The following is a 57,003-nucleotide window of genomic DNA, read 5'->3' as shown; positions in this document are numbered from 1 at the left end:
AGCCCCGAAGCGAAAGCGGCTCCGGGGCTGAGCGGATCAACGGGCCTTACGCTTGGCGGAAGGCCCCCATCGCAGGCAGATTGCTATGCACGTCTGGGCCAAAGTAGCGGAGGCCGACCAGCGGTTCGCTGCCGGTATTTTCGATCTCGACGCCGGCCGTCGCCGCTTCGTACGAGATGAAGACTTCGTCTTCGGTCTCGGCGCCAAAGCGAATCATCGCCGGGGTTTGCAGTTTCAGCTTGCCCATGCGGCCGCTTCCCTGCATCGTGATCCAGCCGCTGGCGCCGGGGTCTTTCAGCGTGCATTTGGCGCCGGGCTCGATGGTCAATTCCTTCGAGCTGAACATCTGGGCTCCATCCACCGTGCCGTAGACGATCCAGCGATCGGTATAACCCTTGCCGCTGCGCGACTCGTCGGCGATCGGCTCTAGGTAGTTGTTGGCTTTGAAGTTGGGATCGACGTTCTTTTCCCAATCCAACTGCCCGATGATGAAGTCGAGATCCTGGTGCTTCTCTTCCGGCATATCTTTGACCAGCAGCGACCAGGGAACTTCGCGCCCTTCGACCAGCGACTGGAACATGCCGAATACGTCGCTGCCCCACTGCGGTTCGTAGGTGCAAAGCGAACCGGGAGCATGCAGCACGCCTGGCGGAATCAACCAGCCGGTTCCCCGTTTTAGACGATGCGCTTGCGACAGATAGGTGACGCCGTTGTCTCCCTTGTGCCAATCTTCCAGGCACTTGCGCAGCTGGGCCTTGGTCGTGTCAGGGGTCAGACCCATGAAGGTGTAGGCGAAGTTGTTGTCGACGTTGTTCAACTGCGGCGGGAAGTAGTAACTTTCGGGCTTCCCTTCCTGGCCGACCAGCGCGGCGTCTTTGGCGCTTTGATGAAAGTGATGCGGAATCGGGCCCATGTTGTCGAAGAACTTCGAGTAGACCGGCCAACGATCGTACTTGCTGAACATCGATTTGCCGATCAGACGTTCGCCCGCTTCGGCGACGGCGTCTTTCAGCAGGAAGTGCTGACCTTCAAACAGGCCAAAGCTTTGTCCTTCGTACCAAACGCGGCCGTCATTCGCCGCGTCCGTGGTGCTGGCGAACCAACGTTCGTCGATGCCGCCGCGGTGAGCTCCATAGGCGTACCAATCTTCGGGATGCAGCTTGATTCGCTTGCCGGGATGCAAGAAACTTCGCGGCACCCAGTTGGGCGAGAGTCGCAACAGACCTTCGCCAGCATCCAAAGCACGATCCAAGATGGGGGCGACGCTGTCCCCTTTCACCACGTTTTCGATCATCGCGTTCGTATCTCTCTGTGTAAGATGGAGCGCCTCGTGGGGCGATTTCCCGATGTCAGGGGCGGATAAAAGTCCATTGCCAATGCCCGCGTCGCTCGGATCCCAAGCCCCCGGTGGGTGCATCGGCGATACCGCGCGAAACGCCTGTTTTAGCAGGTTTTTTGGCGGTCGCAAGTAAACGTCGCGCCCTTAACGCAGGGGCAGTGCTGGATTGGATAGCTTTAACGCGATATCGTGAATCACAAAAATAATCGGTGCTTCTACCTACCCTTTGGGAACCCCGCGATGACCAACACGGTTTGGACGCTGCTAGACGCTGAAAATAACGTCGCCCTAGAAACGCTTGACGGAGAAGTCGCCACGTTGGCTCGCGATCAGTTCAGCGATGTCTCGATCCGTAAATCAACGCTGCTCGGCGGACTCTCGCAGGGAGTCGATGTGGTGGAAGTGACCAGCGGAGGATTTCGTCTGCGGATCTTACCGACGCGCGGCATGGGCGTCTGGGACGCCTATTGCGATGGCGAACGGGTCGGCTGGAACTCGCCGGTTCCGGGCCCGGTTCATCCGCAGTTTGTCGCGCTGAGCGAATCGAGCGGCATCGGCTGGCTCGACGGTTTTAACGAACTGTTGGTCCGCTGCGGTTTGGAAAGCAACGGCGCGCCGGAGTTCGACGCAGCGACTCATCGCTTGATCTATCCGCTGCATGGCCGCATCGCCAACAAGCCGGCCCAAAAAGTGACCGCCGAAATCACCGACGATGGCGAAGTGATCATCCGCGGCGAAGTATACGAAACTCGCTTCCTGGTCTACAACGTCAAGCTGACGGTCGAATATCGCATTGCCCGCGGCGAGAACGGCTTTCGGCTGAAAGATACGATCACCAATCTTTCGGCCAAACCGACCGAAGCCCAACTGCTGTATCACATCAACTTGGGCGCGCCGGTATTGTCCGAGGGAGCCCAAGCCGTGATTCCGGCCAAGAAGATTGTTCCTCGCAACGATCACGCGGCCGGCGATGTCAACAATTGGGAACGCTACTGCGATCCGCAGGCCGGTTTCGAGGAAATGGTCTACTTTTTCGAGTGTGCCGCCGATGCCGAAGGTAGGGCTCCAACGATGCTCAAGAATGCCGCCGGCGATCGGGGAGTCTCGGTGACCTTCGACACGCGGCAGCTTCCCTGTTTCTCGCTTTGGAAGAATACGGCAGCCGCAGCGGACGGCTATGTGACCGGGCTCGAGCCGGCGACCAATTTTCCGAATCCTCGGTCGTTCGAAGCGCAGCATGATCGCGTGGTCAAACTGGCGCCTGGCGGCGAGGTGAATTTCGAGATTCAGCTCGCTTATCACTCGACGCCCGACTCGGTCGCCGAGATGGAAAAGTCGATCCGCGATTTGACGCCGCAACCGGCGCAGCTGCTCGCTGCGCCGCATCCGTTATGGTGCTCTTAACCGCTGCAGCGGCTACTTATCCGTAAAAGTCAGCGTCGTCGTCACTGGGCAATGATCCGACGGATACCGCCCTTGGTCGCTTTTCCAGCGGTCGATCGTCGAGTCGGTCGCTTGGAAGCCCTGGGAGTGGAAGATCCAGTCAATTCGCGCTCCCTTGGACTTGTCGCTCCAGCCGTTGAAGGTCCAAGCCGATCCTTCCCATTTCGCGCTCTTCCACGAATCGCGAAGGTACGTAGCCAATGCTTGATGCGGCGACGACCCGGCGTCGGCGTTGAAGTCGCCGGTCAGCACGACAGGGCCGCTTTCCGTCGTGGCTTTCATCTGATCCACCAACAGTTTCGCGGCCTCTGTGCGAGACTTTGGTCCGCGATGATCGAAGTGCGTATTCCAAAAGGTGAACGCGTGGCCCGACTGCTTGTCACGCAGCTTGACCCACGATGCAATCCGCGGCAGCGACGAGTCCCAGCTGACCGATCCAATTTTCTCAGGGGTCTCGCTCAGCGCGATGCTTCCCTGGTCGAGCAGTTCAAACCGAGACTTGCGATAGAAGATGGCGCATTCTTCCCCGGCGGTTCCCTTTCCTTCGCGACTGACGGCATAGCAGTCGTACTGCGGCAGTTTCTCGCGGAGGTACGCTTCCTGAAACGGCAGGCACTCTTGCGTCCCTAGCAGGTCGGAATCGTAGCGCTCGATCGTTTCGATCACGAGCGGTTTGCGGATGTTCCAGTGGTTTTCACCATCTTTGGCCGATCCATAGCGGATGTTGAATGACATCACCCGCATCGATGGGCTGGGGGTTGCAGTCATCGCAAGCGAAGGAAAAAGGGTCAACGACGCAAAGCAGACGAGGGGGAAAAACCGTAACACAGGCAGGAACTCCAGAGGTTTGGCGAAGCCGAGAACTCTCTATTGAACAGGAAGTTGACGGCTGGGCAAGCTGCGCGGCGAAAAATGTTGGGGAGAGCCCCCAAAAAAAGCTTGCTGGTTATCAATCGGCGCCGCGCGCGATAGAATCGTCATTGTCTGCCGCGGCGTCGCTTGCGCCGCTCTGAAGGAACGCCACTCTTTTCGCCTGGGAGGGAATGATGAGCGATCGCCGCTTCGTCCACCTGCACTGCCACACGCACTATAGTCTGCTTGATGGAGCGGGGTCGATTCCGCGATTGGTCGGCCGGGCGAAGGATCACGGCATGAACGCGCTGGCGATCACCGATCACGGCAATTTGCATGGCGCGCTGCAGTTCTATCGCGCCTGCAAAGCGGCCGAAATCAATCCAGTGATCGGGTACGAAGCTTACATCGCCCCCGGCAGTCGATTTGAGAAGTCGGGCAGCCAGCGCGACTCAAACTATCACCTGACCCTGCTTGCGCAAAACAAGATTGGTTTTCGCAACCTGGTCAAACTGTCGTCGGCGGCGTATCTCGAAGGTTTCTACTTCAAGCCGCGGATCGATAAAGAGCTGCTCGAAAAATATAGCGAAGGGATCATCTGTCTCAGCGGTTGCGTCAGCAGTGAGTTTTCGAAAACGATCTTGCGCGGCACGTCGACGGAAGAACTGGAGAAAGAAGGCGCGAACGTCGCCTCATGGTTCCAGCGCGTCTTTAAAGATCGCTACTTTATCGAGATTATGAACAATGGTCTCGACATTCAGCGGATGCAGTTGGAAGGCGCCGTCGATATCGCCAATAAGATCGGCGTGCCGTTGGTTGCGACGAGCGACACGCATTACGTCGATCAAGATGACGCCGAAGCGCAAGACGTGATGCTATGCATCAACACCGGCAAATTTCGGACCGACACCAACCGGATGCGGATGGAGAACGACCAGTTCTTCTTGCGCTCGCAAGAGCAGATGTACGCCGACTTTCCTCGCCTGGAAGATGCGGTCGCGCGCAGTCAGGAAATCGCCGACACCGTCGATCTCGACCTGGAGTTAGGCAAGCGGCACTTTCCGACTTACACATTGCCGCCGGAGAAAACGGCCGACGGTTATCTGCGTGAGCTCTGCATTCAAGGGCTGAAAGAACGATACGAGGGGAACGAAGAGATGCTCCCCGGCGGCGAATTGTCAGAGGTCGTCATGGCCCGCTTGGATCGCGAACTGGGCGTGATCAGTCGGCTGGGGTTCCCCAACTACTTTTTGATCGTGTGGGACTTTGTCGTTGAGGCCCGCAAGCAGAACATTCCGGCCACCGCGCGTGGTAGCGGCGTCGGCGCGATTGTCTGCTATGCGCTTTACATGAGCCATGTTTGCCCGATCAAGTATGACTTGCTGTTCGAACGGTTTTTGGATGAGAACCGGTTGGAAGCGCCGGATATCGATATCGACTTTGACAAAGAGCGTCGCGGGCTCGTCATTCGGTACGTAAAAGACAAGTACGGCGAAGACAACGTTGCCCAGATCGGCACCTTCGGAACGCTGGCCGCTCGCGCCGCGATCAAAGACGTGGGGCGTGCGCTTGGTCTGCCGCTGGATCGCGTGAATGCGATTACCGGCATGGTGCCGGAGACGCTGGGCATCAAGCTGAAGACGGCGATCGAAACAAGTGAAGAGCTGAAACAGGCGTACGAAAACGACGGTGAAGCGCGCGAAGTGCTGAGCCTGGCGATGAAGATCGAAGGCCTGGCCCGTAACGTGGGTACGCACGCCGCGGCGGTGGTGATCGCCGATCGTCCGCTGACCGAATATGTCCCTCTGTGCCGCGTGACCGGCAAAGAAGACTTGATCACCCAGTGGTCCATGAACGACGTCGAAGACGCCGGTCTGTTGAAGATGGACTTCCTGGGGCTGCGCAACTTGACGATCTTGCGCAATGCAATCGATCTGATCGAGACGCGAGAAGGAAAGCCGTTCGACATTCATAAGATGCCGCTCGACGACGAAGAGACGTTTGCGCTGCTGCGCCGCGGTGAAACGAAGGGCGTGTTTCAGTTGGAAAGCGGCGGTATTCGCGACCTGCTGCGCCGCATGAAGCCCGATAGTTTTCTCGACATCATCGCGACCAATGCGCTGTATCGTCCGGGGCCGCTCGAAGGGGGCATGGTCGATGAATACATCGAAGTGAAGAACGGTCGCAAAGCGGCCGAGTACAAGCATCCGGTGCTGGAAAAGATCTTGGAAGAGACCAACGGGGTGATGGTCTACCAGGAACAGGTGATGCGGATTTTGAATCAACTCGGCGATATCCCGCTCGCCAAAGCGTACACCTGCATTAAAGCGATCAGTAAGAAGAAAGAGTCGCTGATTCAGCAGAACCGCGAACAGTTTATGATCGGCGCGGTCGAGAAAGGCCTGACGAAGAAAGAGGCCGAAGAATTTTGGGAGATGATCGTCAAGTTCGCCGGGTACGGCTTTAACAAGAGCCACTCGACGGCGTACGCGCTGGTCGCCTATCAGACGGCTTACTTAAAGACGCATTACCCCAAAGAGTTTATGGCGGCTCTCCTCTCGGGCGATATCTCGGGACGCAATTTCAAGACGAAAGATGCGCTTGTCGAGCATATGGAAGACTCGGAGCGAATGGAGATCGACGTCGTCGCGCCGGACGTGAACACGTCGGATGTTCAATTCGCGGTCGTCGACGGCAAGATTCCATTTGCGCTGAGCGCCATCAAAGGCTGCGGCGGAGGCGCCGCCGAAGCGATTGTCGCCGCGCGTCGCAAAGATGGACCTTTCACCGACATCTTTGACTTTTGCGAACGGGTCGACGCATCGCAGTGCAATCGAGCCGCGATTGAAACGTTGATCAAGGCCGGCGCGTTTGACTCGATGTCGACAAACCGCGCGCAGCTTAGCTCGGTCTTGGACAAAGCGATCCAGTCAGGCGCCGCGGCATTGGCCGATCGCAAAGCGGGCCAGAAGAATCTGTTCGCCGCGATGGAAGAAGCGTCAGGGGCGGCGTCCAAAGCGGTCAAGCTGCCGGATGTCGAAGAATGGAACGAACGGGAGAAACTGCTCTACGAGAAGGAAGTGCTCGGCTTCTTTCTCACGAGTCACCCGCTGGCCGAATATGGGCAGTCGTTCGCGATTTACTGCACCCATACGACGACTGACATTCCGCAGATGAAGGACAAGCAGGACGTGGTGATGGGGGGAATGATTACTTCGATCAAGCTGGCCCATACCAAGCGTGCTCGACCTGGTAGTAACAACACGAAGTACGCCAACTTTGACCTGGAAGACGTCAACGGCGCGATCCGCTGCATCATGTGGCCGGAACAATACGCAAATTTGGGAGATCTCGTAAAAACGGAAGCGGTTTTTATTATCGAAGGCCGAGTCGACAAACGAGGGGGGGGGGACGATGAGGCGAACTTGATCGTCAACAATCTGGTTCCGATCGAAGACGCCCACTCGCGCTATACCAAAGGGGTCCGGATTCGGATCGATGAAGCGCACCACGGCGCCGAGATTTTGCCCAGTTTGAACGAGATTTTGCGAGCCTACCCCGGCGATTGCGACTTGCAATTGGTGCTGCAACTGACCGATGGCCATGCGGCCCTGCTGCGGACATCGCGCCGCGTCGACGTCTCGCTGGAGATGCGGGATCGGGTCGATCAGCTGCTGGGAGAAGGAAACTTCAAGCTGATCACCGCGCCGCCGAATTCTCGCCGGCCGAGCAAGAATTAGCGCAAGTTCTTACGCAGAGAAGGGTTACGTCAAAATTTCTCGGTTTTTTGGCCGTTCGCCAAAAAAATCGGCACAGTCGGAGCCTTTTTTGACGATTGCTTGCCTTCCCTATTTTCCCAAATTAAGATCAAAGGGACAGCTTACTTACGGCATTTCGCCCTAGGTTTGTTGTAACGGCATTGCCCGCTCATCTTTCGTCGCTTGCACCAACAGCGACGAGCAATTCGCGCCTACCCTTTCTTGCTGCGTATTTCGACCAAGGATCAGACATGGAATTCCGCTCGAACCGGCTGTATCACCTGCTGCTGGCGACACTCGCCGTCGGATTATTGGTCGCCCCGGCCGCCGCTCAAACCGGTACCGGCGGCAACAACTCCAACACTACCAGCCAATCAGGCGTTTACGTCGACGCGCAAGGCGTCTTGCGAATGCAACGCGCCGCTGATCCATCGGGACAACTGATGCGTCAACGTTTGGCTGCGGCTCACGCGTCGCAGTCTCCGGAACTGAGAAAGGCGAGCGGTCTACGCAAGATCTCGCTGAATCGTTTGGAAAAAGAGCTGGCCAAAGCGACCGATCAAAACAACACGATTCCGGAAGAGATGAAGAATCTCGCCGGCCTCACGCAACTGAAGTACGTCTTCTTCTATCCCGAATCAGGCGACATCGTGATCGCCGGTCCGGCCGAAGGCTTCGTCACCGATCTCACCGGGCGCGCCGTCGGCACGAGCACCGGCCAAGCGGTTCTTTCGCTGGACGACTTAATCGTCGCGATGCGAGCCTATGCTCCTGACACCAAGGGGGTCAACTTCGTCGGCGTCTCGATCGATCCGACCGAAGAAGGCTTGAAGAACTATCAACAGTATCTCGCCAGCGTCGGCAGCAACCTCGCCAAGATCAACATTGCGACCCTGATTCCAGGAATGCAGCAAGCGTTGGGCAAGCAAGACGTGACGGTGACCGGCATTTCGCCAAAGACCAACTTTGCAAAGGTCCTGGTCGAAGCCGACTATCGCATGAAACTGATCGGCATCGGGCTCGAGCGACCTCCGGTTCGCATTCCCAGCTACACCGAGAACTCGCGCGGCGGTTCGCGGAACGCTTTGCAGCGTTGGTTTTTCACGCCGAACTACGAATGCGTGAAAATGAGCGAAGACGGCTTGGCGATGGAACTGGTCGGTGAAGGCGTTCAATTGATCGGCGAAAACGAAATGGTGACCCGCGAAGGTGGTCGCGTCCAGGCCGGCGGCGAAAGTCGCGCCAGCTATATGTTCACGTCGACTTTCACCAAAAAGTATCCGGAACTCGCCAAGCGATCGCCGGTTTACGCTCAACTGCGAAACCAGATCGACATGCTGATCGCGGCCGCTTACATCCAAGAGTACGACCTGTACGGTCAAGCGAACTGGAACCTGGGCGTCTTTAACGACGAGAGCCGTTACCCGGTCGAAGTCTACAACGCTCCGACTCAGGTCGAGACTGCGGTCAACGCCGTCTGGAAGGGCTCGAAACTGGTCACCCCGATCGGCGGCGGCGTTTCGATCAAACCGAAGTTCGCCCTGTTGCCGGAACGTCAGGTGCCCGACGAGAACGGCGCTTTGCAGAAGGAACGAGCCGAAGTGACCGTGCCGGAATTGAAGCCGGGTCAATGGTGGTGGGACTAAGTTCCGCCGCAAACCGCAAGCAACAAAAAAGCCGACCTTGGGGGTCGGCTTTTTTCGTGGGCGTCACGTGCGAGCAGCGAATGCCGAATGTCTAATAAAGAAATCTCTCGGTCCTTCGGTCTTCGTTAGACATTAGGATTTAGTCATTCGACATTTGCGCGATGCCGTGCCCTAGACCGGCGCGGCCGACTTGTGGGCTTCGAGAAAGGTCGAGCGATACTCACGCGGAGTCATTTGCTTGATCTTACGGAAGCTGCGATTGAAGCTGGAAAGATTGTCGAAGCCTGACTTCAAGCTGACATCGAGAATGCTGTCTCCCGTTTCCATCAGCAAGCGGCAGGCGATGCCGATCCGCAGTTCGCTGACATACTGAGTGACGGTGCGGCCGGTGGCTCGCTTGAACATGCGACTGAACGACGATGGGTTCATGTCGACTTCTTTGCAGATCGCCGCGTGCGAGAGCTCGGGATCTTCGAGATGTTCGTTGATGTAGTTACAGGCTTTGTCGATTCGCCAGTCAGAAGCGTGATCGAAGCCCGGCGTATAACCTTCGCTCGCGAGGACCTCGCCCCCTTCTTCGGCCAGCAAATTTAAGCAGTTGAAAAGCGAGATCAGCTGCGTCAGCCCTTGTTGCTCGGGCATGAGCTTCATGATGTCGCCGACCCGCTGAACCGCTGAGGGACTGAACAACAAGCCGCGGCGCGCCTTGTGCAGCATCAGACGGACATCGTTTAACTCGGGGGATTCAAAAAAGGTGGAGCCGAGAAAGTCGTTACTGAACTGGATGACATAAGCGATATGCCGATCGAACTTCTTGCCGACGAAGTCGTCAGACAGCCAGGTATGCGGCAGATTCTCGCCAGAAAGGACGAGGTCGCCTGGGCTGTAGCGAGCGACATGGTCGCCTACAAGCCGCGTACCAGTACCATACGGAACGTAGGTGATCTCAAGTTCCGGATGCCGATGCCATTTCGCGGGCGTCTCTAACGCAGAGCGTTCAAAACAACGAAATGAATGCCCTGGCGGCGGAACGAGTTTTTCAAATGCAATCGTCACGGCAGCTGTCTACGCATGGGTTTGCGAGTTTTGGGGCTCTCTTTAAAGATAGCCAGACTGGGCATGTATGCACACGCTATCTGAGATTTTTAGGCAAATTGCGCGTGAATTTGCCCACTTTTGCCGAAAATCACTCTCGCACGCCGGACTTTTGCCCCCCATTGGGGGTGATGTCGACTACCGTTCTTTGCGGCGGCGCTAGTGATTTTTCTCCCCGATGACGCCAAAACTGGCCTGGGCGGATCCCGGCGACGGCGTCTCCAGCGGCCACTTTGCCGGTCTCAAATAAGTTGCACGCCGCGCGGTAAAGGAGCGGCGCGACCAACTGGGCGTCGATTCCCCGAAAGTGACACTGCACGTCCGGGATTCCCAGCGGGGTCAAGCCGACGCTGTCGACCAGCGTGTCTTGTAACGAAGCGTCGACGCCATCTTCATATTCGACAATGCGAAACTGGCGGATATGAATTGCGCCGGGAGCGAGCCAAGGATGTTCTTCTAGCGAATCGACCGAGGCAAGGAAATCATCGGGCGAAACGAAGGATCGCGACGACGTCCAAAAGATCGCGTCGCAGGGGGCCGATTGCAAGATGGCGGCGACGATCTGTTGGATCATGCGCAGCCGCCGCGCCGCAGGCATTTGCGTCGCGCGAACATCCGCAATCTGAATTTCAAATTTACAATCGGGAACGACCTCGCGCGCGGCGGGCCAATTCCACGCTTGCTCCAGCGCTTCGCTCCAAGCGTCGTCGCGCGTTTCACGATCCAAAGGCGCAGGACTCGCAATCCACTGCGCTTTTTCGTACAGCGGCGCCGAGCGGACGAAAGCCAGCATCCCCTCGTCACGGTCTCCATCCAACGGAGCGACATCCGGTGCGTGCTTTTCTAGCTTTGCAAGAATGTCTCCTTTGCAAGGCGCAGGGCGCGATCGATAGAGCAGGCGAACAACGTACGCTTTGGCGGCTTCCAACGTCGTAATTTCTTAAGGAAATAAGGGGGCGAACTTCGGCGAAAGCGAAGCTGCGAATAGCGCGTCCGGCGACGAAATCAATCCGTTTGATTGTAGACGAAACGTTCGCGCATCGCGAATTTCGCAGACGAATTCTAAGGAGGTTAGCGGCTCAGAAAGAACCGCCTTCTTGTCGGAAAATCCAGTGATGTGCACGTTCGCTTGTGCCTACAATGCAAGTACGCCTTGTCTCTGATCACTGTCGTCGGAGCCGTTTTGCCTTGGCGAACAACGGCTGCATTGTAACACCAGTCCCAAGCAGGAGGATGGACGATGACAGAGCATACGATTCGACTTGATTTTCATGCATTGTTGGTGGAGCATGATCTGCTGCGTGAGATCCTGGGCGTCCTCTCAGCGGATGATAATGGACGATCCGAATGGATCTCGCTGCCGGCGATGCTCGACGAGCTTTACGATCGTCTTTCCCAGCATTTCTTGGCGGAGGAACAGGGAGGATACATGAGCGATGCGCTCCGCCGAGCGCCTCATTTGGCGGATGAAGCCGCGCGTTTGGCCGGCGAACATTCGCTATTTTTGGCCGAGATCAAAGAGTGTCGTAAGGAGGCCGACGATCAATCGACTCCCTACAGCGCCGATCTGCGAGGTCGATTTCGGAAGTTTACCGAACGCTACTTCCATCACGAGCACCACGAGAACTCGCTCGTGCAGCGCGCGTTTGACATCGACATTGGAGTCGGAGATTAATTCGTTTAGCTACGCTGCCAAGCCAACCATTTTTGGAACGCCGTTTTCACCCAGGGAGAAAGTCTTGTACGGCGATATTGATCGGCGATTCGTTTCAAAACTTCGACTTGAGTCGGATAACAATGAATGACGTCGGCTAGCGTATCCAACGTGCGTCGGGTCGACATCAACAAAGTGATCTCGCCGATCATTTCGCCTGCATGCGGCGCTACGATCGTCGCTCCGACCACTTTGCCCGATCCGCGGCGCGTATGGATCACAGCGAACCCGGCGGTTTCGCCGTCGACGGCCGCCCGATCCACTCCTTTCATTTCTTCGCGATAGCTGTCGATCAGCAGTCCTTGCTCTTGCGCTTGAGCCGGCGTCATGCCGACATGAGCGACCTCGGGATCGCTATAAGTCGTGCGCGGCATGATCAAGCTTGAGAGTCGCGCGTTCCCATAGAACAACGCGTTTCGCAAACAGACACGCGCCATCGCGTCGGCTGCATGCGTAAATTGATAACTACCGGCGATGTCGCCGGCTGCAAAGATTCGCGGGTTGGTCGTCTGCAGTCGATCGTTGACGATCACCCCTTTCTTATTGAACTGCACGCCGGCTTTGTCCAGGTCGAGCCCTTCAACGTTCGGCCGGCGACCGAGAGCGACCAGGATCGCGTCGACTTCCAGAATCTTCGACTCCCCTTCCCCCTCGATCGTCACCCGCGTCACGTCCCCTATTCTTTCGACGTGCGTGACCAAATGATTCAAATGGAGCTGAACTCCTTCGCGCGCCAGTTGTTGTCGCACGACTTCGCTGGCGCTGGGATCTTCGCGCGAGAGGATTCGCGACTGGCGCTCGATCCCGTGGACCTCGCTGCCGAAGCGGCCAAACGTCTGCGCCATTTCGGTTCCGATCGGCCCCATGCCGAGCACCGCGAGTCGCGCCGGCAACTTGGTCAGCGAAAAGATCGTTTCGTTGGTCAGATAGCCAGACTCTTCCAGCCCGGGGATCGGCGGAATTTGCGGGCGACCTCCGGTGGCGATCACGCAGCGCGCGAACTTGAGGGTCTGACCGGCCACAGTGACGGCGTCCGGCGCCACAAACTTCGCGCCGCCCAAGTAAACGTCGACCCCCATTCCGGCAAAGCGCAGCGCCGCGTCATGGCGTGAGATGTCGGCGCGGACGCGCCGCATCCGCTCCATGACCTGCGCAAACTCGACGCGCGGATCGCAAACCGGATTGACTCCATAGGAGGGCGCCGTCGCAAAGGCATGCGCCGCTCGAGCGGAGCGGATCAAGCTCTTGCTCGGTACGCAGCCATAGTTCAAGCAGTCCCCGCCGAGCAACTTGCGTTCGATCAGCGCCGACGTTCCTCCGAGACCTGTTGCGCCAAGCGCTGAAATAATGCCGGCCGATCCTCCCCCGATCGCGATTAGGTTGTACCTACCGCTGGGGATGGGATTGCTCCAATCATCGGGATGGACATGTTTCACCAGCGCCGCGTTGTGTTCGTCGTTGGGCAGCATTTCGAGCGAAGTCATGAGCGAATACTATCTGGCCAAAAGGGGAGACGGCGGCGCTCTTCTGCGCTCGGTACAGAAATTATGGTACCTCATTGGGCCTATGTCGGCTGCAAGCAGAAAAAAAGCCGGCGTCTTTCAAAAGACGTCGGCTGGTTGCGAAGTTGCGATGCTGGCTCGTGGGGCTCTTTGTGCAGCGCCATCCGTCCCTGAGCGCTTGCGGCCGAAGGTCACTGGTGCGACGATCGGCCGGCTTTGCTTCGATCTGGCCTAGGCGATCAGCTCTTTGATCACTTTGCCGCCGTTGGCGATTTTCATCGGGCGGCCGTTTTTGCTGGTGAAGGTTGTTTCGAGCGAGATGCCCATCGCTCGGCAAACGGTCGCCATCATGTCTTCGGCCGAGTAAGGTTCGGTCTCGACGCGAGTACCGTCGGCGCTCGTTTCACCGACAGCGATGCCGCCGTTGATGCCGCCGCCGCCGACCACGGTGCTCCAGCTGCGAGCCCAGTGATCACGGCCGGTGTTGCCGTTGATCCGCGGGGTGCGGCTGAATTCGCCCATCCAAACGATGGTCGTGTCTTGCAACAGACCGCGCTGCTCCAGGTCGGTGACCAGGGCCGACATCGCTTGATCCATGACCGGCAGTTTGTTGTCGGCCAAGGTGTTGAAGATGTTGGCATGGTTGTCCCAACCGCCGAGGTCGACCTCGATGAAGGGAACGCCGGCTTCGACCAGGCGACGAGCGAGCAGGCAGCCTTGGCCGAAGCCGTTCGTGCCGTACATCTCTTTCATCGCTTCCGGTTCTTCGGTGACGCGGAACGCTTTCATCTGTTCGCTGGTCATCAGGTTGACCGTCTTATTCAAGATCTTGGCGTGATCTTCGGCGGCCGGTCCGCGGCGCTGATTGATGAAGCCGTTTTCGACCAGCTTCAACATTTCAAGCCGCTTGCCGAGGGTTCCTTCGCTCATGCCGGCCATCTTCAGGTTGCGGACCTGACCGTTGCTGCTGACGGTGAACGGCGCCCAGCTCATGCCGAGGAAGCCTGGTCCGACGCTGCCGCCGCCGACCGAAACGAACGGCGGAATTTCGAGGTAAGGACGTTGGTCGAACAGCTCATGCGCGACGACCGAACCATAGCCGGGATGCTCGATGTTCGGATTCGGGACGTAGCCGGTGTGCATGTAGTAACGGCCGCGACCATGGTCGGCTTCACGAGTGCTCATCGAGCGGACGACCGAGAGATTTTTCATGATCTTGGCGGTCTTCGGCATATGTTCGCAGATTTGCAAATCGCCGGAAGTCGAGATCGGTCGGAAGGGCCCGCCGGTGTTGGCGCCGGGCTTGAGATCCCAGATATCCATGGTGCTGGGCCCGCCGCCCATCCAGAGCATGATGCAGCTTTTGCCGCGGCTGGTGAGGTCGGCGGCGTTAGCGCGAATCGCGTTGCCCATCATCATCGCCGGAGCGACCATGGCCGAAGCGCCGGCCATATGCTTCATAAAGTGACGTCGCGACATCCCAGTGGGAATGGACATAGTTCTCTCCGATTAGAAAAGGGCGATTTGCCTTGCTTGGAATCTCGTTTAGTGATCGAGCAAAAACTCGTTACTGTTCAGCAGGGCCCACCACACGTCTTGCAACGCGGCGGGCATTTCATCTTGGCGAGCGGTCAAAATCTGGCCGATCGCTTTTCGTTCGCGACCGTTCGGCTTGCGAGCCAAAGCGGCCAAAAACAGGTGATCGATTTTTTCGCTGGGAGACATGTTGCTGTTGATGACGCTCTTCAACACGCCTGAATCAAGACGCGTCGCTTTTTCCATCAAGCGGCCGTTCATCATTTCCAGCGACTGAGCGTACGAGCCTTCCAGAGCGTGCTCGACGCTCCCTTCGTCATCGCCCATCTCGCGAGCAAACTGTCCGAGCCATTGATGACGAGCCGCTGGATCGGCGATCAGCGCTGGCGCTCGTCGTGATTGGGCGACCATCTCCAGCGATTGATAAAGCTGCTCCGCTTCCATCTGACGCGAGTAATAATGGGTGAAAAGCGGGCGCCCCACATAGGGTTGATCGGCAACTTGATCGGGCGAAGTTTGGCTCGACAGCTGGAACGCGTCGGATAGCGCCATCCACCGCATCAGACGTTTCAGATCAAAACCGCTCGCGGCGAAATCGCCCGAGAGTTGGCTGAGCAGTTCGGGATGCGACGGCGGATTGTGTTTGCCCATGTCGTCGACCAGCGGCGTAAAGCCGACGCCAAAGAAATGTTGCCACATGCGGTTGACGGTCGCTTCGGCGAACATGTCGCTGTGGGTGACGTACTGCGCCAAGTAGTCGCGGCGGTTGACGTCGCTGATACGTCCGCTAGGCGGAATCGGCGGAGCGCCAGGAAACTGCGGGTAGGCGACATCGACGACACCGTTGTTGCGCTCGAAATAAACGAAGCCCTCTTCCGGCTTGTCGCCGGGGGGCGCATAGTCTTTGTCGACGACGCGGAAGCTCTCTTTTCCCTTTTCGGCGTGCGATTGGCGGAAGAAAGCGTTCAGCTGCCAATACTGGCGTTGGTCAAACGCATCCCAAGGATGGTTGTGACATTGCGAGCATTGGGCCTGACGACCGAGGAACACCTGGCACGTTTTGGCGGTCGCCAGTGTCGCGTCTTGATCTAGCAGCGAGCCCAAGAAGTTGACGGCCGGGTTGTAGTCAGCGGCGCTGGGCTGATTGCTGCCGGCGGCGGTCAGCAATTCACGCGCGAGCGCGTCGTAAGACTTGCCGGTCGTGACGCTTTCGCCCAGATATCTTTCAAACGCCGCGCGATTGACGTCACTGCCGTCGCTCATGCCGGCGGCGCGTCCAATCAACGTGTTCGCCAGACGCGAACCCCAGTATTGGGCCAGCTCGTCACGATGCTGTTCGCCGTACAAAATCTCATTGACCAGCTTTTCATCACGATCTCGTCCGCGCTGCGAAGCGAAATGCTTGATCTCCTCGACCGAAGGAATGCGGCCCAGCAATCGCAAGTAAACGCGGCGGCACCATTCTTCGGGAGTCGCATCGCCGGTCGGTTTGACGCCGGCGTCTTTCCAGGCGGCGGCTAATGCGTCGTTGATTTCGGTCACGACTTGGGCGTCGTTCTTGGCCAAAGTCGGGATCGGCTCGGCGATGATTTGCGGACGCGGATCGGCGGCTTCCGGTTGGCTGGGCTGCGTCGTATTGTTAGCAGCGATTTGCGGCTTGTCTGTATTTGCCGGCCCTGTATTGGCCGGCCCTGTATTGGCCGGTCCTGTATTAACTGGCCCTGTATTAGCCGGCATCAATGGCGCTACGGCCGGCGGTTGGCTGTTGCTGGCCAGCGGCGGCGACGGAACGTTCTGGCTCGGCTTGACCGGATCGTCGTTCGCTTTCTTGTCGTTGATCGGGCTTTCGACATGTGCCGGCGTCACGAGCGGATTGGCCGCATCTTCGCGGGCGAGTCGCTCTTGCTCCAACTGATTGCCGCGGATAACCCAGGCGCCGAAGGCGACCAGCGCCATCAGTGCGATTGACATGCCGCCGGAGATGATCCATTGGCGACGCCGCGCCCAGATGGTGCGACGACGCGCCAATTCGCTACGCGACGCGACGGGCTCGGTGATGTCAATTTCGGAAGCTTTGATCTCGGACGCGGGACCATCTACCGGCGGATGCGTCGCTTGCAACGCTGCGGTGTAGATGGGAGCGGAGATCGGCGCCGGATGAGCGGCGCCATTTTGCGACGGAGTAACTTGAGCGGAATCGGTTGGCGAATGGAGTTGAGCCAGGATGCGCGCGGTCAGATCGGGCGGGCTTTTCTGTTGGAAAAGCTCGTCAAGCAACGAATCGATCAGTGGTTCTTTGCGATCGGTCATGACTTACGAGTCGACAAATGGTCTTCCAGTCGCAGTTTTCGTTCGATGCATTCGCGCAGTTGCGACTTGGCGCGTTGCATCAGGTTTTTCGCTCCATGCTCGCCTACGCCTATTGCGTCAGCGATCTCTTGCCGCGACTTGCGCTTTTCAAATCGCATTCGCAGCGCCGTTTGCGCCCGGTTGGACAGCGACGCCAAACATTCCTGTAAGACGGCGATGACATCCTCTCCTTGATCGGCGACGGTCACTTGCTGCCAGAAGGCGTCGATCTTTTCGACATCATCGGTCACGATCAGTCGCTTGTGACGGCGACGTAGATCGATCAGCAAGTTGTGGGCGACGCGACGCAAGTAAGCGGCGGTGGCGGCCCGATCAAAGTCGTCGAAGGGCTTCTGCAAGACTCGTAGAAACGTTTCTTGCGTCAGATCCTCCGCTTCATGATCGTTGCAGCCTAACGAACGCAAATACCGCCAGACCCCTGTTTGGTGGGTCTGGATCAGGCGAGTCGCCTGGTCTCCGGCGTTTGGCAGGTCGGTTGGCTGTTCGCTCATTGAAGCGGCCGGAATCGGCGATAGTACTCAAAAAGAGGGTTGCGGAACGCCGATTGCATCGCAAGTCGTGATTCTGTAATTGGTTAGCTTGCGAGACGAACCGCCAAGATATTGGAAGCTGGCCGCTCTATTCTATTCGCAGAGACAAGTTTTTCGCGAAATTTGCCCGGCTCCGATCAAAGTACCGCGAATTGAAACATTGGAGGAGCCGTTGCCTTCTTTTCGCCCTCGGCGACGGATCTCCTTTAATACGGTTCGTGACGAGACGCGTAATTTATTGTTCCGTCGCCGGCTCTTCTTTGGGCGCCGTGCGACTTTCAGCCGATACAATGCCGTTAGAGGGAGTTTGTTGGAAATCGCAAGGAGAGATCGCATGTTCCGTCGTCAAGCAATCCTGACGCTAATGCTGGCGCTTTCGCTCGTCCTGAGCGGAAAGCTGCTTTCCCAGGAGGTCCGCGTGCTGCCGGGCTCACCTGCGTTGCCAGAAGGATTGTCGGAATACTTGCAATGGCACGCACAGTTGCAAATCGATTCTCTGCGGCTGTTTAGCGACTACATGGAGCAGCGGGCCAAAGAGAAGCAGGTTCCACGCGGGCTCTATCTGAACGCGAAGGCGATGCAGTTGCAAGCCGAGTTGGCTGCGGCCGAAGATCCGATGGCCAAGAAGGAATTGCTGACCCAGATGGCGAAGTTGTACGACGAGCGCGTTCGGCTCGACGCCGATTCGCCGGGCCGCACTTGGTACGGCGTCGATCGGACGCAGCTGGGCGATTACATGAAGCGTGAATTTCAGCTCTTCGAGAAGACAGCGGCCCAACGCGAAAAACAACCCATCAAGCCGGCGCCCAAAACAACAAAGTGAATTGCACCATGGATATTGCGGCGACTTCAGATCGTTTGACCATCGGCGAAGCGGCCCCCAAGGTCGCGGTGCAAGATTGCCGCGGAGAACGTGTGGCGTTGGCCGATCGCTGGAGCCAGCGCCCGCTGCTGATTCAGTTCGCGCGGCATCTTGGTTGCACCTTTTGTCGTGACCGCGCCAAGCAGTTGAAGCTCGACTATCCCGAGATTCAGCAGCATAACGGCGACGTCGTCTTCATCACCATGGGGACGCACGAACGTGCGCAGCAATTGCAAGACGGAATGCAGTTGCCGTTTGACGTCCTGGTCGATCCGCATCGTGCGGCGTACCAGGCGTTTCGCGTTCCCCGCGGCAACGTGTCGCAAGTCGCTGGACCGCAAGTCTGGCTGCCGGGATTGGGCGCCGTGATCCGCAGCGGATTTGGGAAGCCGACAGGCGACCTCTTGCAGTTGCAAGGAACATTTGTCGTCGATACCGCCGGCATGTTGCGATTGGCGCATCTTCCTCGCAACTCGGCCGATCATCCGCAATTGGTCGACATTCTCGCAGCGATGGAAGCATAGGCGACGCCGTCATGAAAGGGGAACTCTTCGCCGTCGAGATCCGCACCGCGCGATTTGAATCGATGCTCGATTGGTATCGCGACGTGCTGCGTTTGCAAGTTGGCGTTCGGCAGATGGAAGAAGGCTATGCGCTGCTGTGCAGCGAAGGTTTCCGGATCGCGCTGCTCGCTCGCGATGATGCGATCGCCGGCCAAGCGACCGTCAGTCTGGCTATCGAAGTCGACGACTTCGACGTCTGGCGCGAATACCTCAACGGCAAGAGCATCGCGCTCGTCGCCCAAGAAAACCCCGAAGGTTTCCGCGAACTAAAACTGAACGATCCCGACGGGAATCGGGTGAAGCTGTTTGCTTGGCGATAACAGACTGCTCCTCTTCTCTGCACCGCCTTCCGCTTTCGGCTTTCCACTTTTCCTCTTCTCAATGCGTGTGCTGCACATCCGTCTCGGGCAACAGTCTCTGCAATCGCTTCACCCCTGCGGCGGTGATCGGCGTCTCGTGCAGATAGAGATGTTTCAGCGACTTCAGTTTCGCCAGGTCTTCGATCGCGGCGTCGGTTACTTCGACGTCGACCAAAAACAGATCTTCCAAGTCGGGCAACTCGGCCAACGGGGCGATGCCGGCGTCGGTGATTCCGGTGCGGGCAAGACTTAGCACGCGTAGCGTTTTCAGCTTTGCGATAGACGGCAATGCGGCGTCAGTGATGGTCGTGCGAAACAGCGTCTGCTCGACATCGGTGATCACGCTGCCGCCCAGATACAGCTCGCGCAGCTTCGGCAAGTTTTCGAGATGGACCAGCGCCTGACCGGTGATCGGAGCGCCGCGCAGATCGAGGACTTCCAAGTGGGGCAGGCCGTCGACGATCGCCAACTCTTGGTCGGTCAACAGCAGCGGATAGCGAGTCGCGACCACTTGGATTTGATCTTCGCTGTTGCGTCCGACTTCCAGGCCGATTTCACGAAATTGAGCGACCACTTCGTTTTCGTCTGTCGGGTCTTCGGGCCGCGCGGGAGGCGCCGTCGCCAACGAAATTCCCCAGCCGATCGCAGCCAATACGCAGCACATCACCAGCAACGCGCTGGCGGCGATCACCAGTTGCGAGAATAGCGATTCCCGTTGCGGGCGCTGGGATTCGATCGGCATCACGATGGCGGAGTCAGAAGGAGCATTGCGACGAGCGGCGACGCGCTTTAGTGTAACGCATTGACAACACGAAGGAATCCATCGCCGCCGTGCGATGCGTGGATGAGACGTCGGGAATTCTAGCCAGGAGCCGTAGCGATGCAACAGATCAAGATCTTTATGTCGGTCGAGAGTGAAGTTTCGCAAACCGAAGCGGAAGTGAACGCTTGGCTGAAAGAGTCGGGAGTTCGCGTTTTGCAGATCTTTGGCAATATCGCCCCCCAAACGTCGCCGTTGGGCGAACCGACCGGAAGCGCATCGGGCCCGCTCCGTTTTCCCCCGTCCGATGTCATTATGGTCGTCCTTTACGAAACGGCGTAAGAACCAAACGAGTCGTGCCACCGTAGAAAGCCCGCGGCAGCAAGGAGCACCGCAACAACCGAAGGCTTTACGGAGGAAGTAGCGTCATGCAGCGATCGGGTCGAACACGTAAATCAGCATCCACGTTGCGCGGTTTCGCCAACATGTTGCTGATCGAAGGCTGCGGGCTGTTGGCGATTGCAGCGATGCTGGGAGCGCCGCTCGACGGTCTCGCGCCCCCTGTCGGTAACCAAACGCATTCGGTCGCATGTACGACCTGGGGCGCTAGCACGCCGCTGGCGGCCTTGTTTCGCTTGCTGCAGATCAGCGAGTAGGCGTCGTCGAGCCGCTCGCTAGCGGCAGCAGCACCGGTTCTGCATCGTCGGTGGAATCTTCCGCCGAAATCTTTGGGGGCTGGGCGCCATGTTTCTCGACGAGCATCCAAATCAGAAAGTAGACGGCCATCGCGGTAAAAATGGTCGATGCGAAGAAGCCGGCCGCCGGCGAAGCGTCGATCGCACCTGTCAGTTGACCTAATCCAAACGCGGCGACGATCAGCGCGGCTTGCGACAGCGGGCCATTTCTTTCGGTCGCGATCAGCCAGGCGGCCAACCAAGTCAGTGCGGCCATCGCCGTCAGGCATCCCAACAGCAGACCGGCGTATTCGATCTGTAGCGGCAGCGATCGCAGCGCGGCGCAAAAAATGGCGATCAACGTGGTCAGCCCCAAAATCTCGGCCAGCGAAAATTGACGTTTGGTCATCGTCAGAACGCGACTGGCCAAAATCGGCCCGGCGATCAGGGTCACCAGCGCCGAGAGCGCCGCGAGCCAAACTTGCCAAGTGAGCGGAGTGAGTCGCGACATCAATAATGCGGCCGTAACTGCCGCCGCAAAGCCGACCAACAAGCGAAACGCCAATTGCCGCCGCGGCGCTAGTCCCAAGTAAATCGCGGCCGCCCCGCATTGGGCCAACAGACCCCCAAGTAGCAAAACGCCGGGGATACTGCGAGCGCCCCATTTTTCGGCCGCGGCCAACAGCGCCGCATCGACCGCCAAAGTGGCCGCGAGAAAGAGCAAACGGAGTAGTCGGAGGGGAGTCATACCCTTCAGCATGATTGCCGGCCACAGCCAAGGGAAGCGCCGCAGGCGTCGGGGTCGTTGCATCGGGGCCCCGAAAGCTACAGAATGTAGCGGCCGTAACGATTTTTCTTTCGCCCAACACATGACGCACGAAACGCTCCAAGAGATTGTCTGTTCGCTTGGCTATCCCGCCGCGGGAAATCCGACGCAGTACGTCATGGAAAAATGCTTCGAGGCCGCCGGCTGCGACTGGCGCTGCCTGACGCTGGAAGTCGAGCCCAACGACTTTGCTGCAGCGCTGCACGGCGCCAAGGCGCTTGGCTTTCTCGGCGCCGCGATCGCCGCTCCCTTCTTGCAACAAGCGGTGGCGCTGGTCGACGAAAAAACGCCGGTCGTCGAGATCGGCGGATTGGCCAATTGCGTCGCGATTCGCCGCGGCAAATTGCATGGTGAAAATACGGAAGCGGCCGCCGTCGCCGCCGTGCTGTCGGATGTTCAAGACAAGCGGATCGTGATCGCCGGCGCCGATGGCCGCGGTCGCGCGATCGCCGCTCAGTTGGCGACCCTGAAGCCGCAAAAAATGACGATCTTCGCCGCCGCAGACGAACCAGGCCAATCGCTGGCGATTCGGCTGCACGAAGAATATGAGATCGAGACCACCTACGAGCTGGCCGAAAAGCCGCTGCCGCTGGTCGATGTCGACATCGTGATCCAAACTGGCGATGACAATAGTGCGCTGTTGTTTGATCTGACGACCCTCACCAAACAGATGACCGTCGTCGACTTGGCGATCACCCCCCGCGACGAACTGGGCCAAGCCGTGCAAGAGCGCGAAGCGACCCTCCACGACGGCCTAACCATCGCCGCCCATCTGCACGCGATCAACTATCACATCTGGACCGGCGGCGAAGCCGACGTCGTCATGATTCGCGAAACGCTGGAAGAGTACTTGGGCGTCTAAACCCAAACTCCACCGCACCCCGTTTTCTCGGATCGAAACCTGGGACTGGACTGGACCGCTGACTTTTCGGATCGAAACCTGGGACTGGACCGGACCGCTGACTTTTCGGATCGAAACCTGGGACTGGACCGGACCGCTGACTTTTCGGATCGAAACCTGGGACTGGACTGGACCGCTGACTTTTCGGATCGAAACCTGGGACTGGACCGGACCGCTGTTTTTTCGGATCGAAACCTGGGACTGGACCGGACCGCTGTTTTTTCGGATCGAAACCTAGGACTGGACTGGACCGCTGTTTTTTCGGATCGAAACCTGGGACTGGACCGGACCGTTGTTTTTTTTGAACTGAAACCTGGGACTGGACCGCAGCTTTTTTGATGCAAAGGTCCAGACGGAACAAAGCCGTGCAAGACGCGACCAGTAATTGGGTCGATTAGCGCCTCAAATCGTCATCGCGCAGCGAGGCAACCTCGAATCGGCCTTCTCGGCCGCCGAGCGATCGCAGTGGGTTCGGGATTTCCTGGGTAATGGACCCCGGATTCGTGCGCCTTGTCAAGCGACAAACTTGCGTGCTACGTTCATCGGCTTGGAACTAGTCGGGCTCGCGTCCTCCGCGAACCTCCTTGTAGGTGACCGAGCCGGGCAGTTGCTCGACTTGTACCGCCAATTCGTCCAGTTCCTCGGTGGTGACGCTTTTAGCGGCCTTCGCGATCGCCGCTTCGAGTTGGTCGTATTGTTGCTCGTATCCAGTCACAGACGACGGGCTCCGGCCACTCAGGTTTTCTAGAAGCGTATCGGCGTGGTGAAGGCTTGAGCCGTTTGTTCGCCGGGTCAGTTGAATTGCCGCGAATATCTGGGTCCGAACCTCGTCGCCGAAGCGGTCGATGTTCTTCGCTTTTTGTTCCGCCGTCAGCGCAGGAGGCCCCGTGTTACAGCCAACGCAAGAAACGGCGGCGGTCAGCAAGAGGGCGAAAATCGCAAATGGTCGGTTTGTCATATCGGGGTAACTGCTAGTTTTCATGGTTTACTTAAAAATCTGAAATTACCTGGCCGTCACCAATCGCAATCATCCTAAAAAGCATTTGCTTGTCGCCGGTCTCAGAAAGAAAGCGAACTGAACCGTCCGCCAAGACGCTCATCGCGCCGCCGGGATGACGGCTTCGCATCAGGATATTGGCGAACTCAGATCGCGTGTCGTTGCACGAGAGCTGAGCATCGTCGACAACCGAGTTGTCGCAATAGCCGGGGTAATCCCTATTATCATTTCCCGCCAGGCGAGCGTCGGAATTGATGCCGCCGTGATCGGAGGCATTGAAGGGGTTCTGGGTAGAGTCGCCGTTGAGCGCGAAAAGGCTGCCGGCCGGATGAGCCCACGCGCCGCGGGAATCCCCTTCCTGGATCGTTCCCATGCTGCACTTTAGGATCTCGCCGACCAAGATCGTGTTGGATGTTCCATCGGTGATGTCGCGGAACTTGGCGCCATATTGGTAACGAGGATTGAAGGGGCCGCGAAAGAAAGGGTCTCCCCAGTCTCGGCGGTTGTAGGTGTCATCGGTATTGACCGCCGCTGCGTAGTTCCCTTTCGAGCAGTTGTGGCTGTCTTGCGTAAAGTTCAAGGAACTGGAATCACTGGGACAAACGAATCCGGCGACCTCGACTTGCGTCACTACCTCGTTGTCGGCCACGACCGAATTGAAGTCGTACTGCGCGTGCAAGTTCGCTTGTTCCAGGAAGGGAAGCAACATCGTCGCCCACGTAGCGGTCCAATAGGCCTCGCGGGGAAACTCGTCTGCGTCGTGCGTGTTGGAGGTAATGTCCCCTTCCGAAGCCAAACAAATTGCCCCCGGCGGCAGCGTTTTAAAGGTGTCCGCATAGCTGTGCATCGCGAGACCAATCTGCTTCAGATTATTGCTGCAATGCATCCGCCGAGCGGCTTCACGAGCTTGCTGGACGGCTGGAAGCAGCAGTCCAATCAATACGCCGATAATGGCGATGACGACCAGGAGTTCGACGAGAGTGAAACCTAACGTTCGTGAAGCTGGTCTTGAACGCATGACGGGGGAACTCCGTAAGGGACAGGGCGTCAGTTGCTGAGAAGCGGGCAATCGCCCGTTCAGGGCAATTTATTTTCCGCGAGCTTTTGGTCCAAAAGATCGCAGCAGCAGGGACGAATTATAAAACTCAAAAAAAAAGGTATCATTGCGGATCGGGGCGGTTTCCTGCCCGATTCGCTATCACCTTGCTCTGGTCCACTGCGCGAACTGGAGGCGAAGCTTCTCGCTGGCGAGCGTACTAACGCCAAAAAGGTGCGGCCTGCAACGACTTTCGTCGTGCGCATTTTTTACAAAAACTTCACCGCCCATTGGACCAGCATCACGGCGAAGATGGCCGAGAAGATGGCGGCGGCGGGGATGCCTAGGTTCCAGCTGGGGCGGCCTTGGCGGATTCGTAAGAGTTGTGCCGGGCGATACGGAATTTGAAACAGCACGATGCCGAAGAGGAGGACGCCTGCGGGGTTGTAGGCGAGTGAGCCGGGTAGATCGCCGTGGGCCAGCAGAATGAAGCTGCGGGTCAGTCCGCAGCCGGGGCAATCGATTCCGTAATAGAGCTTCATGGCGCAGCTGGGGGGCAGCGCCGCGCCTAACAGCGGCAGATAGACTTTCTCGCCGGCTTGAAAGCTCAGCGCCAACGCTGCGATCAGCACCACCAGGGCCATGGCCAGCATCACGCAATGAAACGTGATGAGGGAACGCTCGGGAAACTCTTGCTCTCGATATTCCTCGAGCGGCGACGCGTCGAGCGTTTCGGGCGCTTCACCAGAGATGCTCACTTGGCCGCTTTCTCGGCTGTTTTCTCGGCGGCGGCTTGTTTTTCTTCGGCAGGAAAGAACGACTCGGGATCGACCGGCGGCTGCCAACGAACGAGCGGACCGACATGCTTTTCGTAGGCGTCGGCGAAGCGAGCGTACTTTTCGCGAATCTCAAGGTAGTGCGGCATTTGCTCGACCGCTTCGGTCTGACACTCGACCGCTTTGGCGTAGTCTTTGTTGGCGAAGTAGCAGTGCGCGATCGTGTCGAGATAGGCGCCTTCGCCGGGGGCGAGTTCCAGCGACAATAGACTGGCTTCGATCGCATGATCGAGGTCGCCGTAGGTGTTGCCCACCATCCAGGCGTATTGGTTTAGTTCACGCGTGTAGGTGCGTAGATCGCTGCCCAAAAATTCGACGCCGCGGCCGTTCCGCTTGAAGAAATCCCAATGCTTCTGGAAATCTTCGACGGTCTTTTTGAATTCGGCCCGCGCGTCTTCGATTTTCGGCCGCGTGTATTCGAGCCATTTGGGATCGGTCGAAATCCGGTGCATCATGATCAACACGTCGACCTCAAAGGGGTCGCGCTGGTTCGCCTTTTTCAGTTCTTCTTTGGCTGCTTCGATATCGCCCCGTTTTTCGGCGGCGCGGGCGAGGAAGTAATGATAGCGCGAGCGATCCCCTTCGGCTTCTTCCGAGGTCTTACCGCGCTTCGTTTCGGCGTCGTAGACGTCGACCAGCGGCTTGTAAACGCCTGCGGCGTCGGCATACCGTTTACGGTCGGCCAGCATCTCGCCCAGTTGGCGCGTCGGCCAGGCGCTGTAACGCGGGCTGAATGGTCCTTCTTTATCGATCACGCGACGGTATTCGCGCTCGGCCCAGCGGATCAGACCGCGTTTGTGCAGCGCGTCGGCGGTGAGAAAGACGTTATCCAACAAGCTGTCGTTCATGTGGTGCGCTTGATCGGCGACGGTGGTCGCTTGGTCGATCTTGCCTTGCACCAATTTGGCTTCGGCCAGCAGGTAGAGCAAAATCGCTTCTTCGCTAAAGCGACCGTTGATTTCGCCCTCTTGGGCTTGCTGCGGATCGGCGTAGTGGGCGGCAAGTTCTTCGACGATTTGCGGCCCGCGTTGATTGAGCAGCCAGGTGGTGATGTCAATCAGCTCGGAACTGGAGCCTTGGCTGATGCGGATCACTTGGCGCATGGTCGCGAGTGAATCGTCATCGTGCCCCAGCTTGCGTTGTTGTTCGACTTGCCAGCGCAGCAGGTCTTGCACGATGTGCCGCGTCGTACGATCAGGGCGACTGACGAATGTTTGCAGTTCTTGCTCGATCAGCGTTTGGCGCTGATCGACGGCCGGCGCCGGATCGTCGAGACTCACTTCGTACAGTCGCAACCAGGTGGGCCCGGTCCGTTGGCTGGTTCCAATCTCGGCGGTGATCGTCTCTTTGATCTGCCCGATCGATTCGGGCGAGAGTCCGATCTGTTGGTTGAGCGCGATGACGAGCGCCGCTTCTTTCGAGAGCCGTTCCGAAATTTCTAACCGACTGATCCGCGAGAGGGCCGAGATCGCGTCCATTGAGGTCAGCTCGCCCAGTTGGCCGATCAGGCTGCTTCGTTGGTCTTCGTCTTGTTTGCTGTAGCGGGTCAGAAAGGCGCGGACTTCGGGGCTGTAGTCTTCGCGAGCCCAATTCACATTCAGGCTGCGGGCCAGGTACTGCGCTCGACGAGCAATTTCGAGATCGCGATGATTCATCGCTTCGTAGACTTGATCGAACGCCGCGACGCCGATCGTTGACAGTTCGTTTTGGGCGCGTTCGCGAATCGCGAAATTGCGATGTCCCAACTGTTGGATCAGCTGATCAATCCGGTCATGCGTCGGATCGTCGCTGGCGGCGGCGACCGAGACGGCCGGTGCAAGGCAAGTCGATAACAGTGCGAACAATAAAACGAGAATCAGGCGGCCGCCCATGGGAGCCCTCCGCAAATGGATTAGCAGCAATGATTTACTCACTCAGAATAACCGCTGAGCCGAATGAGAAGCAAGGTTGTTGACCGCAAACAGGCCCCCCGTCGGCAGCGGTTAGGACTCGAAAGGCTGTTCGATTACTGGCTGCGCTCGGCCGCGGATCGCCAAAAAAACGGCTCCACCCAGGCCAAAAGTGATCGCGACCGGCAAAAGCGCCCAGGGTTTATTGATCGCCATTAACAGGGCCGAAACCAGCGTGCCGAGTAAATATAGTACCGGCGGCAAGCTAGCAAGGCGAAGCAGCGGGCCTTGGCGAACCGCAGGAAGCAGCGCGCAGGCGACGGTCAAAGCGGCGCACAGTGAGAGAGTTAGCCCCAAATAGTCGAGCAAGTCTTTGAGGTGCGAATAAAACAAAATCATGCCGATCGCCAGGACGCTTTGCAGCGCGATCGCCGTTTGCGGGGCCGACTCTTGAGCGCGAAACGAATGATGCAAGAAACCATCATCGGCCATTTTGGCGTAGACGCGCGGCGCCGCCATGATCATGCTCATCACCGAGGTGAAGAGGGCGATCACGATTGTCGCGCTGACCAATTGAGAGAGTGACTTGCCGCCGATCGCTTCGGCCGCGATCGCCGCGACTTCGGCCTGATTCGCAATCGCACCAGGCAGCGGCGCATAGACGAACACGGAGTTTAGTAAGACGTATAGCACGACGACGATCACGGTTCCCAGCAGCAGCGACCGCGGCACGTCCCCTGCGTTTTTCGCTTCGCTGGCGACGTAAACCGCCGCGTTGAATCCCAAATAACAAAACGCAATCCAGATGAGCGAGTTGCCAAACGCGAGCGCGAAATCCCAGCCTTCAGGCTGCTGGTCGATCGCGAGCGGGGCTCCTTGCCAGTCAATGTCGGACGACGCGGCCAAAAACAAAAACAGGCCGAGCAGCGCCAGCTTGAGCAGCACGACGACGTTCTGCAGTCCGGCGCCTAGTCGTGTTCCTAGTCCGTGCAGCAGCCCGCAGATTCCGACCGTGACGATCGCGACCGCTCCGTTGAAGAACGGCAAGTCGACGCTATGCATCACATACTTTTCGAGCGTGATCGCAGCATAGGCGATCGCACCGGTGAAGCCGGCCAACAGCGAGATCCACCCGCCGACAAAACCGGCCGCTGGATGCAGCGCTTGGGAGAGAAACAGATACTCGCCGCCAGACTCGGGCATGACGCGGCTGAGTTGGCCATAGCTGAGCGCTCCCATCAGCGCAATCAAACCGCCGACCAGCCAGGCGATCACGACCCAGCCGGGCGAACCGACGCTCGCCAACGTGTAGCCAGAGGTGGTGAAAACGCCGGCGCCCACCATGTTGGCGATCACCAAAAACGTCAACGTCCAGAGGCCAAACGCGCGGCGATCGCTCATTCGGCCAACTTTTTGCGAAACCGCAGGAAGTAGTTTTCCGAGAATTTCTCGATCTTCGGCGCGGCCGCGAGTTCGAATCCGGCCTCTTCAATCTCTTGGCGGAACGTCGCTTTACCGGCGCGGACATGGTCGATCGTCCACGCGCGCGACGTGCCGGGAATCCGCTCAAAATCAATCACGACCAGCGAACCATCTTTATCAAGGGCGCTGTAGATCGAAGCCAGCGTCGACTGCGGATACTCAAAGTGATGGTAGGTGTCGCAGATAAAGACCAGGTCGACCGATTGAGGAGGCAACTGAATCGAGCGTTCGCCACCGAGCACGCAGGTGATGTTGTGCATGCCTAACTGACTCGTGCTAGTGCTGATATGCTGCAGAAATTTGGGAGAAATATCGACAGCATAGACCCAGCCGGTCGGACCGACGGTGCGAGAAAAAAGTCGCGTGTAAAAGCCCGATCCGGCGCCGACATCGGCGACGCGCAGGCCTGGTTTGACGCCGCAGGCTTTCAGGACTTCGTCCCGCGCATGGTAGACCTCGCGACTCTCCACTTCAAACCGCGCAATCCAGGCGTCGACGTCGAGCGACTCGTCCAGAAATTTCGCGTTGACGCCGGGTTTGACGCTTTGTTCTACGGCGGGCGCAGTCTCTTGGGCGGCGACCGTAGCGGCGGCGACCATCCCTAACAGGATGGTCGCGTGGATGACAATTAGACGATGATGCGTAGGCATCGGCGGTTCCTTACTTTTTCTCTTTGTCGCCCATCAGCTTGGCGATTGTCGGTTCGACCGCTTCGGCCCACATGCGATAGCCTTTGGCGTGCGGGTGCAGCAAGTCCGGCATGACCTCTTTCGACAACACGCCGTCTTCGGTCAGGAAGGTGTCGTTGATATTCAGGAAGAAGACGTTCTCGCCGTCGGCCAGATCTTTGATGATCTCGTTCGTGCCGTCGTTCAGCTTGCGCATCTCGTCGTTCTTGTTGGCGCTGCGGGGGAAGATGCCGAGAATCAGAACCTTGGTTTCCGGCAATTTTTCGCGCAATTCTTCGACAATCAATTGGATGCCGTCGGCGGTGTCTTGCGAAGGATCTTTGCGATGGCCGACATTGTTGGTGCCGATCATCAGGACGGCCAGTTTCGGGGACATGTTGTCGAGGGCGCCGTGATCAAAACGCCAGAGAACGTGTTCGGTCCGGTCACCGCTGAAACCGATGTTGTGCGGGTTGCGATCAGCGTAGAATTCGGCGAAGACTTCTTTGCCTTTGTTTTCCCAGCCGTGGGTGATCGAGTCGCCGATCATCAACAGGTCGATTTTGTCTTGGGCTTTGGCCGCGGCCAGTTTTTGGGCATGGCGATCAGTCCACCATTGGGCGTCACGCGGCTCAGGCGTCACGGCCGCCGGCTTCACCGCTTCTTTGGTCGCGGCGTCTTCGGCGTGCGAAAAGGAAACAACGGCCAGGGATGCAAGCATTCCAATCATCCAGATACGCAGCATGGTGAGTCTCAACAATTAGGAGGGTGGGGCGATAAGTTGAATCGGGTGCGCCGGGCGAGAAGGCCCGACTTCCTTAATATTCTAGTTTCTTCCGGCGCCACTTGCACGCCGACCCGCAGAATCGGTTATTTTCAAAAACTGAATGCGGTTATCGTAAGTAAGAACCTTATGCTCGAAACCAACCGACTTACCAAGCGATATGGCGATTTCCTGGCGTTGGACGGGGTGACGTTGCATGTCCCGGCGGGACAATGCTGCGGCGTCTTGGGACCCAACGGGGCCGGCAAAACCACGATGTTTCGCCTGCTGCTGGGATTTTTACGCCCCACTTCTGGCGTGGCCACGATCGACGGGATGGATTGTCAGACGCGCAGTCTCGACGTTCACCGCCGGCTCTCTTATTTGCCGGGAGACGTTCGGCTGTTTGGCGAAATGCGGGGACGCGAGGTCCTGCGATTTTTTGCTGACGTGCATCCCTGCGGCAGCCGTGTTCGCGCTGAAGAAACGGCCCAGCGATTGGATCTCGACCTGAAGCGCCGCGTCGCATTTATGTCGACCGGCATGCGGCAAAAGCTGGGGCTGGCGATCGCCCTGTCGATTGACGCGCCGCTGTTGATCTTTGACGAGCCGACCACGAGTCTTGATCCCAACGTGCGGCATGAGGTGGTGCAGATGCTCAGCGACGCCCACCGGCAAGGGAAGACGGTCGTCATCTGTTCTCATGTGCTGTCCGAGATCGAAGATATCTGCCAACGAGCGGTCATCATGCGGCAAGGACGGATTGTCCATGATCAAGATTTGCACGCGATGCGTCGGCGGCATGTGATCCGCGGCGCGCTCACGCAGCCGCTGCCGCAAGTTCCTCACGACCTGACGTCGTTGATCGTGGACGTGCGGCAGACGCCTGAGTCGTTTCAGATCGAAACCGACGGCGACCTGCAACCGGCGCTCTTTTGGCTGGCGAATTTGCCGGCGACGCAAATTCAGATTTCGCAACTTGGCTTGCGCGCGATTTACAACCGATATCACTTTGAGCAGCCCGAGGCGGTTTTGGCATGAATGCGACCCTTCTGGTGCGCTCGTTTCGTGAAGCGCGATTGTTGATGTTCGGCTCGGTCGTGACGGTTTTCAGCTTTTGCATGATCCGAGCGTGGATCGTCGGACGCGTCGAGATGAGCCGTTTTCAAAACATTTTGGAGATCCTGCGTCCCGAGGTCGAGCGTTATTCGTCGGTCGACGTCTCGCAGTTGTTCACCTATCCCGGCCGCGTCGGCGTGACGTTTAATGAACCGCTGGTCGTGCTGTTGATGGTGACCTGGGCGATTGCCCGCGGCAGTGATTCGGTTAGTGGTCCACTAGGCCGCGGTACGCTAGAGATGATGTTATCGCAGCCGATCAGCCGCTTTCAGTTCTTGTTCTCCAAGAGCATCGTCACGGTCATGGGGTGTGCGGCCATCGCGATCGCCGCCTGGTTAGGGACGCACGCCGGCGTGCAGACGACGATGGTCAAGCAAGAGAAGCCGCCGGTGAACATTAATTTGCCGATCTTGAACATGAAGATCGAAGTTCCCTTCACCCAAGTCAAAGAAGCGCCGGTGCGTGTTCCGTTGGCCGACTTTGTCGACACGAAACTGTTCATTCCGGCCGCGGTCAACTTGGGTTGCTTCGGCATCTTCTTCGCGGGGCTGACGACCTGGATGAGTTCGTGGGACCGCTATCGCTGGCGCACGATCGGCATCATCACCGGGTTTCTGATTGTACAGATGATTGTCCGCGTCGTGTCGTTGGCGGTCGACACCGCGCATTGGCTGAAGTACTTCACGATTTTCACCCTCTACGAACCCGAAGTGCTGACGTCGTACGGCGTACGTTACCCGACCGAAGTTTGGACCTTCTACTTCGAGAACAACCAGGGAGAGCTGACGCTCGGCGGACTGACGTTGGTCAGCGGCTTGTTGCTGGGCGGCCTGGCGACCTTTGGGCTGGGGCACTGGGTCTTTTGCCGCCGCGATCTGCCGGCGCCGGTCTAAATCTGCAGAGAGCGAACTCGCAGATCCGCGAATCACCAAGCGGCATGCATGAGTTGCATGGAGGAGCGCCAGTGGCAAATCGGGCGAAATCGAATTACAGGTTCCCCGTGGGGGCGCCTTAATCGCAGTGCTGATCCGTAGAGCGGGGGAAAGGCGGCATTAGCGGAAGATAGTTTGCCCCAGCGTGAAAGCCCAAATTGCAAAGATTTTCTGTAATATTCTGATTATATTTTCTATCCATGGTCGCGGGGTTGCGACCGGCTTCCACCGACTTGTTCACGAACTGTTTTGCAGGCGGCGACGCGCTGCCAGCAAATCGGTCCGATCCGTCGACCTGATTCAAGGGGACCGGAAGCAAGTTTGTCCGATCGTCGTTCGACTTTCCCAAGGCAGACGCACCCCTCTCTCTCGCTGATCAAATTCATTTCTCATCCCTATATTTGTCTTTTCTACAAGGATACGAATGATGCGATTTCCTCTGATGTCGCTGCGCCGCCGGAGCGGTTTTACGCTGGTCGAATTGCTGGTGGTGATCGCCATTATCGGCGTTTTGATCGCGCTCTTGCTGCCGGCAGTGCAGCAAGCAAGAGAAGCGGCCCGGCGAATGCAGTGCACTAACAACCTGAAACAGATGGCGCTTGCCGTGCACAACTATCACGACACGTATCTGGTTTTTCCGTCTGGTCACGTCCAGATTGACGACACGTACTACGGCAACTGGTGCATCGGAATCTTGCCGTTCCTCGAACAGCAAAATCTCTTCAATACCTATGATCACACGACGCACTGCAATACCGCGGCCAACGCCGCAGTGGCGCAAACCAGGGTCGACGAGTTCATTTGTCCGAGCGATCCCATGGGCCGTGCGATCATCCAACCGGCGTCGGGCTACAGTTACGAGCTACACGCGATCTCGTACAAAGCGATGAGCGGCTACAGCAATGATGGCGCAAAAAACTGGGATCATTTCGCCGAGATTGGCGGGCTCAACAATCAGTGGAAAGGGATTTTTCATACCGTTGGCAGCGGTCACAGCCAAACGCTGGGCTTTGAAAAGATGGCTTCGGTCATCGACGGCACTTCCAACACATTGATGGTGGGCGAATACCATCAGCCGCTCGATCAGCCTGCCCGAGGCGCCTTCTGGGGAAATTCGTATTGGGGCTACAACATCGGCATGGTGATTAACGAGCCTTACATCATCGGCAATCGTTATGACGCCTGTGCGGCGGTCGCTAGCAACATCGGCGTTTGCCGGCGAGCCTGGGCGTCGCATCATCCCGGCGGATTCAATTTTTCGCGGGCCGACGGCTCTGTCTCGTTTCTGCCCGAAACGATTGATCTGACGGTCTTCGCCGGATTGTCGACGATGGCCGGTAGCGAAGTCACGCAGCTATAGTTTGCTGTGACTAACAATCTCGGTTTGAATTCTCTCTTTCAATCACGATCGTGCAATTTCATAAGGCGAACTCCATCCATGGCGATCCACCGTTCTTACCATATTGCGCTGCTGCTACTGGCGATCAGCGTGCCGGCGCTGTTCGGCTGCGGCGCTCGCAGCGCGGCGACCGCGCCTGTCTCGGGAACTGTTACGATTCAAGGAAAGCCGCAAGCTAATCTTGTCGTCAGTTTTTTGCCGCAAGCGGATACGACCGAAGCGATCGGTAAAGCTTCGATGGGAGTTACCGACGCCGACGGAAAATTCACATTGCAGACGATCGACGTCGAGCCGCGAACCGGAGCGTTGATCGGCAAGCATAAAGTTGTCATCCGCGCACGCTCTGAAGAGCGAGCTGAGGATGATCCGGTCGCTGCGCCGAAGGCCACGATTGCGTTGCCAGACAAAGCGATCGATGGCAGTCTAGAATTCGAGGTGCCAGCGGAAGGAACGACCAACGCCGATTTTGCGTTCTAAGCAGGCAATGTAACCGCATCTTCACCAACCGCCGCAGTTCCGTTCTGCCGGCGGTTTATTTGTCGATAGGCGCCGTCGTGCGCTACTCTCCCTTCAAGCGGCCGACGGACGACTGAAAGTACTTCTGTCGGCGTGGATTGGCGTCGTCCGTTTGCGATTCTTGTTGCGACGCCAGGTCGTGCAGGTTCGCTTGGCAAATGCGGCAGCCGACCGTTTCGAGGTGAAAGCGGATGTAGTCCACTTCTGCTTCGTCCAGAACTTGCAGCAGATAACTGCCGAGCGTTTCGCGATTGGGACAGGTCAGCCGATGTCGTCGCCAAATTTCGCCGATCGTATGAACGCCGGCGTCGCGACGTCCGTTGATTTGCAAAAGCTGCTGCGACAGCTCCGGCTTCTCGCGGAGCGTTTGCTCGATCTCGGCCATCCGCTCGACGGGGAGCGCCTCGTCGAGATAGGCTTCTAGCTCGGTTCTGGTGATGGGCCGCGTCATAGACGACACTTACTCCTGCAACTCTGGACGTCGATAAAAACTAGCGAAGCTTACGCTTCGGCGTGATAGAACTCTTCGTAAGGCTGAATGACGACAAAGCCGTTGCCGCGAAATTCCATCTGGAACGATTCGCCGCTGCCGCGGCCAAAGAAGGTCTTCAGCGAAACGTCGGTTCGCAAGTTGGGCTCTAAGGTGCCGCTCCAAGCGACGGTCGCGTTCGGGTCGGTGTAGACCGGGTTATCGGGGGTGACGACTAGCGTTAGCGGTTCGTAATGCGTGGTGATTGCGACCAGGCCGGTTCCTTGCAAGTTGACCTGAAACAGCCCCCCAGCAAGCATCGATGAGACCCGCTTCATCATCTTGATGTCCCATTCGATGGTGGGCTCGAAGGCGAGAATATCGTTGCCGTTAACGACGATCGATTCGTTTTCCAGCTTCAAGATCTGCACTTTCTTGCCGTAGTCGGCCAGATAGAGACGCCCTTGTCCGGACGCTTTGGTCAACTTGGCGCCTTCGCCGGTGACTGCTTTCTTCAGAAAACCGCCGAGCCCTTTTTCAAAGACCCCTTCCCGCTCGAACTTGATGTTGCCGAGATACGAGACCATCGAGCCCATCTTGGTCCACACCATCCCATTCAGGTTGACCTCTAGCAAGCGAGCGCTTTCCATCTCAAAAATGCCTTGCCCACGATCGCGTTGGCGGGTTTGCTCGACAAATTCGCGCAAGGTGTAGCGGTTATCGACGTCAGCAGTGCTCATGATTTCCCCCGAAATTGGATTAGGCTGCGGTGATGAGAAGTTGGGTTCCGCTGGACGTTGCGTTTGCCGACAACGCCAACCAGATGAGTAGTGATTCGTGGTAAGCTGGCGAAACTTAGCTCGTTTCGTAAAGTTCTGGGAAGACCTCCTCGTTCAGGCCCTGTTTCCGCACGGCCGCTCGAAGTTTCGCCAGAAAGTCATTCTTGTAGCTAGCGACGCTGTTTCGACCAAGCTCTAGCATCTCTTCGATCTCTTTGTTGCTGACGCCGCGCACCATGATTAGTTCGAGCGATTTGATCTTCGCCCAGTCTCCCCGGCTGCGCCAATGGTCGAGTTGGCCTTGAATCGCTTCGATCAGCGCCGCTTCTTCCAGATTGCGTCGTTCGCCGCTGCGAGCGATGCTCGACGCCGCTCGATGCGTGCCTGGCAGTTCCCAGTTGTCGCTCGAACCGTCGCCGCCGGTATGAATGGGCAACGTTGGGCGACGACCTTCGCGCCGCAGATGATCGGTCAGCTTGTAGGCGCAGATCGCGAAGAGATAGCTTTCTAATGCGCGCTTGCCGTCGTAGTTGGGCAGGCTGTTCAGGAAGCCGATGAATGTTTCTTGCACTACATCTTCGCTGGGGGCTCGGCGGCGCAAGCGACTCTCGGCGAAGGCGAGCAAGCGGCCTTCGTAACGGCCGATTAAATCACCCCACGCGTCAGCATCTCCAGCTCGGATCCGCTCGATCAAGAGGAAGTCAGATTCAGAATTGTCGGACATAGGCGGCAGTTTGGGCGGTAAAGAGGAGCAGCCGCTTCTCCGCCGCGGCCGTCTCAGACGACGCCCATTCTGCGGACTAAATCGGCGGGTACCATTGCGTCAGCAGGATCGCCCCGCCGACTACGCCCATTATCGCCGCCCCGGCGATCGTCTGCAACCTTGCCCGATATCGTCCGCCGGTCGCCGCATTGTAAGAAAGCGCGCCGTAAAGAACTCCGAGCACCGCCAGAATGCTGGCGAACAGGGCTCCGGCGTAGGTCAAACGCGTGACTTGCTGCACTTGTTTCCAGCGAGATTCCAGTTCGCGCCGAAATTGTTCATTGAACTGCAAAAACGAATGCCACTGCTGCATCGGTCCGACCGACGTTTCGAGCGACTCTTTGTAGGTCTGCAAATGGACGTTGTCGGCGATGAATTTGTCATCGAGCGGGACGCGCCGCGCGTTTTGTTCGCCCCCGAGCACCAGCGCCGCTTGTTCTGCGACCGCTTCGTGCGTCAGTAGTTTGAGAGCCTTGTAGCACTCGGTCGAGCTTGTGTAGGGCCCGGTCGCGATTGAAACGTAATCGACGCCGTCTCTCGACTCCGGCTCTTGATCGACCCACGCAGGGCGGCCCGGCGGAATGATGGAAGAAGAACGCGCGTCTTGGATCGAGCTGACGGCCGGTTGGACGAAGGTGTTGAACAAGGCGTCACCCACAGCTTTGACGACCGATTTTGGGGACGCCGAGGGCGAAGCAGGGGAAGCGGGAAGTTCAATCGGCGGCGACGGCGTTACGCGTCGAGGCGCTTCGACGGCAACTTGAGAATGTCGTGTGGCCGTAATTGTCGATCGATTGCCGTAATGGTCAGAAACTTCAGAACGCGTCTCGACGCGAATCGCGACCAGACTCAACAGCGCCATCGTGATCAGCCCAAAGACGCCGAAAAAGAGGAACGCCGCGAGCGTCTTCCAACGACCGAAGATCGCCGCCAACAGGATGACCAAAAAGCCGATCGTCAGTGCGCCCAGAAGCAAGACGATGAATATCGGCGTAGCGGCGACATTTTCACGGACCGGCATCTGACCAAGCCAAACAGCCGATTGCGTTAGTTGAATTGCCGATGACATGAATGGATCCCGTCGAAAGAATACTGCGTCTCTAACACAGATTCGCCTCGCAGCGACCAATCTTGGAGGCGGACGCGAGATTCTTTTACTTTTTTTGCGCCAGCTTTACGACGAAGATCACCGCCACCAATAAACCGACAACCATGCCCGCGCCGATAACGCCAACAATCAGCAGTTCGAGTATTCCGATTCCCATGATTCAAACCTTCGTTGTTAATCCTGATCCCCGCATTTACTGCTTCCGTCGCGAAACCGCCGCGATGATGATCACGACAATAATCGCACTCACGGCCAGAGCTCCGGCGACTCCCAGTAGTAATAAGATGTTCATAGCCCAGATTTGTGTGGTAACCATCGGATGATGAATCTTGATCGGATTGATTCGAGCCGGCGAATGGGCCGCCGAGAAAATGGCCACGGCGAAAATGGGACCTGACCCCATTTTCGCCTCCTCATCTGCTCCTGTTCTTTTACGCCGAAGTCTCGGCGTTGATCTGCTGTGACTGACGTAGTTCGTCTCGCTCTCGGAGACTGTACCACGGGGCCGAGATTTGCACGACCAGCGATGTCGCGCCGACCAGAATCATCCCCCACGGCTGAATGAACGGGCAGAAGTAGTTGACCACCGCCGAAGTTAACACCGTAAATCCGATCGTCCACAGGCTTAGCCGCGTCTTGCGAAGCGGGTCGGCTTGCTTCCACCAACGGAGGAGTCCAAACTGCGCGGCGAACACGATCGCAAACGTGCTGGCCGACGGCGATTGATGAACCGATTGAAACCAACCGCGTAGGTTCAGGTTCTCATGCCAACCGCTGCTCGTTTCGATCCCGGCTGCGGAAATCGGCATTTCTAGCAACAACGTATTGCCGGCGGTGTAGCCGATCATGCCTAGCAGCAGTCCAACGCCGACCATCGCGAAGCGACGCAGCCAGGGATCGCCGCTACTTGGTTCCCACAGTTTGCCCAGCAGCAGCACGCTCCACGAGGCGCAAATGGTCATGATGGTCAGCCAGCCGAACAGCGGCGCCCAGGTCGCGAGGGGCGCTTCGATCGAGACTCCGCCGAGCACCAACGCCAGCAACGAGATCACCGCCGCCGAAATCGCGCTGATCAAAAACGAGCCGATCAAGCTTTTCATCCGCAGATCGAGCGGGATCGCGGCCAACGCTGCGCGTTCTCGTTCGCGACGCGTCCTTTTTTGTTTCCGCGACTGGCGAGCTCGTTCTTTGCGCGTCATCACCACGGGATGATACGGCGAATACTCGGTGATCGGCGTTTTGCTCGGCGCGTCGCTCATGTGCAGGTAAATGGTGCGTCCCAGGAGGTAGGCCATGTAGGCCGCGGCGGCGAGAAAACCGAGCGGCGCCAACCAACCAAGATTGGTGATCAGCGCGATCGAACAGGCGGCCAGCACCAAGACCTTGGGGAACAAACTGATGTTGTCGTTGTTCCACCAGTGGGAGACGGATTGGACGGCTCCTGTCATCGCACGGTGAATGGGATCGCGATCATCGGCGGCTCCGATCGACTGCGACGGCGGATTTTCGGCATGGCCAGGCGCATGATTCTGGATCGTGACGTTGTCATGCAATGACGCGACGACCGATTCGTTTTTCGAGACGCCTAGATTGGCCAGCATCTCTTCGACGGTGCTGGTTCGTTTGGTCGGATCTTTGTGCAGCGCCTGGGCGATCGTGGTGCGAAACGGCTCGGGTACGCCGCGCAGTTCGGGCTCGGCGGTCAGGTGCTTCATGATGATCTCTTGGCTGCTTTCCCCTTCAAACGGAACGCGACCGGTCAAGATCTCGTGCAGCAAGATGCCGAGAGCGTAGATGTCGATCTCTTTGCCGTAGACCCCTTTGCCGATTTCGGGCGCCATGTAGTGGAAGGTCCCGACGCTTTCGGTTTGTCCGCTACGGCGGCTGACCGAGATGAATTTTGAGAGGCCGTAGTCGCCGATCTTGATCGTGCCGGCGTCGTTGAAAATATTGCCGGGCTTCAAGTCGCGATGGACGATGCCGTGATCGTGCAGATAGCCGACCGCGGCGGCGATCGGACGGAACCAGCGAATCGCTTCTTCCGGCGGCAGGCCGTTAGGACGGCGATCGAGGATCTCTTTCAGATTTTCGCCGCGTACGTATTCCATCACGACCCAGCCTTCGCCGGCGTCGTCGTAGCGAATATCGAACAGCGCGACCAAGTGCGGGTGCTTGAGATTCAAGCAATGCGTGACGCCGCGCATCTCGATATCGAGATTGCGTTGGATATGTTTGAGGGCGACCTCTTTGCCGGCGTCCGAAAGCGCATAGAAGACTTCGCCGAAGCCCCCGGAGCCGACGCCTCGTTTGATGGTGAAGCCGTCTAAGGGCTTCGACCCGCTGGCATAGGTAAATTTCATCGTTCCCCCTCGCGGGCGATGCTCGGCCTGTGGAGGTTGTTGCTGCATCTTAGGCTGCTTTTCCTCTTCTGGCTCTAACGTCGCGGCTTGATCGCGCATCGAATGTTTCCCCGCTATCTGGCCGTCGGAGACATTCCCCAACATCTCATTGCACCCTCGGTTAGGCGCTGGCGGCCAATCGTTCCAAATAAAACGAAAAGTCTTCTCCCTGGACCGAGCAGTCGGCGGCCAACGGCGACTTGTTGCGCACCGCATGACCGTTCACTTGAAAGGCGCCGGGAGAGCGAACGTGGAGCCCCTCTCCCTGCTTGTACAATACCACATCTTGTTTCCAGCCGCCGCAAACGACATGGTTGCAGCTGCGCGGCCCCAGGATGCAGGTTTCGGCCATCAGCAAAATCGCATCGGTCGATGGTTCGGTCCGTTGCGAGCTTACCAATCGCAGCACGGCGCTGGCGCTCAGCGGATGACGTTTCTGGAAACTGAGGACGACGCTGCGTCCTAGTTGCACCTGGTCTCCATCCGACAGCGCGGTCGGCTGCTCCAGCAGTTTTCCCCGCCGACGAACTTCGGCCAACGGCTCGATGACATACTCTGACCCGCGTCGACGAATCCACGCATGGCGGCGACTAAGGTCGCCCAGGATCGGCACGTCGACCCCGCTCTGCGGCGTCGCTTGGCCGATCAATATGTCCGGCGAAGTCAGCAGCAAAAAGCCGCCCACTCCATCGACCCACAATTGACGCCGCGAAGGCGCTTCGGCCAATGGCTCTGCCGATGATCGATTCATGACCCGTTCCCGTGCAGTCTGATCGCCGACCTGCGTCTCAAGGACGGCCGACGCGTAAGAGACGTCGCTCGTCGCTAACCAAACTTGCCCGGGACGCGCTTTCCGCGCTGCCGAGTTCGGCGAGTTGTGACGAGTGCGTCTCATTCTAATTTAGTTCGTTAAAGGGCCCCCGAACACGTGCTGTTCGCCGTCGATCCCCCTCGACAGCCGCACGCAGGCATCCGACCAATTTGCCCTTGGTCCAGATGCGACGCTACGAAGAGGGCTTTCACCCTCTTCGCGTCGCGTTTTCTCTCCATGGTTATTCGCCGGTGACAGCCGGTTATTGCCGTTACCCGCAGAATCGTTAGTTCAGGCTCGGTTCGAGCGACTTTTTGCTGGTCAACTCGATCGCCGGAACGCGTTGGTCGACCGCGATTTCCTCGTCTTGTCCCGACGAGAAATAGGTCGCGACTTCGTCCGAAACGTCCTTCACTTCGACTTCATCCAGTTGAATCTCGTCGGCAAAGTACCCTTCCGAGGAGACGAGCTTCTCGGCGACTTCGATTCGCGTTTGGATATCTTCCAGCAATTTTTCGGTGCGCGACAGTTGGCTGTCGTCAAACTTGAAACTGCTGGTCGTCTGAGCGACTTCGACCATTTTCAGCCGAGCTTCCAGATTCTCGACATCGACCTCCAGTTGTCGTTTGGCGACCAACATGCCGTCGAGCTTGGCCCGAGCGGCGTCGAGTCCCTTCTGTCGAGCACGCAAGATGCTGTCCAGTTTTTCGCGGGTCGCATCCTGCGTTTTGAAGCGTTCGAAGCGACCGGCCAGGTCGGCCTTCACTTGATCGCGACTATAGCGATGGCTGGCGTATTGATAGGTCTGCGACCCGTCATCCAGATCCGCTTTCAGCCGCAGAACTTCTCGCTTGTCCTGGGCGAGGCCTTCGTTCAACTTGGCGACTTGGCGCGCCAGCTTATCGACATCGACCTCTTCCTTGGCGATCAGATGCATGTTGCTGCGAATTTCCGGAGTCAGATCATTGATCATCCGGTGGGCGCGATCGAGTTCAAACTCAATCGGCACGTTTTGTTTGACCTGGTCATGAAGCCGACCATAGCTGGTGGCCACGTAGCTCATCGCGTCGCGGCCAAACAGAAGTCCGAGCGCCATAGCGGAACCGGCGCCCACAAGAATCATCTTCTTAAACATCGAAATACCCTCCCAGTGACTGCGGAGCTGCCGGCAGCGATTGTGCAAGCAAGCGTGGTTTGTGGTTTCGCTCATTCCCTGCTCCGGAAAAAAAACGCCCGACATAAGGAAGTCTTCGCAGCGGTTGAGAGGATATTGGAGGAAACGAGAAGATCCTGAAAAAAAATCGCCAAAATCAATGCGAGTCGCCAAGAGGGTGCGTATAGCGAATCGGCGTCTTCCCCCACAAGCAGGAATAATCGTTTGGATCACTACCGGTCGCCAGAATGGCTGATTCTGGCCGTAGAACGATCTCGCTGGCTCCGAAGTCGCCGCAAATCGCAGCGTTCGATGTTGACCAAAATGGCACATTGTTGTCTTTTGGGCACAGTTGATCCCGCCGGCGGTCAGCGGTAGAGCTTACTTGAAAATGCAGAAGTGCTTATCAATTCGAGAGTTGCGGCCCAAAAAGAGCCAGTTGCGGAAAATACCTGCGAACATGGTCCACCGGTTGCACTGTCCAGAATTGTGCTGACAGTAGAACTAATGAGTTAGCATCGAACGCGAATACCTATTCAGGAGGCCAGCGCCATGAAATCGTTCAGCAAGATCTATCCTGAAGTTCGCAATTCGACCACTTCGATGGTCGCCGAAACCAAAATTGTCGCCGAGCCGGAAACGATCGCACAAATCGATGCTTGGATGGACCAGCATCTGCTCGATCTGGAACTGCAGTATGCGTCCTTTGTGACCAAGAACTCGCTCGGTAAAGCGATTCGCCAAGAACGCTAATCGAATCCGCGGAGAATCAAATCTCTCCCTTAGAATCAGGCGCCGGCAGCTTTTGAGCAGCCGGCACAGCTTTCCTGATCCGCAGGCCGCGAATTTTCCGCAGCGACAATGCGGCGCTGACTTACAGCTTCCAGATAATCAAGATGGAATAGTTGGTGTCGTTCTTCTTTTTGTCGACGCCCGGCGTGCTATCGAAACGATTGATCACGCCAAATTTCAAGCTGAGGTTGGCGGCTTCGTCCAGCAGGATCTTGTAGCCGATGTCGGAGATGCTGCGGTACTCGCCAAAGTCTTCCCATTCGGGATAGTATTCGTACTTCCCTTCGACCGAATGACGTTTGTTGAACGCATGGTCGATGAACACGGTCATCGCACCTTCCGGCTTGTACTCGTCGTCAGGGCTCCCAAACTCTCGGGAGAAACCAGAACCGAGTTCGACCGTCAGATCGGTATCTACCGTTTTCACCACCTCATAGCCCAGACCGCCGCTGATCCAAAGCCGCAGGTCGAAGTCTTTGAATTCGTCATATTCCATGCCGTTTTTGGCGTAAACGTGCCAACGTTTGTTGACGAACGGCCACTCGATCTTGGCGTTGAACAGCGAATTGTTTTGGGTTCGCTTGCCGTTGTTGCTGGTCCGCGCGTAGATGATGTCGACCAACGTTTTGGTCGCGGCGCCTTCTCGTTTGATCTTGCCGCCAGAACGTAAGCTGAGTGACTCGGTATTGCCGGTCTGGCCGTTGATTCCCAATTCGAAAGAGCTGTCCCACTTGGCCGGGCCAAACCAATAGTCGATATGGACAAACTCTCCACCGGGGACATAACCCAAGTATCCATAGTCGGGATCACCAATCGTTTCGGCTTCGATCTCCCCATCGGCCGGATCGAGCTCTGGCATGTCGGGGATCGGAATCGGTTCGTATTCGAAGTTGCACAGCGTCGCAGGTGCGAAGTCGCCGTCCACGAACATCGCCGCCACATCAACCTCACGCGACTCTGCCGGAGCAGACGCGTCGAAGCCGTCGAAATGGGCGTAGGACGCATCCTGCGCTAACGCATTGGTCGCTATGCATGCGACCAGCAGCCATGTCGAGATTGCGAAGGATCGAAAAATCATGGGTCTAAATATCTCTGCAGGGACTTTTGCGCAGTAAAGCAGAGAACTCGGGGCCTGCGGGCTTATGGTCTTCCGTACGCGAATTGCAGTATTTCGCTGCTTTCGACCGCCGCCAAAAAAACAGCGGGGCGTCGGCTTATACAAAATTGCCGCAAACCAGACAACGCCGATGCCGTCAGCGAATCGCCGAGGAGGCGCCGCGCAACGGCGTGAACTACAATTGACGGTTGCACTTAAGAATTACCACCGGGAGAGTAGACCATGCGGATTTGGGGCGTGATGCTGGCGCTAGCGATAATGGCCGGAAGCTTGTACAGCGGCGATAAGTCGACCGTTTACCGGGGAGCCAAAATCCTGACTGCGACCGGCCAGACCTATGATCCCGGCGCATTGGTCGTTTCCGGCGGAAAAATCGTCGCGGTGGGAGATTCCCAGCGAATTGAGACCCCCCAGGACGCGACCGAGATCGACCTGACCGGCCAGGTGATCATCCCAGGTCTGGTCGATACGCATTCGCACATCGGCATGTTTGGCCGCCCTGGAAGCGGCAATGACGCCAACGAAGTCTCTGGCCCGGTCCAATCGATCGTCCGTGCGCTTGATTCGCTCAATCCGTTTGATCCCGGCATTCGGATCGCCCAATCAGGCGGCGTCACGACGGCTAACATCATGCCGGGAAGCGCCAACGTGATCGGCGGCCAAACGATCTACATCAAACTGAGCGGGCACAGTCCCACGGCGATGTCGCTAGCAACGCCAGAGAATCTGGGCGGCCTCAAAATGGCCAACGGCGACAACCCCAAAGGAGTTTACGGAGGTCGCGGGCAAGCGCCGGCGACGCGGATGAAGGTCGCATCGTTGCAGCGGAGCGAATTTTTGAAAGCGAAACAGTATCGCGAGAAATGGTCAAAATATCGTGAGAAGCTCGCCGCTGGCGAAACGCCTGATCCGCCGACGGTTGATCTGGCGATGGAGCCGCTGCTGGAAGTGTTGGATGGTCGCCGCACCGTTCATTTTCATACCCACCGCGCCGACGACATTCTGACCACGCTCCGTTTGAAAGAGGAGTTTGGTTTCGAACTGGTCATCCAGCACGGAACCGAAGCGTTCAAAGTGATCGATCAGATCGCCCAGTCTGGCGCGATCGTTTCGCATACGATCGTCGATAGTCCCGGCGGGAAACCAGAAACCGTCGAGTGGTACGACGAGACGGCGGCGATGTTGAATGAGGCCGGCGTCAAAGTGGTGATTAACACCGATGACCCGGTGACCGACAGCCGCTTCTTGCTGCGGACCGCGGCGACCGCGATTCGCGGCGGACTGCCGGAAGAAACTGCGTTGCGGGCGCTGACGCTGCACGCCGCTCAGGCGATGCACTTAGAGGACAAGATCGGTAGTCTCGAAAAAGGGAAGGACGCGGATTTTGTCGTGCTGAGCGGCGATCCGTTCCGGATTTATACGCGCGTGCTGCAAACCTACATCGACGGCGAGTGCGTCTTTGATTTGAACGATGCCGAACAGCAGCGTTATCAGATCGGCGGCTTCGCGTTGGCCGGTTCGACTGAAGTTCCCTTCTATGAGCCAATCGCTCCGCCGACCGCCGCTTTTCCGACGCCCAAACTGCCCAAAGCGGCCAAGCGGCCGGATAAAGAAGCGGCCGAGTTTGTCGTTGTCGCCGGCTTAGTGCTTACCGTCTCGGGCGATGCGATCAAAAATGGGGTCGTTCATGTGAAGGATGGCAAGATCGAGCATGTCGGCCCCCGCAAAGGGTTTAAGTTTCCCAAAAACGTCGCGGTGATCGAAGCGAGTGCGATCACGCCGGGCTTGATTGACGCTTACTCTTCGGTGCCGCTGTCGGGGATGGTCAACATTGACGCCGATCAAGAAGCGAATGAAAAAGGGGGAGCGTCGCATCCGGATGTCCGCGCGACCGACGGCTTCAACCCCAGTGAACCGCTGCTGCGTCATCTGCTGGCCAACGGCATCACGCTGGTTCATTCTTGCCCGGGCCGACGGAACGTGATCGCTGGACAGTCAGGGCTGTTCCGTACGCATGGAACCGACGTCCAAGAGATGACGGTTCGCTTTCCGCAAGCGATGGTCTTTAACATTGGGCACGCCGCCAAAGGGCACGGAGGAGGCGACACGCGCATGGGCGTCGCCGCCGGAATTCGCAAAACGTTGTCCGACGCCGGCAACTATCGCCGAGATCGACAAAAAAAGATCGACAAGGGGGAGTCGGTCGATCCCGATCTGTCGAAAGATCCGCTGGCCGACTTGCTCGACAAAAAATTGCCGGCGCTGTTTGTCGCCGATCGGGCCGATGACCTACAGACCGCATTGCGATTGGCCGACGAGTTTCATTTTGATCTGCAGTTGGGCCTGGCCACCGAAGCGTATCGCGTGGCCGAAGCGATCAAAGCGGCTGGCGTGCCGATCCTGGTTCACCCCACGCAGCAGAAGAACGGCGATCTGAGCAAGATCAACACGCTGACGACCAACGCCGCCTACCTGGCCGAGCAGGGCATTCCGATGGCGATGGGAAGCGGATTTGAAGGCTATGTTCCCAAGACGTTTGTCGTTCGCCTAGAAGCGGGCCTCGCAGCCGCGCATGGACTTGGCTTTGATCGCGCCTTGAAAGCGTTGACGCTTGACGCGGCGAAGATCTTGAAGGTGGACGACCGGTTCGGAAGTCTCGAAGCGGGCAAAGTGGCCGACATCGTGCTGTACGACGGCGATCCGCTGGAGCAGACGACGCATGTGATCGCGGTGATCGTGGACGGCAAAGTGGTCTACGATCGCGCGACCGCCGTGAAGATTCCGCTGGCCGAGCGATTTTATGAAACGCTTGTTTCGCCCCCCTGCTGCTTGACGTTTTAAAGCATCTGCCGAAAAAGCGAGTTGAACATGATATGGTGAAAGCCGAGACGCAAGTCTCGGCTTTTTTCGTAATATTGCCGTTGAGTGCGACCTCGCCTTTGGTCGCTGCATCGGAAACAATAGACGCAGCGCACAAAGTCCGAAGAGCTGCATCACTTTGAAGGAGTCGCAAAAGTGGCGAAAGATCCGATCTGTGGAATGGATGTCGATCCCAACAACGCCATCAGTCTGGAGCGTGATGGGGAGACGTTCTACTTTTGTAGCGAGCACTGTCGCACCAAGTTTGCGGCCAAGTCCGCTGAGAATGCTCCAGAAGCGGACGACGCCGAGCATTCGTGCTGTCATGCACATGACCAGCAACACGCGGCTCACGGCGACCAACTCACACAACTGTCGACTGCCGCGCCTCAAAAATCATCTCCGCCGCAATCGACCGCGGCGTACATCTGTCCGATGTGTCCGGGCGTCGAAAGCGACAAGCCGGGAAGTTGCCCGAAGTGCGGCATGTCGCTGGAGCCGAATCCGACGGCGGCCAAGGCCAAAAAGAAGACGATCTATACCTGCCCGATGCACCCTGAGGTGGAGCAGGATCATCCCGGTTCATGTCCCAAGTGCGGAATGGATCTGGAGAAGAAAGATGTCACCGCCGACAGTGACGAGCACGAAAATGACGAACTGAATGACATGACGCTGCGGTTCTGGATCGCCACGGCGCTGGCCTTGCCGGTCTTTGTGCTGGCGATGGGGCCAATGGTCGGCGTTCCCTTTCATCAATGGCTCGGCTCGGCGTATGTCTGGGTGCAACTGGCGCTGAGCACGCCGGTCGTACTGTGGGCCGGTTGGCCTTTCTTCGTACGCGGGGGTCGCTCGTTTTTGACCGGTCATTTGAACATGTTCACGCTGATCGCGGTCGGTACCGGCGCCGCCTATTTGTATAGCGTGCTCGGCGTGCTGCTGCCCGGCATGATCCCCGACACGTTTAAACATGAAGGCCAGGTCGAAGTTTATTTTGAAGCGGCTGCGGTGATTATCGCGCTGGTGCTGCTAGGGCAAGTCTTAGAGCTTCGAGCGCGCAAAAAGACAAGCGGCGCAATCCGCGAGTTGATCGCCCTTGCTCCGCCGGTCGCGCATCGCGTGACCGATGGCAAAGAAGAAGATGTCGATCTCGACGAAGTGCACGCCGGTGATCTGCTGCGTGTGCGTCCGGGTGAAAAGATTCCCGTCGACGGGCGCGTGACCGAAGGAGAGAGCAGCGTTGACGAGTCAATGCTGACCGGCGAGCCGAACCCCGTGAAGAAGTCGACCGGCGAAGAAGTGATCGGCGGCACGGTGAACGGAACCGGATCGTTTTTGATGGAAGCGGAGAAAGTGGGCGAAGAGACCGTGTTGTCACATATCGTCGATATGGTCGCCAACGCCCAGCGGAGCCGTGCGCCGATTCAGCGCATCGCCGATCAAGTCGCTGGTTACTTCGTTCCGGCCGTGTTGGCGATTTCGTTGCTCACGTTTGCGGTCTGGGCGATCGCTCGTCCGGAAGAGCCGGCGCTGGCCTGGGCTTTGGTCAACGCGGTGGCGGTGCTCATCATCGCTTGTCCCTGTGCGCTGGGGCTGGCGACGCCGATGTCGATCATGGTCGGAGTCGGGCGTGGAGCGGCCGAAGGGGTGCTGATCAAAGATGCGGAGGTGCTGGAGCGACTCGAAAGCGTCAACGCGATCGTGGTCGACAAAACCGGGACGCTGACGGCCGGCAAGCCGAAACTGACGGAATTTGAAGCGCTCGAAAAACTCTCTCCCAGCGGAGTCTTACGCATGGCGGCCGCTGTCGAACAAAACAGCGAACATCCGCTAGCTCGCTCGATCGTCGACGGCGCCGAGGAGCAAGGAATTGACCTGCCCAGCGTCACCAAGTTTGACTCGATTCCCGGCGGCGGGGTCAGCGGCGAAGTGGAAGGACGCCAAGTGCTGATCGGCAACGCTTCACTGCTGGAAGAGCGAAAGATCGAAAATGCCGGCGCTTTGAACGATCGCGTCGCTGAGTTGCAGACCCAAGGGCGGACGGCGATGTTCGTCGCGCTCGACGGCAAACTGGCCGGCCTGGTCGCCGTCGCGGATCCGATTAAAGATTCGACCCCCGAGGCGATCCGCCAATTACATGACCTGGGGCTGAAGGTGATCATGCTCACCGGCGACAACCAGCGGACCGCCGCATCGGTCGCCAAGCAGTTGGGCATCGACGACTTTACCGCCGAGGTTCGCCCCGAACAGAAACAGCAACGCGTCACCCAGTTGAAGGAAGAAGGCTACATCGTCGCGATGGCCGGGGACGGCGTGAACGATGCGCCGGCGCTCGCGGCGGCCGATGTCGGCGTCGCGATGGGCGCCGGATCGGATGTTGCGATCGAATCGGCTGGCGTGACGCTGGTCAAAGGAGACCTGCGAGGAATCGTCCGAAGCGTCCAACTAAGTCGCCGCACGATGCAGAACATCCGTCAGAATCTGTTCTTCGCGTTCGCCTACAACGTGATCGGGATTCCGATCGCGGCCGGCGTGCTCTATCCGATTTCGCATCACCTGCTGCTCAATCCGATGATCGCCGCCGCAGCGATGAGCTTTAGCTCGGTCTCAGTGATCGCGAATTCGTTGCGACTGAGAAGCGTGAAGCTGGACTAGCGCGGCGTTACTCGCCGGGATCGGGATCGCCGATGCGGCGGAGGAGGACCGAGATGCGGGCCTGCAGGTCGAGCAGATTTTGCCATTCGCGCGTATCCAACGCCACCTTTTCGGCCGCTTCGTTCACTTCGACCGAGAGCAGCAGATGGCGGATACGAATGTGGACATACTCCAACAGTTCGGCCAGCTGCGCCGCTTGGGCCGGACTGAGGCGCTCAGGCAACTCGGGCGGCTCCAGCGAGTAGATCGCGGCCTGGAGGTCTTCTTCCTGGTTGTTCCAATTCAACTCAAATTCGAGCGACGAGGCGCTGTCGCTGGGGGATTGCGGACCTTGCGTCTGCTCTTCTTCGCCCCGTTCTTTTTGGCGTTGCATCCGCAACTGGGCGAGTCGATCGGCAATTTCGTCTTCGGAGCCGTACAGGATGACCGAGCGGCCGACATGAATCATGTCGCCGTATCGGAGAATGCGCAGGTGAATATCTTCGCCGTTGACCCGGGTGCCGTTGGTGCTTTCGAGATCGGCCAGAACCACTTTGCCGTGATCTTCCTGGATCTTGATATGGAACCGGCTGACCCGCTCGTCCTTCAACTGGAGGGTGTTCCCCTCTTCGCGGCCGATGGTCACCGGAGTTTCCAATTGATCAAACACCGAACCGCGGTCCGCGCCGTCGATGATTCGTAATGTAACCAGCGCCATGATAAGAATTTACTGCGCCCGTGAACTCAATTCCAGGAAAGCCCTCTATTATTGCGCAAGCCGGCCTTGGTGACGAGTATAGCACTGAATCAGCCGTTGGGCGGTGCTGGCGCCATTGCTGCGAGCGGGCAAAATGGTATTATTTGCGGTGCTGCACGCTGGGTGACGCTCAGCAGATGCGCAGCTGCCGGCCGAAAAGGCCGTGAATCGCGGATGTAGCTCAATTGGATAGAGCATCGGTCTTCGAAACCGAGGGTTGGGGGTTCGAATCCCTCCATCCGCACTTTCTTTTCCCTGTTTTTCTGGGGAAGCAGGGACCTGCGAGCGTTTCGCGGCAAGTCAGCGACTTCCGACGCCCAATCGTCGTCGCACGAATTCAGCGCCAATTTTGATGTAGGCGATTCAAAATATTGCTGGGCTGGCCGCAGTAATCGATGAGCGACTAGCGCGTTGATCGCATCTTTCTATTCCATCCCTCGTTTGTTTCATTGCGGCTGGGCGACCAACTTTCCCATGCGTGATTCCTGCTCTTGGAGTAGTTCTCTCGACGCTTGCGGAGCAGGTTTCCTCAAGCTCATTTTCGAGGATGTCGCTGAAATACGGCCAGGGCTGGAAATGACCGCCGCTTTGCCAGCAAACGGAAAGCTGAGGAACAGAACAACGCGCTCATTAAAATAATGGGCCTAATATTTCCATGAAATGGAAAGCGTCAAAATAGATTGGCACGATTGGCGCGAAGTGCGGTTATCTAAATCGGTTGCGCATTAAAATCGGGCTCGCGACGAGTTGCATTCGGCGATTGTCTTAGCCGCCCTGTTTCCGCAGTACGAACACCGCATCCGACAACTGAGCATCCAGCGGGACCGGGTCGTCAATGTCGTAATTGAAGTCGTACGTCTCGCAGAGTTTTAGCTCGGGGACCTTGGCCAATAAGCTCAGAAACTGCTTGTGGGTATAGAGCCGATAGTCGTACTCGGATTGCAGCTTTAGGTCTCGCTGGCCGCTTTTCACACGCAGATTGAAGCGGATGCGTTCGAGTCGCTGGCGGCGGTTGAAATCGACGACGCGCAGGGTCAGCGTCACTTTGGTTGGACCATGCCGAGCGGTCGATCGCTCGGTGCAGTCGGGATCGGCGTCGAGCGGGATCAGGTGAAAGCCGAGCAGGAAGATTCCTCCCGGCTTGAGGACCGCCGCAACTTGTTGCAAATGCGCCAGCGCCGCTTGTTCGGTCGTTAAGTGGCGAAACGTATTGACCAAATTGACGACGCAATCGACCGGCTTGGCCAGCGCAAAGTCGGTCATGTCGCCGACAAAGACTTCGCCTGGCAGCTTGCGACGTCGCAAGCGCTGTTGCACGTAGCGGACTGACGGTTGGCTGAGATCGAACCCGGTGACGTGGTAGCCGCGTTTGGCCAGTTCGACCATTAAGCGACCGCCGCCGCAGCCAGGCTCCAGGATGGTTTGCAGCGGGATTTGCGCGTATTTTTCGGCGGCCGACTCAACAAAGTCGGCTTCAAATAACGTTTCGTCGCGAAATGCGAGGTCCCAATACTGCGGATAGTCGTAGCACTCGACCGAGGAACGCCTATTCGGCTTCGTCATCCTCACCGCCGCTTGATTCGATATTTTGCTCTAGGCGAATCGCCAGGCGGACCAGATCGGGAACGTTGTCGACCCCCATTTTTTTGAAGACGTTATGACGCCGCGCTTCGACGGTTCGCAAGCTGACATCCAAGCGGCGAGCGATCACTTTGTTCGCTTTGCCTTGGACCATCAGTTTCATGACGTCCTTTTCTCCTTCGGTGCAGGTCTGGAAGAGCTTTTCGGCCTCTTCCTTGTCGATGTCTTCGGCGCGCCATTTGGCGTCCAGTCCGATCGCTTCGTTCACCGCATCGACAATCTCTTGCTCTTTGCAGGGCTTTTCTAGAAAGGTCACGGCGCCGTTGCGCATGGCGCGGACCGTTGTTTGGGTATTTGCGTGCGCCGTGATCAATATGACCGGGATCCGGTAGCCGACCGTCAGCAAGCGTTCCTGCAACTCCACTCCACTCAGACCGAGCATGCGAACGTCGGTAATGACGCAGCCGCAACGGTCGGCGGAAAAGGTGGCGAGGAACTCTTCGGCAGACGAAAATTGCTCGGTCTTTAATCCCAGCGAATCAATCAGCATCCCAATCGATTCGCGCGCGGCGGGATCGTCATCAATGATGAACACGGTTGGTGTCGAGGGCATTTTCTACTTCCGTACCTTCAGTTGCGATCGGCAATGTAAAACGGAACTCCGCTCCTTCGTTGGAAGGCTGGCACCAAATCTTACCGCCATGAAGCTCGACGATCGAGCGAGAAATTGCTAAACCCATTCCCATTCCGCCATCTTTTGTCGTGCGGAAAGCTTCAAAAATGTCGACCTCGCCGGGAAGACCGGGCCCTGAATCTCGCACGCCAAGCTCGACCATCTCCGCTTTGACTTGCGCGCTAATATATACGATCCGATGTCCCGGCACCGATTTCATCGCTTCACAGGCGTTGGTGACCAGATTAATCAGAACCTGTTGAATCTGAATCGCATCGACGTCGACCGTCGGCATTTGATCCGGCAAATCGTACCGGACAAATACGTCGTTGTCTCGGATCATGGGAGCGATCAATTCGACCGAGTCATGAATCAACTCGTGAATTTCCCGATTTTCCAGCTTCGGCTCGGTGCGGCTCGCGAAATTGCGCAAGCGGCGAATGATTTCGCCGGCGCGTGTCGCTTGATCCACGATGCGGCCAATGCAATGAGCGATGTTCTGCTCGCGATCTCCGCGTTCCGATTTTAACAGATTGGCGCAGGTGCTGCCGTAGTTGGAGATCGCATAGAGCGGCTGATTCACTTCGTGCGCAATACCGGCCACGATTTCACCCAGCGTGCTAAGCCGTGCGACGTGGGCCAGTTCCATGTTGCGGCGCCGCAATTCGTCATCGGCACGGATTTTTTCCGAAATGTCATTCACCACGCCGACCACATGCGTCGCGATTCCTTTTTCATCACGAACCGGCGCAATGGAGATTTCGCACCAACCGAACTCTCCTTCGGCGCGAGCCAGACGAAGCGTCTCTTGCATCGCGATTCCTTGACGAATTCCACTTTGCAATTGCTGCAACTGGTCGGCTTCGCGCGGATCGGCCCGAAAGAAATCAAGACTCTCTCCTTCCAGCTTGCCAGGCGCGACGCCGAGCATCGCTTCGAGGGCCGGGTTGCCGTACACGATCTTGGGTTCGACTTCGGACAGCCCGACAATGAAGACTCCGTTGGTCGCCGAAGCGATCGCGCGATCCCGCACGCGCAGCGCAAGTTCGGCCCGTTTACGTTCGGTAATGTCGAGAAAAACAATCTGACAAGCGGGATTTCCATGATAGTCGATCGGCGTTCCGGCGACGGAGACGTCGATAATGCTGCCGTCAACGCGCAGCATGTGCTGTTCGGCCGCAGCGGTCGATTGGCCGGAATACAGCAGCGCAATCCGCCCGCGAACAAATTCACGCTCGTCCGGCACAATAAAATCTTCGATCGGGCGTCCAATGAGATCGCTGTCGGTCGTCGCACCCAGGCACTCGACCGCTTTTTCGTTGGCCAGCACGACTTTTTCCATGCTATGGACCAAGATCGGCACCGGCGAGTTGTCGACCAGCGCTCGATAGCGGCGTTCGCTGTTCCGCAGCGCCAACTCGGCGTCGCGTTTGTCGCAGATCAATTGCCATTGGCGAATGGCGCGTTCGGCGATACGCGGCAGTTCTGAAAAGAAATGCTCGGTCTTCACTACATAATCAATCGCACCGCGCTTCAGCGCTTCGACCGCCGTTCGCTCGTCGCCGTAGCTGGTCATGACGACGATCGGAAACTGCTGGTCTTCAGGGCGACGATGCGACAACATCTCGACGCCGCGACCATCGGGCAGCATATTATCGACCAGCGCCAGATCGGGACAGCGTTGGGCGATTTCGTTGCGAGCCTCTTCTAGCGACGCCGCGATGATCACTTCGAATTGCGTCGAGAACGTGTTAAACGCCCGACTCATCAGAATCGCATGGGAGCGTTCATCCTCGATGATCAAGATGCGGTATTCGTCGGGCACAGATCTTACCTCTTGCAACGAGATTCCATCTATCGCCGTTTGGGCGACTCATTCCAAACTAACCAATAGAAGCCCAGATCGCTCAGCATTTTTGAGAACTCGATAAAGTCGATCGGCTTCACTAAGTAGCTGTTTACATGGTGACCATAGGCCTGATTGACGTCGGCTTCGGCGTCGCTGGTCGTCAATACCACGACCGGAATGCTCGACGTCGAGGGATTCTTTTTGATCTCGCTTAAGACGTGCAGCCCATCATATTTCGGCAGGCGTAAATCGAGCAGAACCAGATCGGGAAGCGTTTCCACGTTTTGATATTGGCCGATTTGAAACATGTACTCCAGAGCCGACTCGCCGTTGTCGACATGGACGATCTCGTTGGCGACGGCATGCTCCCGGAAGCTCCGCATGACAAGCTTCGCATGCGCGGCGTTGTCTTCCACTAGCAATACTTTAATGGGTCGTCCTTGCATTGTTGCCTTAACCTAACCTAGCGGTTGATATCAAGGAAGAACTGGGATCGCGCGGAATGCGAAAACAAAAGCAAGAGCCTTTTACGGGATTCGCCTCGACCCAGATTTCTCCTTGATGAAATTCAATGATTCGTTTGGCGATTGCAAGTCCGATACCCGTACCGTCTGAGTGGGGATCGAGCTTTTCAAACAAGCCAAAGATTTTGTCGCGAAAATGAGCCGGGATGCCGGGACCATTGTCCCGCACCCAGCAGGTAGTGTTGTCTTTATCGGACGACAACTGAATTGTGACCCGCGGATCGCCCACTTCCGCATATTTTATTGCATTTTCAACAAGATTCTGCAGGACTTCCTGCAGGCGTACCCGGTCTCCAAAAAACTGGCTGTCATCGCAGGAGACCGATATGTTGACCTGTTTTTCGGCGATTGTGCCGGCCAAAAATGTCAAAACGGCGTCGATCATCTGTCGCCCATCGACAAATCCGCTGGGATTGCAGACGCGACCGATCCGCGAAAGTTCTAACAAATCGTCTAACAAGTCCTTCATTTTTTCGGCCGCGTCGCTGATGATCTGCATATCTTCTTCGACCGCGGGCATATCGCTACGATCAATATCTTGAGCCAGCGCCCCTAGAAATCCTTTGATCGTTATGAGCGGAGATTTGAGATCATGCGAGACGGTATAGGTAAATCGCTCTAGTTCCGTATTTTTCGCTTCCAGCGTCGTGATCAACGTTTCACGTTCTTTGATCGCCAGACGTGATTCGGTGACGTCGACGACCGTCGAGAGGGCCAAAGTTCGACCGCCCACGTAGTAGGGGACTCCAATCACGTGAGCGTAGAAGACTCCTCCCCCTTTGCGGACGCCGATCGCCCCAGATTCAAAACGATTGCCTTGGCCGATGGTCTCTAAGAAGTCTTGAAATACGGGGTGGCTGTCGGGATGAATAAAATCTAGCGGCTTCATCTCCATCATTTCGTCGCGGGTATACCCATGCAAGCGGCACGCGGTTGGATTGACATCCACGAGCGTCCCATCCAGCGCGTAGATAAAAAAGCCGTTGACGGCGGCCTCAAAGATCGCTCGATAACGCTCTTCGTTTTCGCGTACGATCCGTTCCGTCTCTTTTCGAGCGGTGATATCGGCCATGGCGCCAGCCAGGCGGACCGCTTCGCCCTCTTCATTCCACACGCCGTCGCCCGACATGCGGAACCAGCGATATTCGCCCGATTCGACGCGAAAGCGACATTCGGCGTCAAACTTTCCCGCCCGCGCCAAGAACTTGCCGAACATCGCTTCGACACGCGTCAGATCCTCTGGGTGCAGCCGTTCTCGCATGCTGGCGCGAGACGGCGCCTCACTGCCGGGCGGCAATCCAAACAGCTCGAACATCCGATCCGACCAGAAAAAACGGTTCTCCAGGATCTCCCATTCCCAGATCCCTTGTTGCGCTCCGCTGATGGCCAATTGAAAACGATCCTCACTCGCTTTCAGAGCGCGTTCCGCTTCGTAGTCGTCGGTGACGTCATCAATAACCAGGACAGCGCCGTCGAATTCGCCATGCTCATCTTGTAGCGGCGCTCCATTGATATGCAGAACGCGACGATCTCCCGGGGCGCGTTCTAGGATATATCGCACGCCGGATACCGGCGCATTGGTCCGTTTGACGATCGCGTAGGCGGTGTCATCCTTATCGAGCGGTTTGCCGCTGAGGTCGAAACGAAGCCATGTCGGTTCCTGAAAGACATTGGCTTCAGACGTCAGGGCCAGTAGTTCGATTGCGCGCCGATTTGCGTATCGCGTCGCGTCATGCGCGTCGACGATCGTGATCGCGGCGACGCTCGCTTGCATGATTCGCTCCAGCATCGCCTTTTCGCGTCGCAGCATCTCTTCGTGCAGTAAGCGCTGCTCGACATTGCGAACGATCGCGATAAAGAGGGGTTGGCCATTTTCGACGAAACGACCGATGCGCACCTCTACAGGAAATTCCGTGCCATCTTTGCGGCGGTGTCTTCCTTGCAGCGGCGCCGTCGAAGTGTTGTCAACAATCGTCGTGTGCAGATCAACGATCTGGTCTCGCTTCCACTTCACTTCGACGTCATCCGAGTGAAGTTGCAACAGTTCTTCACGCGTGTAACCGAGACTGCGGCACGCTTCGTCGTTGACGTTGATGATTTGAGCGTTGGCGTCGACCAAAAACAACGCGTCGGCGGCGGCGTCGAAAAGCGCGCGAAAACGCGCTTCGCGCGCTTCCACGTCCGTGAGATGCTTTGCTCGGTCCAATTCCGCATCGGCCAGTCGACTGGCCAGAAAGTTAAACGACTGCGCGAGCGGCGCGAATTCGTTTAAATCTGCTTCCGGTAAGCGAACGCTTTTGTCACCCTGGGCGAATCGTGCATGAGCGGCCGTAATCTTCTTGAGCGGGGAAAGCGCCCGATTCGTGAAGAG

General features: G+C 57.6%; 50 protein-coding genes and 1 tRNA gene (1 of these 51 cut by a window edge). 19 read left to right on the top strand and 32 right to left on the bottom strand.

The genetic code is table 11. The features are described from left to right. Nucleotides 1-46 precede the first annotated feature (46 nt). The gene (locus DSM3645_RS00485) at nucleotides 47-1,294 is read right to left on the bottom strand and encodes a hypothetical protein (protein WP_002649993.1); all 1,248 of its coding nucleotides are present in this window, start codon (nucleotides 1,292-1,294) and stop codon (nucleotides 47-49) included. Between the two features lie 285 nt (nucleotides 1,295-1,579). Here DSM3645_RS00485 and DSM3645_RS00480 point away from each other — a divergent pair, with 285 nt between their 5' ends. Beyond that, entirely contained in the window at nucleotides 1,580-2,743 is a 1,164-nt protein-coding gene (locus DSM3645_RS00480) for an aldose 1-epimerase family protein (RefSeq protein ID WP_002649992.1), read from the top strand. Nucleotides 2,744-2,755: 12 nt separating this feature from the next. Here the strand turns inward: DSM3645_RS00480 and DSM3645_RS00475 are convergent, their stop codons facing one another. After that, nucleotides 2,756-3,550 carry an endonuclease/exonuclease/phosphatase family protein gene (locus DSM3645_RS00475; protein ID WP_237564727.1) on the bottom strand — a complete coding sequence of 265 codons (795 nt, stop codon included), beginning with the start codon at nucleotides 3,548-3,550 and terminating at the stop codon, nucleotides 2,756-2,758. 278 nt (nucleotides 3,551-3,828) lie between these two features. Here DSM3645_RS00475 and dnaE point away from each other — a divergent pair, with 278 nt between their 5' ends. Together dnaE and DSM3645_RS00465 are read left to right on the top strand one after the other, a co-directional pair. Beyond that, nucleotides 3,829-7,374 (top strand): DNA polymerase III subunit alpha, encoded by a 3,546-nt coding sequence (dnaE, locus tag DSM3645_RS00470; protein WP_002649990.1) that lies wholly within the window; start codon nucleotides 3,829-3,831, stop codon nucleotides 7,372-7,374. Between the two features lie 269 nt (nucleotides 7,375-7,643). Continuing rightward, a complete protein-coding gene (locus DSM3645_RS00465; protein WP_002649989.1) occupies nucleotides 7,644-9,038 on the top strand; it encodes a DUF1598 domain-containing protein in 1,395 nt (464 codons plus the stop codon). A 171-nt stretch (nucleotides 9,039-9,209) separates the two neighbouring features. Here DSM3645_RS00465 and DSM3645_RS00460 read toward each other — a convergent pair whose 3' ends face one another. Together DSM3645_RS00460 and DSM3645_RS00455 are read right to left on the bottom strand one after the other, a co-directional pair. Further along, nucleotides 9,210-10,094, bottom strand: a complete 885-nt coding sequence (locus DSM3645_RS00460; protein ID WP_002649988.1) for a helix-turn-helix domain-containing protein — start codon at nucleotides 10,092-10,094, stop codon at nucleotides 9,210-9,212. 130 nt (nucleotides 10,095-10,224) lie between these two features. Then, nucleotides 10,225-11,061 (bottom strand): DUF4261 domain-containing protein, encoded by an 837-nt coding sequence (locus DSM3645_RS00455; RefSeq protein WP_002649987.1) that lies wholly within the window; start codon nucleotides 11,059-11,061, stop codon nucleotides 10,225-10,227. 312 nt (nucleotides 11,062-11,373) lie between these two features. Here DSM3645_RS00455 and DSM3645_RS00445 point away from each other — a divergent pair, with 312 nt between their 5' ends. Further along, entirely contained in the window at nucleotides 11,374-11,808 is a 435-nt protein-coding gene (locus tag DSM3645_RS00445; protein ID WP_002649985.1) for a hemerythrin domain-containing protein, read from the top strand. A 5-nt stretch (nucleotides 11,809-11,813) separates the two neighbouring features. Here the strand turns inward: DSM3645_RS00445 and DSM3645_RS00440 are convergent, their stop codons facing one another. Then, nucleotides 11,814-13,331: a mercuric reductase gene (locus DSM3645_RS00440; RefSeq protein ID WP_002649984.1), complete on the bottom strand. Its 1,518-nt coding sequence runs from the start codon at nucleotides 13,329-13,331 to the stop codon at nucleotides 11,814-11,816. Between DSM3645_RS00440 and DSM3645_RS00435 the strand changes: the two genes are divergently transcribed. Next, nucleotides 13,330-13,584, top strand: coding sequence for a hypothetical protein (locus tag DSM3645_RS00435; RefSeq protein WP_002649983.1), 255 nt, complete (start codon nucleotides 13,330-13,332; stop codon nucleotides 13,582-13,584). The two genes, DSM3645_RS00440 and DSM3645_RS00435, sit on opposite strands and share 2 nt — an antisense overlap. Here DSM3645_RS00435 and DSM3645_RS00430 read toward each other — a convergent pair. Genes DSM3645_RS00430 through DSM3645_RS00420 form a run of 3 tightly spaced genes read right to left on the bottom strand, consistent with a single transcriptional unit; the run spans nucleotide 13,581 to nucleotide 17,746 of the window. Further along, a complete protein-coding gene (locus tag DSM3645_RS00430; protein WP_237564726.1) occupies nucleotides 13,581-14,846 on the bottom strand; it encodes a DUF1501 domain-containing protein in 1,266 nt (421 codons plus the stop codon). The genes DSM3645_RS00435 and DSM3645_RS00430 overlap by 4 nt on opposite strands. A gap of 48 nt (nucleotides 14,847-14,894) precedes the next feature. Further along, complete coding sequence (locus DSM3645_RS00425) at nucleotides 14,895-17,195, bottom strand: DUF1549 domain-containing protein (protein WP_002649981.1); 2,301 nt, start codon at nucleotides 17,193-17,195, stop codon at nucleotides 14,895-14,897. Then, nucleotides 17,192-17,746 (bottom strand): RNA polymerase sigma factor, encoded by a 555-nt coding sequence (locus DSM3645_RS00420; RefSeq protein WP_002649980.1) that lies wholly within the window; start codon nucleotides 17,744-17,746, stop codon nucleotides 17,192-17,194. Before DSM3645_RS00420 ends, DSM3645_RS00425 begins: the two co-directional genes overlap by 4 nt. Before the next feature lie 373 nt (nucleotides 17,747-18,119). Here DSM3645_RS00420 and DSM3645_RS00415 point away from each other — a divergent pair, with 373 nt between their 5' ends. The 3 genes from DSM3645_RS00415 to DSM3645_RS00405 are packed head-to-tail and all read left to right on the top strand — an operon-like array spanning nucleotide 18,120 to nucleotide 19,530. Further along, nucleotides 18,120-18,608, top strand: coding sequence for a hypothetical protein (locus DSM3645_RS00415; RefSeq protein WP_002649979.1), 489 nt, complete (start codon nucleotides 18,120-18,122; stop codon nucleotides 18,606-18,608). An 8-nt stretch (nucleotides 18,609-18,616) separates the two neighbouring features. Beyond that, nucleotides 18,617-19,171, top strand: a complete 555-nt coding sequence (locus DSM3645_RS00410) for a peroxiredoxin-like family protein (protein ID WP_002649978.1) — start codon at nucleotides 18,617-18,619, stop codon at nucleotides 19,169-19,171. A gap of 11 nt (nucleotides 19,172-19,182) precedes the next feature. After that, nucleotides 19,183-19,530 (top strand): VOC family protein, encoded by a 348-nt coding sequence (locus DSM3645_RS00405; RefSeq protein WP_002649977.1) that lies wholly within the window; start codon nucleotides 19,183-19,185, stop codon nucleotides 19,528-19,530. A 58-nt stretch (nucleotides 19,531-19,588) separates the two neighbouring features. On the opposite strand, the gene DSM3645_RS27430 is transcribed toward DSM3645_RS00405, so the two are convergent. Next, the gene (locus tag DSM3645_RS27430) at nucleotides 19,589-20,311 is read right to left on the bottom strand and encodes a leucine-rich repeat domain-containing protein (RefSeq protein ID WP_002649976.1); all 723 of its coding nucleotides are present in this window, start codon (nucleotides 20,309-20,311) and stop codon (nucleotides 19,589-19,591) included. 138 nt (nucleotides 20,312-20,449) lie between these two features. On the opposite strand from DSM3645_RS27430, the gene DSM3645_RS00395 reads away from it, so the two are divergent. Continuing rightward, nucleotides 20,450-20,671, top strand: a complete 222-nt coding sequence (locus tag DSM3645_RS00395; protein WP_002649975.1) for a hypothetical protein — start codon at nucleotides 20,450-20,452, stop codon at nucleotides 20,669-20,671. A gap of 86 nt (nucleotides 20,672-20,757) precedes the next feature. Further along, nucleotides 20,758-20,985, top strand: coding sequence for a hypothetical protein (locus DSM3645_RS00390; RefSeq protein WP_040351426.1), 228 nt, complete (start codon nucleotides 20,758-20,760; stop codon nucleotides 20,983-20,985). Here the strand turns inward: DSM3645_RS00390 and DSM3645_RS00385 are convergent. Beyond that, nucleotides 20,975-21,814, bottom strand: a complete 840-nt coding sequence (locus tag DSM3645_RS00385) for a hypothetical protein (RefSeq protein ID WP_161603265.1) — start codon at nucleotides 21,812-21,814, stop codon at nucleotides 20,975-20,977. The two genes, DSM3645_RS00390 and DSM3645_RS00385, sit on opposite strands and share 11 nt — an antisense overlap. A gap of 58 nt (nucleotides 21,815-21,872) precedes the next feature. On the opposite strand from DSM3645_RS00385, the gene DSM3645_RS00380 reads away from it, so the two are divergent. Further along, nucleotides 21,873-22,691, top strand: coding sequence for a shikimate dehydrogenase family protein (locus tag DSM3645_RS00380; RefSeq protein WP_002649972.1), 819 nt, complete (start codon nucleotides 21,873-21,875; stop codon nucleotides 22,689-22,691). Between the two features lie 592 nt (nucleotides 22,692-23,283). On the opposite strand, the gene DSM3645_RS00375 is transcribed toward DSM3645_RS00380, so the two are convergent. From DSM3645_RS00375 to DSM3645_RS00345, 7 genes are all read right to left on the bottom strand, one after another. Beyond that, nucleotides 23,284-23,688, bottom strand: a complete 405-nt coding sequence (locus DSM3645_RS00375; RefSeq protein ID WP_002649971.1) for a hypothetical protein — start codon at nucleotides 23,686-23,688, stop codon at nucleotides 23,284-23,286. A 31-nt stretch (nucleotides 23,689-23,719) separates the two neighbouring features. Then, on the bottom strand, nucleotides 23,720-24,745 hold the full coding sequence (locus tag DSM3645_RS00370; protein WP_040351425.1) for a DUF1559 domain-containing protein: 1,026 nt from the start codon (nucleotides 24,743-24,745) through the stop codon (nucleotides 23,720-23,722). A gap of 287 nt (nucleotides 24,746-25,032) precedes the next feature. Next, nucleotides 25,033-25,521: a DUF2752 domain-containing protein gene (locus DSM3645_RS00365; protein WP_002649968.1), complete on the bottom strand. Its 489-nt coding sequence runs from the start codon at nucleotides 25,519-25,521 to the stop codon at nucleotides 25,033-25,035. Continuing rightward, nucleotides 25,518-27,470: a tetratricopeptide repeat protein gene (locus DSM3645_RS00360; RefSeq protein WP_002649967.1), complete on the bottom strand. Its 1,953-nt coding sequence runs from the start codon at nucleotides 27,468-27,470 to the stop codon at nucleotides 25,518-25,520. The genes DSM3645_RS00365 and DSM3645_RS00360 overlap by 4 nt, the downstream gene beginning before the upstream one ends. A 111-nt stretch (nucleotides 27,471-27,581) precedes the next feature. Then, nucleotides 27,582-28,889, bottom strand: a complete 1,308-nt coding sequence (locus DSM3645_RS00355; protein WP_002649966.1) for an APC family permease — start codon at nucleotides 28,887-28,889, stop codon at nucleotides 27,582-27,584. After that, entirely contained in the window at nucleotides 28,886-29,620 is a 735-nt protein-coding gene (locus DSM3645_RS00350) for a class I SAM-dependent methyltransferase (RefSeq protein WP_002649965.1), read from the bottom strand. The genes DSM3645_RS00355 and DSM3645_RS00350 overlap by 4 nt, the downstream gene beginning before the upstream one ends. 10 nt (nucleotides 29,621-29,630) lie before the next feature. Continuing rightward, a complete protein-coding gene (locus DSM3645_RS00345; RefSeq protein ID WP_002649964.1) occupies nucleotides 29,631-30,383 on the bottom strand; it encodes a platelet-activating factor acetylhydrolase IB subunit in 753 nt (250 codons plus the stop codon). Between the two features lie 168 nt (nucleotides 30,384-30,551). Here DSM3645_RS00345 and DSM3645_RS00340 point away from each other — a divergent pair, with 168 nt between their 5' ends. The 4 genes from DSM3645_RS00340 to DSM3645_RS00320 all read left to right on the top strand — a co-directional run bounded on the left by DSM3645_RS00340 (nucleotide 30,552) and on the right by DSM3645_RS00320 (nucleotide 34,328). Beyond that, nucleotides 30,552-31,442 carry an ABC transporter ATP-binding protein gene (locus DSM3645_RS00340; RefSeq protein WP_002649963.1) on the top strand — a complete coding sequence of 297 codons (891 nt, stop codon included), beginning with the start codon at nucleotides 30,552-30,554 and terminating at the stop codon, nucleotides 31,440-31,442. Then, nucleotides 31,439-32,413, top strand: coding sequence for an ABC transporter permease subunit (locus DSM3645_RS00335; RefSeq protein WP_002649962.1), 975 nt, complete (start codon nucleotides 31,439-31,441; stop codon nucleotides 32,411-32,413). The genes DSM3645_RS00340 and DSM3645_RS00335 overlap by 4 nt, the downstream gene beginning before the upstream one ends. A 466-nt stretch (nucleotides 32,414-32,879) precedes the next feature. Continuing rightward, nucleotides 32,880-33,812: a DUF1559 domain-containing protein gene (locus tag DSM3645_RS00325; protein WP_050769270.1), complete on the top strand. Its 933-nt coding sequence runs from the start codon at nucleotides 32,880-32,882 to the stop codon at nucleotides 33,810-33,812. Nucleotides 33,813-33,890: 78 nt separating this feature from the next. After that, entirely contained in the window at nucleotides 33,891-34,328 is a 438-nt protein-coding gene (locus DSM3645_RS00320; protein ID WP_002649959.1) for a hypothetical protein, read from the top strand. Nucleotides 34,329-34,410: 82 nt separating this feature from the next. Here the strand turns inward: DSM3645_RS00320 and DSM3645_RS00315 are convergent, their stop codons facing one another. The 8 genes from DSM3645_RS00315 to DSM3645_RS00280 form a co-directional block, all read right to left on the bottom strand. Next, nucleotides 34,411-34,818, bottom strand: a complete 408-nt coding sequence (locus DSM3645_RS00315) for a hypothetical protein (protein ID WP_002649958.1) — start codon at nucleotides 34,816-34,818, stop codon at nucleotides 34,411-34,413. 50 nt (nucleotides 34,819-34,868) lie between these two features. Continuing rightward, the gene (locus DSM3645_RS00310; protein ID WP_002649957.1) at nucleotides 34,869-35,576 is read right to left on the bottom strand and encodes an AIM24 family protein; all 708 of its coding nucleotides are present in this window, start codon (nucleotides 35,574-35,576) and stop codon (nucleotides 34,869-34,871) included. A gap of 115 nt (nucleotides 35,577-35,691) precedes the next feature. Next, entirely contained in the window at nucleotides 35,692-36,339 is a 648-nt protein-coding gene (locus DSM3645_RS00305; protein WP_002649956.1) for an RNA polymerase sigma factor, read from the bottom strand. A gap of 76 nt (nucleotides 36,340-36,415) precedes the next feature. Further along, nucleotides 36,416-37,447, bottom strand: a complete 1,032-nt coding sequence (locus DSM3645_RS00300; RefSeq protein WP_002649955.1) for a hypothetical protein — start codon at nucleotides 37,445-37,447, stop codon at nucleotides 36,416-36,418. 232 nt (nucleotides 37,448-37,679) lie between these two features. Next, nucleotides 37,680-37,889: a hypothetical protein gene (locus DSM3645_RS00295; protein ID WP_040351424.1), complete on the bottom strand. Its 210-nt coding sequence runs from the start codon at nucleotides 37,887-37,889 to the stop codon at nucleotides 37,680-37,682. Between the two features lie 28 nt (nucleotides 37,890-37,917). Further along, nucleotides 37,918-39,945, bottom strand: a complete 2,028-nt coding sequence (locus tag DSM3645_RS30770) for a serine/threonine-protein kinase (protein WP_050769269.1) — start codon at nucleotides 39,943-39,945, stop codon at nucleotides 37,918-37,920. Nucleotides 39,946-40,006: 61 nt separating this feature from the next. Continuing rightward, entirely contained in the window at nucleotides 40,007-40,636 is a 630-nt protein-coding gene (locus DSM3645_RS00285) for an FHA domain-containing protein (protein ID WP_131282054.1), read from the bottom strand. A 346-nt stretch (nucleotides 40,637-40,982) separates the two neighbouring features. Next, entirely contained in the window at nucleotides 40,983-41,906 is a 924-nt protein-coding gene (locus DSM3645_RS00280) for a hypothetical protein (protein WP_131282051.1), read from the bottom strand. Between the two features lie 495 nt (nucleotides 41,907-42,401). On the opposite strand from DSM3645_RS00280, the gene DSM3645_RS00275 reads away from it, so the two are divergent. After that, entirely contained in the window at nucleotides 42,402-42,602 is a 201-nt protein-coding gene (locus tag DSM3645_RS00275; protein ID WP_002649949.1) for a hypothetical protein, read from the top strand. Between the two features lie 121 nt (nucleotides 42,603-42,723). On the opposite strand, the gene DSM3645_RS00270 is transcribed toward DSM3645_RS00275, so the two are convergent. Continuing rightward, complete coding sequence (locus tag DSM3645_RS00270; protein ID WP_002649948.1) at nucleotides 42,724-43,719, bottom strand: DUF481 domain-containing protein; 996 nt, start codon at nucleotides 43,717-43,719, stop codon at nucleotides 42,724-42,726. Between the two features lie 261 nt (nucleotides 43,720-43,980). On the opposite strand from DSM3645_RS00270, the gene DSM3645_RS00265 reads away from it, so the two are divergent. Then, nucleotides 43,981-46,599: an amidohydrolase family protein gene (locus DSM3645_RS00265; RefSeq protein ID WP_002649947.1), complete on the top strand. Its 2,619-nt coding sequence runs from the start codon at nucleotides 43,981-43,983 to the stop codon at nucleotides 46,597-46,599. A gap of 174 nt (nucleotides 46,600-46,773) precedes the next feature. Beyond that, nucleotides 46,774-49,269: a heavy metal translocating P-type ATPase gene (locus DSM3645_RS00260; protein ID WP_002649946.1), complete on the top strand. Its 2,496-nt coding sequence runs from the start codon at nucleotides 46,774-46,776 to the stop codon at nucleotides 49,267-49,269. Nucleotides 49,270-49,276: 7 nt separating this feature from the next. On the opposite strand, the gene DSM3645_RS00255 is transcribed toward DSM3645_RS00260, so the two are convergent. Further along, nucleotides 49,277-49,966: an FHA domain-containing protein gene (locus DSM3645_RS00255; RefSeq protein WP_002649945.1), complete on the bottom strand. Its 690-nt coding sequence runs from the start codon at nucleotides 49,964-49,966 to the stop codon at nucleotides 49,277-49,279. A gap of 209 nt (nucleotides 49,967-50,175) precedes the next feature. Here DSM3645_RS00255 and DSM3645_RS00250 point away from each other — a divergent pair. Further along, nucleotides 50,176-50,249: transfer RNA gene (locus DSM3645_RS00250), tRNA-Arg, on the top strand. Between the two features lie 521 nt (nucleotides 50,250-50,770). Here the strand turns inward: DSM3645_RS00250 and DSM3645_RS00245 are convergent. The 5 genes in view from DSM3645_RS00245 to DSM3645_RS27420 are tightly spaced (at most 29 nt apart) and all read right to left on the bottom strand, a layout consistent with a single transcriptional unit that may run on beyond the window. Then, complete coding sequence (locus tag DSM3645_RS00245; RefSeq protein ID WP_002649944.1) at nucleotides 50,771-51,568, bottom strand: SAM-dependent methyltransferase; 798 nt, start codon at nucleotides 51,566-51,568, stop codon at nucleotides 50,771-50,773. After that, on the bottom strand, nucleotides 51,552-52,199 hold the full coding sequence (locus DSM3645_RS00240; protein ID WP_002649943.1) for a response regulator transcription factor: 648 nt from the start codon (nucleotides 52,197-52,199) through the stop codon (nucleotides 51,552-51,554). The genes DSM3645_RS00245 and DSM3645_RS00240 overlap by 17 nt, the downstream gene beginning before the upstream one ends. Then, a complete protein-coding gene (locus DSM3645_RS00235; RefSeq protein WP_002649942.1) occupies nucleotides 52,168-54,084 on the bottom strand; it encodes a PAS domain S-box protein in 1,917 nt (638 codons plus the stop codon). Before DSM3645_RS00235 ends, DSM3645_RS00240 begins: the two co-directional genes overlap by 32 nt. Before the next feature lie 29 nt (nucleotides 54,085-54,113). Then, on the bottom strand, nucleotides 54,114-54,554 hold the full coding sequence (locus DSM3645_RS00230; RefSeq protein ID WP_040351423.1) for a response regulator: 441 nt from the start codon (nucleotides 54,552-54,554) through the stop codon (nucleotides 54,114-54,116). A 7-nt stretch (nucleotides 54,555-54,561) separates the two neighbouring features. Continuing rightward, nucleotides 54,562-57,003 carry the 3' portion of a PAS domain S-box protein gene (locus DSM3645_RS27420; protein WP_002649940.1) on the bottom strand. Its footprint extends 825 nt past the window's final position, so 2,442 of the gene's 3,267 nt are visible here — the last part of the coding sequence; its start codon lies beyond the right edge, outside the window; the stop codon is at nucleotides 54,562-54,564.

Source organism: Blastopirellula marina DSM 3645, from assembly GCF_000153105.1.
GTDB lineage: Bacteria > Planctomycetota > Planctomycetia > Pirellulales > Pirellulaceae > Blastopirellula > Blastopirellula marina.
This window is presented reverse-complemented; position numbering and strand designations above follow the sequence as displayed.

Coding starts and splice junctions, on each gene's coding strand:
- DSM3645_RS00485 (WP_002649993.1), bottom strand. CDS start 1,294: ATGATCGAAAACGTGGTGAAAGGGGACAGCGTCGCCCCCATCTTGGAT.
- DSM3645_RS00480 (WP_002649992.1), top strand. CDS start 1,580: ATGACCAACACGGTTTGGACGCTGCTAGACGCTGAAAATAACGTCGCC.
- DSM3645_RS00475 (WP_237564727.1), bottom strand. CDS start 3,550: ATGACTGCAACCCCCAGCCCATCGATGCGGGTGATGTCATTCAACATC.
- dnaE (WP_002649990.1), top strand. CDS start 3,829: ATGAGCGATCGCCGCTTCGTCCACCTGCACTGCCACACGCACTATAGT.
- DSM3645_RS00465 (WP_002649989.1), top strand. CDS start 7,644: ATGGAATTCCGCTCGAACCGGCTGTATCACCTGCTGCTGGCGACACTC.
- DSM3645_RS00445 (WP_002649985.1), top strand. CDS start 11,374: ATGACAGAGCATACGATTCGACTTGATTTTCATGCATTGTTGGTGGAG.
- DSM3645_RS00435 (WP_002649983.1), top strand. CDS start 13,330: ATGAGCGAATACTATCTGGCCAAAAGGGGAGACGGCGGCGCTCTTCTG.
- DSM3645_RS00440 (WP_002649984.1), bottom strand. CDS start 13,331: ATGACTTCGCTCGAAATGCTGCCCAACGACGAACACAACGCGGCGCTG.
- DSM3645_RS00430 (WP_237564726.1), bottom strand. CDS start 14,846: ATGTCCATTCCCACTGGGATGTCGCGACGTCACTTTATGAAGCATATG.
- DSM3645_RS00425 (WP_002649981.1), bottom strand. CDS start 17,195: ATGACCGATCGCAAAGAACCACTGATCGATTCGTTGCTTGACGAGCTT.
- DSM3645_RS00420 (WP_002649980.1), bottom strand. CDS start 17,746: ATGAGCGAACAGCCAACCGACCTGCCAAACGCCGGAGACCAGGCGACT.
- DSM3645_RS00415 (WP_002649979.1), top strand. CDS start 18,120: ATGTTCCGTCGTCAAGCAATCCTGACGCTAATGCTGGCGCTTTCGCTC.
- DSM3645_RS00410 (WP_002649978.1), top strand. CDS start 18,617: ATGGATATTGCGGCGACTTCAGATCGTTTGACCATCGGCGAAGCGGCC.
- DSM3645_RS00405 (WP_002649977.1), top strand. CDS start 19,183: ATGAAAGGGGAACTCTTCGCCGTCGAGATCCGCACCGCGCGATTTGAA.
- DSM3645_RS27430 (WP_002649976.1), bottom strand. CDS start 20,311: ATGCCGATCGAATCCCAGCGCCCGCAACGGGAATCGCTATTCTCGCAA.
- DSM3645_RS00395 (WP_002649975.1), top strand. CDS start 20,450: ATGCAACAGATCAAGATCTTTATGTCGGTCGAGAGTGAAGTTTCGCAA.
- DSM3645_RS00390 (WP_040351426.1), top strand. CDS start 20,758: ATGCAGCGATCGGGTCGAACACGTAAATCAGCATCCACGTTGCGCGGT.
- DSM3645_RS00385 (WP_161603265.1), bottom strand. CDS start 21,814: ATGCAACGACCCCGACGCCTGCGGCGCTTCCCTTGGCTGTGGCCGGCA.
- DSM3645_RS00380 (WP_002649972.1), top strand. CDS start 21,873: ATGACGCACGAAACGCTCCAAGAGATTGTCTGTTCGCTTGGCTATCCC.
- DSM3645_RS00375 (WP_002649971.1), bottom strand. CDS start 23,688: ATGACAAACCGACCATTTGCGATTTTCGCCCTCTTGCTGACCGCCGCC.
- DSM3645_RS00370 (WP_040351425.1), bottom strand. CDS start 24,745: ATGCGTTCAAGACCAGCTTCACGAACGTTAGGTTTCACTCTCGTCGAA.
- DSM3645_RS00360 (WP_002649967.1), bottom strand. CDS start 27,470: ATGGGCGGCCGCCTGATTCTCGTTTTATTGTTCGCACTGTTATCGACT.
- DSM3645_RS00355 (WP_002649966.1), bottom strand. CDS start 28,889: ATGAGCGATCGCCGCGCGTTTGGCCTCTGGACGTTGACGTTTTTGGTG.
- DSM3645_RS00350 (WP_002649965.1), bottom strand. CDS start 29,620: ATGCCTACGCATCATCGTCTAATTGTCATCCACGCGACCATCCTGTTA.
- DSM3645_RS00345 (WP_002649964.1), bottom strand. CDS start 30,383: ATGCTGCGTATCTGGATGATTGGAATGCTTGCATCCCTGGCCGTTGTT.
- DSM3645_RS00340 (WP_002649963.1), top strand. CDS start 30,552: ATGCTCGAAACCAACCGACTTACCAAGCGATATGGCGATTTCCTGGCG.
- DSM3645_RS00335 (WP_002649962.1), top strand. CDS start 31,439: ATGAATGCGACCCTTCTGGTGCGCTCGTTTCGTGAAGCGCGATTGTTG.
- DSM3645_RS00325 (WP_050769270.1), top strand. CDS start 32,880: ATGCGATTTCCTCTGATGTCGCTGCGCCGCCGGAGCGGTTTTACGCTG.
- DSM3645_RS00320 (WP_002649959.1), top strand. CDS start 33,891: ATGGCGATCCACCGTTCTTACCATATTGCGCTGCTGCTACTGGCGATC.
- DSM3645_RS00315 (WP_002649958.1), bottom strand. CDS start 34,818: ATGACGCGGCCCATCACCAGAACCGAGCTAGAAGCCTATCTCGACGAG.
- DSM3645_RS00310 (WP_002649957.1), bottom strand. CDS start 35,576: ATGAGCACTGCTGACGTCGATAACCGCTACACCTTGCGCGAATTTGTC.
- DSM3645_RS00305 (WP_002649956.1), bottom strand. CDS start 36,339: ATGTCCGACAATTCTGAATCTGACTTCCTCTTGATCGAGCGGATCCGA.
- DSM3645_RS00300 (WP_002649955.1), bottom strand. CDS start 37,447: ATGTCATCGGCAATTCAACTAACGCAATCGGCTGTTTGGCTTGGTCAG.
- DSM3645_RS00295 (WP_040351424.1), bottom strand. CDS start 37,889: ATGGGGTCAGGTCCCATTTTCGCCGTGGCCATTTTCTCGGCGGCCCAT.
- DSM3645_RS30770 (WP_050769269.1), bottom strand. CDS start 39,945: ATGCGCGATCAAGCCGCGACGTTAGAGCCAGAAGAGGAAAAGCAGCCT.
- DSM3645_RS00285 (WP_131282054.1), bottom strand. CDS start 40,636: ATGAATCGATCATCGGCAGAGCCATTGGCCGAAGCGCCTTCGCGGCGT.
- DSM3645_RS00280 (WP_131282051.1), bottom strand. CDS start 41,906: ATGAGCGAAACCACAAACCACGCTTGCTTGCACAATCGCTGCCGGCAG.
- DSM3645_RS00275 (WP_002649949.1), top strand. CDS start 42,402: ATGAAATCGTTCAGCAAGATCTATCCTGAAGTTCGCAATTCGACCACT.
- DSM3645_RS00270 (WP_002649948.1), bottom strand. CDS start 43,719: ATGATTTTTCGATCCTTCGCAATCTCGACATGGCTGCTGGTCGCATGC.
- DSM3645_RS00265 (WP_002649947.1), top strand. CDS start 43,981: ATGCGGATTTGGGGCGTGATGCTGGCGCTAGCGATAATGGCCGGAAGC.
- DSM3645_RS00255 (WP_002649945.1), bottom strand. CDS start 49,966: ATGGCGCTGGTTACATTACGAATCATCGACGGCGCGGACCGCGGTTCG.
- DSM3645_RS00245 (WP_002649944.1), bottom strand. CDS start 51,568: ATGACGAAGCCGAATAGGCGTTCCTCGGTCGAGTGCTACGACTATCCG.
- DSM3645_RS00240 (WP_002649943.1), bottom strand. CDS start 52,199: ATGCCCTCGACACCAACCGTGTTCATCATTGATGACGATCCCGCCGCG.
- DSM3645_RS00230 (WP_040351423.1), bottom strand. CDS start 54,554: ATGCAAGGACGACCCATTAAAGTATTGCTAGTGGAAGACAACGCCGCG.